Genomic DNA, 57671 nt, shown 5'->3' on the forward strand with positions numbered 1-57671 from the left:
ACACCGTTTGGTGGCGATGGCGGAGGGGAACCACGCGTTCCCATACCGAACACGACCGTTAAGCCCTCCAGCGCCGATGGTACTTGGACCGCAGGGTCCTGGGAGAGTAGGACGTCGCCAAGCACAGATGACCTACCGTAGATGATACGGTAGGTTTTTTGTTGTGCGTGGGATCGTCCCTCTCACTGCTGGGAGTGTGTCTGGACCCTTTTGATCCGGAGTAGTTCGGTGAGGTGAGTCCGGCTCTAGAGGTGGGGTCAGACGCCGACCGTGATGTAAGCTCGAAGAAGTGAATCATCCGGTGCGGAATGGGCGTCATCAAGCAACTATCATCTCACAGAACATTGTAGAATGCTGCGTTTTTTTAATAAAATAATACCAGATATTGTGGTTGGTATAGCTGCCATTCCTTTAAATATAACCCTTATAAAGAAAACATAAAGCCAAACAATAAGAGCCTAAAGATCACAACAGTTTGCGCCAGAGGCAGTTTTGGTTGTGGGATGATGTCTGTCATGTTAAGGTACAACTATAAGTTAGATAAACAAATGGAATTTTTCATGGATATAAAGAAGAGCATGAAGAAGGAGTAGGATGGATATGGAGAAAATCAGCATTGTCGCTTTGAAAGAAGAGCAGTATGATTCCAGTATCGATTTGTTCCAGTTTGCTTTTCAACGAGTGAAGTCTCCTGAAGAAATTGAAAAAATAAAAGATAGCTTCCGACAAGTTTCAGCTGATCGCTGGGCTGCTATGGTTGACGATAAAATGGCTGCTCAAGCTTGTGTTTTTGACTTGCAAACTTATGTTGGCGGAAAACTGTTTGAGATGGGCGGAGTAGCAGGGGTGTCAACATGGCCCGAGTACAGAAGGCAAGGACTGGTGGAAAAACTTCTCGTTCACTCTTTAATTGAAATGAAGAAAAAAGGGCAAACGTTATCGTTTCTTGCCCCTTTCTCCTTTAGTTTTTATCGTAAATATGGCTGGAGCACTTTTGTAGAAGAGAAATCTTATACTTTGGATGTGAAGCAACTCCCTCCGAGAATGCCGATGCCAGGTAAAGTGGAGAGATTGGACGGGCCAGAACGGTTGTATCCGATTTACGAGCAATTTGCCAGCCGGTATAACGGTTCTTTGAAACGTCTCCCTTTGTGGTGGGAGCAAAGAATCAGCACGAAGGCGCCGAAGCGAATCAACGTATATTCCGATCAAAATGGGACGGATCAAGGTTATTTCATTTACGAAGTGTCAAACCGTGAATTGATAGTGGAGGATTGGGCATTCTTGAACGAAGAGGCTCGCGCCGCTATTTGGACCTTTATTGCCCAACATGATTCCATGATTGAGCGAGTGAAGCTGTCTGTGCCCGTTGATGATATTTTGCCGGACTTATTGCCTGACCCTAGAATTAAGCAGGAAATTGTTCCTTACTTTATGGCTCGGATTGTGGATCTGGAAATGTTTTTGTCCCAATATCCATTCCAGCCGGGGAAAGCTGAACGGTTTAAACTGAACGTAAGCGATGAACATGCCGTTTGGAATTCGGGGCAATGGGAATTGATCATCAACGAACAGGGCGAGGCTAAATTGCACAAACAAACAAGCAATTTTGCAACTGAAGAAAAAGAGGAAAGTTTAAAAGCGGATATCGGCGATTGGACTTCGCTGCTGATGAGCTACCGAACGGGTGAACAATTATCGTCTTTGAACCGTATTCACGGTCCGCTTGAGACGATAAATCGCTTACAATCGCGCATACCCGAACGAACGACTTACCTTCCGGATTTTTTCTGAAGATTGGCAATTTTCAGGCTTGTTTAGAGTAGGAAAACGCGGTATTTAAAGGCATTGGACGAGCCTTGACAGCCCCTACCCCCTCTGCTAATATTGCAATAATATACGCCAGAGGGCATTGAAAATAAGGGAGGAACAAACTCGTGTGGGAAACGAAATTCGCTAAAGAAGGACTAACGTTCGACGACGTTCTGCTAGTTCCGCGCAAATCAGAAGTGCTGCCAAGAGAGGTCAATATCTCCACTAGGTTGAGCAACAACATCAAGCTGAACATCCCGCTTATTAGCGCAGGCATGGACACTGTCACGGAATCTGCTTTGGCGATCGCGATTGCTCGAGAGGGCGGTATCGGTATTATCCATAAGAACATGACTATTGCGCAACAAGCGGAAGAGGTCGATCGCGTAAAGCGTTCGGAGAGCGGAGTTATTACAAACCCATTCTCGCTGATGCCGAACCATCATGTTTACGACGCGGAAGAGCTTATGGGCAAATATCGGATTTCCGGTGTGCCTATCGTCGACGACGAGAAAAAGCTGGTCGGCATTTTGACCAATCGGGATCTTCGTTTCGTTCACGACTACTCCATTAAAATTAGCGAAGTCATGACTCGCGAGAGTCTGGTAACAGCTCCAGTCGGCACGACGCTACAAGAGGCGGAAGTGATTCTTCAACAACATAAGATCGAGAAGCTTCCACTTGTTGATGAAGAAAATACGCTGAAAGGCCTTATTACGATTAAAGATATCGAGAAGGCGATTCAATTCCCTAACGCAGCTAAAGATTCCCAAGGAAGATTGCTTTGCGGTGCTGCTATAGGCATTTCCAAAGATACGCATGACCGCGCGGAAGCGCTCGTGAACGCAGGGATTGACGTGCTTGTCGTTGACTCGGCGCACGGACATCACATCAACATTCTTGATGCGGTTCGCAAGCTTCGTGAAGCTTACCCGGATCTTACAATTATCGCGGGCAATGTAGCGACAGGCGATGCGACAAGAGACTTGATCGAAGCAGGGGCATCGGTAATCAAAGTAGGTATTGGACCGGGCTCGATCTGTACGACTCGCGTTATCGCGGGTATCGGCGTTCCGCAAATTACAGCCATTTACGATTGCGCTTCTGTCGCAAGAGAATATAACGTTCCGGTTATTGCGGACGGTGGGATTAAATATTCCGGTGATATTACAAAAGCGATTGCCGCTGGCGCCAGCGCCATTATGATCGGCAGCTTGTTCGCAGGCACATCGGAAAGCCCGGGCGAGACGGAAATTTTCCAAGGCCGTAGCTTTAAAGTATACCGCGGCATGGGCTCGCTAGGCGCTATGAAAGAAGGCAGTAAAGACCGTTACTTCCAAGAGAACGAGAACAAGCTTGTTCCGGAAGGAATCGAAGGCCGCGTTCCTTACAAAGGGCCTCTTGCAGATACGGTTCATCAATTGCTTGGCGGCTTGCGTTCCGGCATGGGCTATTGCGGCACTTCATCCCTTGATGAACTGAAGAACGATACTTCTTTCGTACGGATCACAGGTTCCGGTCTGCGCGAAAGCCATCCGCATGATGTTCAAATTACGAAAGAAGCGCCAAACTACTCTCTATAATAAGCCCGGAAGCGGGATATCGGCCAGACAGCCAAAAGCCTTTGAGGCCAATGCTGTCTGGTTTTTTGCATAGAAAAAGGGTCTAGGCTGGATGAGGGAACTCTCATTCTCTGGGAGAAGGGGAGAGGTTTAATTGTAGTGTTCTCCTATGTTACAATTAAGTTCGGATAATTCAATGGAAAAGGGGAAAAGGACAGTGAAAGTAATGGGAAGGCCGGTTCGATTGTTGTCGGTCATAGCTGCCAGTTTGGCGTTGTGGGTGGCTGTGTTGTCGCTGAGCGCAACAAGCGCTTTGGCAGTGGGGTTTGACAATAGGCCCAGTACGGTAAATGATCTGGGTTTGCAAGTGAAATCAGCCGTTCTTATGGAAGCGGAATCGGGACAAGTGGTGTATGAAGTCAATCCGGACGAGCCGTTGCCGATTGCGAGCATGACGAAGCTAATGACAGAGTATATCGTTTTAAGAGAAATCAAAAATGAACGAATGAAATGGGAAGATGTCGTAACCGTACATCCGGTAGCTGCAGATACCGATCGGTCGGAATCGCAAATTTATTTGGCGGCTGGGGATCAGCACACGGTTAAAGATTTATATATAGCAATGGCGGTTGGATCGGCCAACGATGCGACCAAAGCGCTTGCCATTCAAGTGGCGGGCAGCATTGAAGCATTTGTCGAGAAGATGAATGCAACGGCCGATGAATTGGGACTGAAAACGGCTGTATTTACAAGCGTTACAGGGTTTGAGAATACGACGGTGATGTCGGCGGGAGATATGGCGAGGCTTGCTCGTCACATTTTGGTGGAGCATCCCGAGTTTCTGGAGTATTCGAGCATTCAGGACTATAAGTTCCGCGAGCGCGATACGGCGCCTATGATCAACTTTAACTACATGCTAGGATCGAACGTAAACAAGATTTCCCTTAAGCATTTGGCTTATGAAGGCGTAGACGGCATGAAGACAGGTTTCATCAACGCAGCGGGATACAATTTCACGGGCACCGTGAAAAAAGGCGATATGCGCTATATCAGCGTTGTTATGGATACAAGCACGAAAGATGCCCGTTTTTACGAAACGGCCAAGCTTTACAATTATGCATACGCCACTTTTGAGAAAAAGACCGTTCTTCCGCCTAAATCGGTTGTCGACACGGTGAAAACAGTCAAAATTAAAAAAGGCGTCAAAAAGTCGGTTCCAGTCGTGACTGATAAAGATATCACTTTTATGGTGAAAAAAGGCGTGGAGCCGAAAATTTCCATGAAAGGGATGGAGCTGCTGACGGAAAAAGAGCTTGTAGCTCCTATTGCCGCAGGAACGAAGGTTGGTACGGTCACTTATACGTATGCCGATGAGTCGACAGGCAAAAATTTAGATTACACAGTAAATCTGGTGACGACGGTAGAGGCGGAAAAAGCGGGCTGGTTTAAGCTGTTTTTCCGAGGAATCGGCGATTTCTTCTCCAACTTGTTTAACAGCATACTTGATTTGTTCTAAATCCGAGCAATCCGCATGGAATCAAGGGTTGTCGATTACCCGCAGTTCCTGTAAAATCTATGGTTAGAACAACTGCGGTATAATCATCATTCCAATGGATGAATAATAGGAGGAAATGACAGATGGAAACAGGTACTTCGCGTGTAAAACGCGGCATGGCAGAAATGCAAAAAGGCGGCGTCATCATGGACGTTATGAACGCCGAGCAAGCGAAAGTGGCGGAAGCGGCAGGCGCTACTGCAGTTATGGCTCTTGAGCGCGTTCCTTCCGATATCCGCGCGGCAGGCGGCGTAGCCCGCATGGCCGATCCGACAATCGTTGAAGAAGTAATGAAAGTCGTTTCCATTCCAGTAATGGCCAAAGCTCGTATCGGCCACTACGTTGAAGCTAAAGTGCTGGAATCGATGGGCGTAGATTACATCGACGAAAGCGAAGTACTGACTCCAGCTGACGAAGTTTTCCACATCAGTAAACACGAATTTACGATTCCGTTTGTTTGCGGAGCCAAAGACCTTGGCGAAGCGCTTCGCCGTATTCAAGAAGGCGCGGCAATGCTGCGTACAAAAGGCGAGCCAGGAACGGGCAATATCGTAGAAGCTGTTCGTCACCTTCGTTTGATCAACGGTCAAATCCGTAAAATCCAAGGTTTGTCGAAAGATGAGCTTTATCACGAAGCGAAGCTTCTGGGCGTACCATACGACCTTCTTCTCGGCGTTCACGAGAGCGGCAAGCTGCCAGTCGTTAACTTCGCAGCAGGCGGCGTAGCGACTCCTTCCGATGCGGCACTTATGATGCACCTAGGTGCTGACGGCGTATTCGTAGGCTCCGGCATTTTCAAATCGGACAGCCCTGAGAAGTTCGCGCGTGCAATCGTAGAAGCGACAACTCACTACCAAGATTACAAGCTGATCGCGGAAGTATCGAAAAACTTGGGTACGCCAATGAAAGGCATTGAAATTTCCAAGCTGAACGCTTCTGAGCGTATGCAAGACCGCGGTATCTAATATAAGCACTCATGCTGAGCCGGTCATGCCTTCGGGCTGGCCGGCCTTTTAAAGGATGGCGAGCATAACGATGAAGATTGGTGTACTCGCGCTTCAAGGCGCTGTAGCGGAACATATTCGAAGCTTGGAAGCGGCGGGCGCGGAAGCGGTCGCCGTTAAACGAATCGAGCAGCTCGATGAACTGAACGGGCTTGTCATCCCGGGCGGCGAAAGCACAACGATTGGCAAACTCATGCGCAAATATGGTTTTATGGAAGCTATTCGCGATTTCTCAGCGAAAGGCAAACCTCTATTTGGCACATGCGCCGGCTTGATCGTGCTGGCTGATCGTATCGAGGGGCAAGAAGACGCCCATTTAAAGCTGATGGACATGACGGTAGCGCGCAATGCTTTCGGACGCCAGAGAGAAAGCTTTGAAACGGATTTACCCGTAAAAGGGATAAATGAAACAGTGCGGGCCGTTTTTATACGTGCGCCTCTTATCAAGTCGGTCGGAGCGGGCGTTGAAGTGTTGTCCACTTATAACGATGAGATTGTAACGGCCAGACAAGGCACGCTGCTAGCGGCTTCTTATCACCCGGAACTTACGGATGACTACCGTCTTCACTCCTATTTCCTGGAGATGGTGAAGGAATCGGCGGCCGCAAAAGCGTAACGGATTAGAGAGGAGCATAAAGATCGTGTTAGATGTTAAAATTTTACGGACGGAATTTGAAAGAGTAGAGCAAGCGCTCCGCAACCGCGGCGCTTCGCTTGATTTGATTGCCGGCTTCCCGGAGCTTGACCATAAGCGCCGCGAAGTGATCCAAGAGACGGAGGCGCTTAAAAACCGCCGCAATACCGTTTCGCAGGAAGTGGCCAAGCTGAAAAAGTCAGGCGGCGACGCGGAAGCTCTCATTTTGGAAATGCGCGAAGTTGGAGACCGCATTAAAGTGCTGGATGACGAATTGCGCGAGCTGGATGTACAGGCTGAGCAGCTGTCGCTATGTATTCCAAACATTCCGAACGAAAGCGTGCCTGTTGGCGCTTCGGAAGAAGAAAATGTGGAGCTTCGTCGTGTAGGCGAAGTGCCTCAGTTTGGCTATGAGCCAAAGGCGCATTACGATATTGCGCATGAGCTGGGCATTTTGGACTTTGAGCGCGCGGGCAAAGTAACGGGCTCCCGCTTTACGTTCTATCGCGGACTGGGCGCAAGGCTTGAACGCGCTCTGATCAGCTTCATGATGGATCTGCATAGCGATAAGCACGGGTATGAGGAGATTTTGCCTCCGTACATCGTTAACCGCGACAGCTTGATTGGCACTGGGCAATTGCCTAAGTTCGAAGAGGATCTGTTCAAGCTGGTGGATACCGACTACTACTTGATTCCAACCGCGGAAGTGCCAGTAACAAATATTCATCGCGACGAAATTTTGGATGCGGAGCAGCTTCCGAAAAACTTCGTTGCGTACAGCGCATGTTTCCGCTCTGAGGCGGGCGCTGCGGGCCGCGACACACGCGGGCTCATTCGCCAGCATCAATTCAACAAAGTGGAGCTGGTCAAGCTTGTAAAGCCTGAGGAGTCCTATGCGGAGCTGGAGAAGCTGACAAACGATGCGGAGAAGGTACTTGCGCTGCTTGGCTTGCCTTACCGCGTATTAGCGCTTTGTACGGGAGATATGGGCTTCACCTCGGCGAAGACGTATGATCTTGAAGTGTGGATTCCAAGCGCCAATACGTATCGCGAAATTTCGTCTTGCTCCAACTTCGAGGATTTCCAAGCCCGTCGTGCAGGTATCCGTTTCCGTCGCGAGCCGAAGAGCAAGCCTGAATTCGTTCATACGCTGAACGGCTCGGGACTGGCTGTAGGCCGTACGGTAGCGGCTATTTTGGAAAACTTCCAGCAGGAGGACGGCTCGGTCGTCATTCCGGAAGTGCTGCGTCCATACATGGGCGGCGTCAGCGTCATTCCCGTCGGCTAAATGTCTGTAGACCTTTTCTAGCGAGATTGAGTTACAGGCGTTGCAGCAACAGTATGAAACCATGCCTTCTATTGAATTGTCTGCCACAGGTCGAAAAAACTTGATTATCATTTTTGACCTGTGGTAGAATATACTTTGTTACACCTTTTATGTGGAGAGGTACCGAAGCGGTCATAACGGGGCGGTCTTGAAAACCGTTAGGGTGCAAGCCCACGTGGGTTCGAGTCCCACCCTCTCCGCCAGTTCAATTAAACATGATGAATCCCGAACGATTGCCGTTCGGGATTTTTTGCGTTGTCGTCTTACAATAATGTAAGCGGCCTGTCATGAAGATAAATGGTTCGTAAGGCGCCACTGTACTAAACTGTTGTTAGTTGCAACAGCAGCCATTATATAGAGAACAGGGGAGAACATAATGATGAAGAAAAAGAAGAACAGTGCGGCCAGACTAGCGGGGCTTATTGCGGCGACGTTGCTTGCCGGTTCATTGATAGCCGGATGCGGCATGTTTTCGAAAGCGAACGGAATTATTTTGTACGGAGAGAAACAGCAGGTGGAGGATATGCTCATTCGGGAAAAAAACCTTCTGAAAGACAATGATATTTATACAGTTAAGCTTGTTGAGGAGAAGGATGAAAAAAGAACGCTTGTTTTGGATGACAAGACAGCTAAATTGTTGATGGATAAAAAATTGATTCGGCAAGTGATCAAGGGGGACAAAACGGAGGCCATATCCAAGCTGCCTGAATTAACGGATGAAAAAGGGGTTCTTTTTGCAAAGGAAAAGAAGGAAGGGGTAGAGACGGGAGAGAAAGTGCTTCCAGCGACGTATGGGGGCAATGTTGTGATTGGCGACGGGCGCTCCTATGCGGATCAGTTTTTAGTCGTAACAGAAGCGGCTTGGGATGAAGCGGCCGGCACTGAAAAAACGATGGGCGTTCTGCATTACGAAAAAGACCCAAGCAAAAAAATGGGCACGTACAATGTGGAGAAAAATCAGCTTATCCAAATCCGGTAATAGCGTGGGCAGCAGGCAGGGCTATGCATAAAAGGGAAGTCGCCTCCGCATCTTAAACGGTGTGGAGGTGCTATACTTATGGCTAAATCAGACGAGCTTAGAGTAGATCCGGAGCAGCTTGCCGAAGCTTGGCAAAGGACGCTTTCGGAGACGCTAAATAGCTCCGACCGATGCGAGGTGCAGCGTGACGAAGCGGACGACAAGGCGCTGCGCGTAACGATCCGCTCGGCGGGACATCAAATGTATGAGATTGATTTTAAAGTGGCTTATGTAGACAGCCGCGAAGTCAGGGTAGAACTGGTCGATGTCGAAAAAGACGGCGTCGCAGTGGACGAAAGAACGGATATTTTGCAGCAGCTCATACATGACTACCAAAGACATCTGCATGAATGCGCCCAGGCGCTCCAGCAGTTGACTCATGCTTAAGGAGCGAGGAAGATGACGAAAGCAAAGGGCACAGCGGACAAAAACTTGAGCAACGTAGTAGAAGCGCTGGAGACGGAGCCGGTGAACAGTCATCAAGCTCAACAGCTTCAGCAGGACAAGAACGACCGGAGGCATCAAGATTCCATTAACTTTGATCAGCCTTCCGATCTGAAAAATCAGCACAGCTGAGGAGGATATGGCGATGAGCAAACCAAAAAGCGTACCGGTTCCAGAGAGTGTGCCTCATAATGAGAAAAAGAGGCAGGATGATGGCGGCGGCTTGCAGGAGCCGTTATCCGGTTCGAAAAAAACGAAAAACCAGAATCATGTGGATCATCACAATCCGCAAGGCTAACCGATTGCGACGCGTGAGCGGGGCTGCTCCTGGAAGTCTGAATGGACCTTCGGGGCAGCCCCGCTTTTGCGCCGCCTTCTAAACAGCCTTCAATTATTATAAAATAGAGTTGCGAGCAAAAATGATAGTGGAGGTATCCAGTTCATGAAACAAGCGCAACGATTCGTACTCATCACATCTATTATGCTTCTTCTTGTTATGATCATCGGCTGCAGCTTTCAGTCCGAGCCGAAAAAAGCGCTGCTAGCAGCCACTTTAAAGACGATGGATGCTAAATCCTATAAAATGTTGATGACGATAGGGTTGGATAAATGGGATCTTCCGCCGAACACCGAAGTAAAATCGCAAGGCTTATCAACTGCGCTGATAGCGGGCATTTTGAAAGACGCTACTATTAAGGCGGATGTTCTCTATTCGAAGGAGCCTTCGCTGCGGACCGACATAAAAATGGATGTCACTTTGCCTAGCCTGCTTGATACAAAGTTGTCTGTGCCTATGATTATGACGGACAAAAAGCTGTATATTCAGCTCCCGTCCATTCCGCTTGTAGGCTTGCCGGAATCGGCGGTTGGAAAATATATTGTGGTGGATTTGGAGGAGCAGGCGAAACAAGAAGGCCGGGAGGCGGCAAGCTTTAATGCAGCGGAGCAGTTGAAGCTTGTTCAAGAGCTGTCGGGTGCGGCCTTAAAGCATTTTGACGAAAAGACTTATTTCAAAGAAGTGAAAGCTGCGGATGCGAGCTTGCCAGAAGGTCTTAAAACGGATCAAATCGTGCATTTCTCTATAAATGAAGGCAATTATTCGGGAACCGTCGAAACGGTGGTCAACAAAGTGCTGCCGGAAATGCTGGAGCTTGTCCTTTCCAATGACGCCTATCTAACGGCACTGCAAATTAAAAAAGCCGATGCGGAAAAGTGGAAAAGCGAGCTGGAGACGGATAAAACGGGAGTACTGAACATTTTGCAAAACGATGTAAAAGTACATGCGTTTGACCTGACTGGAGCGATCAAAGGAGGCTATCTTGTTTATCAGGCCGGCAAGTTTGATGTCGATGTGAACGATAAGCAAAGCGGCCTCACTACAGGCATGGGCTTTACCTTTGCCAGCGAATATGTTGATTTCGGCAAAGAAATCAAGTTTGAACAGGACATTCCCGCAGATGCGCTGACACCGGAGCAGTTCAAGGAACTAATTGGTGCCGCGACAAAGCTGTAAAATCAAAAAACCCGCTTTCTTCAGCGAGCTCTGCCGGGACTAGCCGGGGTAAGCTTGATGGAAGGAAGCGGGTTTTCGTTTAACGACGCTGTCTCTTATTTGAAAAAGCGGATAGTCAGCGGGTAACGGTACAGGACGCCTTGGTTGGCTTTAACAGAAGCCAAAATGACGAAGATAATCCACAGAATGCCGATAATAGCGAGCAATACAAAGCCAATGACAATGAGGCAAAGGATGCCGGCAACGATCGAATAGATCAAAAAGCTGATTTGGAAATTGAGCGATTCCTTGCCATGTGCATCCACGTATGGGGAGCGGTCTTTTTTGATAAGCCAAATGACAAGTGGTCCGAGAACCCAGCCAAAAGGTACGATGAAGCCGCTCAGCGAAATCAGGTGGCAAAGCATGCCGAAAGTCAGGTCTTCTTTTGAAGCGGGATAAGGTTGGTTCATAGGTAAAGTCCTCCTCAGTGTAATGTGAAAAACGACGCCATTATCGGTTTAGTATATGCAGTCGGCTATTCCGTTTATGGCGATAAAAATTTGTGACGCTTAGCGCTTACCAACCAATGCTCTCGAACCACATGGATTGGTGGTTGTGCTGAACTGCGGTTTTGATATAAGGGATCACGTTATCCGGCAGCTCGTCCAGAGGAAACCATTCCAGCTGCTCGCATTTGTGAGGCTCTTTATTGACCAGCTCACCGCTCCACGCATGGACCAGCAGGTGGAAATCGATCCATTCCGACTCCTTGTTTTTGCGATGAATGACTCCTACTATTTCAAGGTCGTCGGGCGAAATATCGACTCCGGCTTCCTCGTTAGCTTCCCTAATGGCCGCGGCTTTCACTTCCTCTCCGCCATCTATTCTCCCGGCTACAACGCTCCAGCTGCCATCCTCAAACCCGGTGTTTTTCCTTTTTAGCAGCAGAACTTGATTTTCCCGATAGAACAAAAGGTGAACGGCTCCGTAAAATAAAGGTTTCTTCATTGGGTGTTCTCCTGACTGACAATAGAAGCATTCTGCACGATGAGGTTCAGCTCTTGTCAAAATAATGGTCTAATCTGCACTCTTAGACAATCTGCGTATCTATTATAACAAAAATTTGTCGGTTTGCGGATTGAGAAAGCCAGAAAAAGAAAAAATTGACACTGTTTTATTTATCGTTTATGCTCCTTAGGAATCAAAAGCGAATCGGCTTTCATATAGGGAGACATGCAAGCGGGAATGAGACGTAAAGGACAGAGACAACTCTCTCTGAATATCGGAGATAGTTTTTTTGGCATGTCTACTTGCGCAGCTGGAAATACGGGCGGTCCCGAGGAGGAACGGTCGTCATGCCTGAGCCATATACTACCTGTACATTGCCCGAGCCGCTCGAAAAAAGCAGGCTTAGGCAGCAGCGTGCTGTAGGACGAAATCTTATTTTATAAGGGAGGTGGCATGTTTTCAAGAGCGAACCGGATAGGCCCCAGAAAACTTTGAATTGGATATTTAGACATGGATGGCTAGGCGACGCTTGCGCGGCATGCCGCCTATGCGTTGTCGTGGGCCCGTGAAAGGGTGAAAGACAATGCTGACAATTTTAAAAACGGACGCTTCCGGCAAAACCAATGCCATCACTAACCTGGAGAAGGGCAGCTGGATTCATTTGACCAACCCTTCCGAGGGGGAGAAGCTGCGGCTGGTGACGGAGCTGGATATTGATTTAGACTTTTTGCAGGATGCTTTGGATGAGGAAGAAACGGCGCGGATCGATAGGGACGGCAATCGGGTTATGCTGTTTGTCGATGTGCCTTTTGTGGCGAGGGAAGGGGAGAAAACCGTTTATACGACGGTGCCGCTTGGCATTTTGGTAATGGAGGACTTTATCGTTACGGTTTGCCTGGAGGATACGCCAGTCATTAACGAGTTTTTGCAGGGCAAGGTTAAAACCTTTCATACGTTTATGAGAACGAGGCTTGTTTTGCAAATTTTGTCTTACACCTCTATTTTCTATTTGCAGTATTTGAAAAAAATTAATAAACAAATGGACGCGCTGGAGATGCATTTGCGCAAAGCAATGAAAAATAAAGAGTTGATTACGTTGCTGCAACTGCAAAAAAGTCTTGTTTATTTCTCTACGTCGTTGGAGACGAACAACTTATTGATCGAGCGGCTGTTCAGCGGCCATTTTTTGAAAATGTACGAGGCGGATAAGGAGCTTTTGGAGGAAGTGACGGTCGAAATTCGCCAAGCGATCAAAATGGCTGAAATTTATACCGCTATTTTGGGAAATATAATGAGCTGCTTTGGCTCCGTCATCTCCAACAATGTCAATCATGTCGTGAAGCTGCTGACGGCCATTACTATCGTAATTACGCTGCCTATGGTGATCGGGACGTTTTATGGCATGAACGTGGAGCTTCCGATGCAGCATAATCCTCATATGTTTACGATTATCATGATTATGTCCGTTGCTATTACGATTATAACGGCGCTGCTTTTTTGGCGAAAAAAGTATTTCTAAACGTTTCTCGCCCCTCATATCATCTGATGTGATAGTCAGGATGAGGGGGATGATGAATGAATACAGCTATTATCCGTTATTTGAAAAGTGCTTTTGTTTTGTTTTTCGCTGTTTATGTTTCGTTGGTCGTGCTCGGCAATGTGACGGATTACAACACCAACTTTCAATTCGTAAAACATGTGCTCAGCATGGATACGACGTTTGAAGGAAACAACATTATATACAGGGCGGTTAAGGGCACGGCTCTGCATCATACAGCTTATATTTTGATTATCGTTACGGAATTTATCGTCGCTCTGCTGCTTATCATCGGCGGGGTGAAGCTGCTGGTTAACTCGAGGGCGGGAGGAGAGGGCTTCCAGCGTGCCAAAAATTCGGCTGTCATCGGCCTCGGTCTCGCATTAGCTATTTGGTTTTTTGGCTTTATGGCCGTAGGCGGGGAATGGTTTGGCATGTGGATGTCTTCAAAATGGAACGGTCTGGCTTCTGCGGATCGGATCGTGAGCTATATTTTCGGAGCGCTCATCTTTTTGTCATTAAAAAATGATGAGTAGCGGAACAAGGACAGTTGCTCCATGGGCAAACTTTTGCATACGGAATCATAAACAACAAGCCGACTTCGGTATTTTACCGAAATCGGCTTGTATTATTTTCAGCTGAATTTTAACAAATTAATAACCGACGACATGACCTTGCCAATTTTGCAAGTAAACATCTGTTGGGGCTACAATAACGAGCTTATAATTGCCCGGAGGCAACGATTGCTGAGAGCTGTGTTCATTGATATTGGCGTAATAACTGGTTCCGGTATTGGGCGCATAGTGGTTTTGCAGTCCGAACGTTTTGCCCCGTACGGCTTGCCATGTGTTATTCGGCTGAAGCTGGTACAAGACCGCATGTACGTAATCATAATTAGTCGTGCTGGACATTTTAAAATGTGCAAAACCGCTCACATAAAAATAGAACTTGCCATCCGCTCTGTTGCTGGATAGATAACCGAGATTGATTTCTTCCTGAGGTACGGAAGGGGCGGCTGTAGCGCTGCCTGCCAAAGCACAAATCAAAATCAGGGCAGCCATTAGAGCAATAGAAATACGTTTGGACATCTGTTTCATAAATAGTCACCTTCTCTTTCGAAAATGGTATCTTCCATATGAGCATAGCGCAAATAATGGCATGTGATAAGTACCATAAAACATAGTACCTGCTAGGGATAAATATATCTTATGCGCCTTTTTGTGTTGATCTATGATTATGGAAATTGTACATTTATAGTAAGTTGGAAAACGATGGTTAAATTTGTCGATAGAAGGCAAGACACCTCAGATAAACCTCTTTGATTTACCTCATATTACAGAGATGCTAATCCACCCGCATGACCAATCTACCTTAGATGCTGCTCTCACAAACAGATATTAAAGATTAAGTTTTTTCACCCATATTTTTTAAAATAGGGTTTCTTTAAGGTTGCATCTAAACAGGGGGGCAAATGATGAATAGAACAAACGAACTAACGGAGAGCTATTGGCTCAAGGAGCTTGCGGGGCCGTTGCCAAGACTGGAGCTGCCTAGCGACAAGGTGCCCGAAACTAATGGTTCTTACAAAGAGGGCGTCGTCACAACAAATGCAGGAAACGAACGAATGAAACGTTTAGAAGCGTATGTGAAGCAGCAGCATACGACCGAGCAAACGTTTCTTATGTCATGTCAGTTTGTGTTATTGCATAAGCTAACCGGCGATCGCGACTTGATTATCGGCAACTCGCTTGCGCTTGGCGATTCGGAGGACATGACGGATTCGAGCGGAACGGTGCCGAATGGGCTCGTATTGCCTATAAGAGTCGGCTTAGACAACGAGGGAATGACTTTCTACGAGTTGCTGCGGCAAACGGAAGAAAAGGATTTGCAGGGCCTATTTAACATCCCATTTCTGAATGAAGAGCCTGATTCCCGATTTGGGGCAGGACAGGATGGCGGCCCCGAAGACGTACTGTATTCGTCTCTGTTCCGGTATACGGATTCGAGCCCTCCCCAGCATGTAAGTTACGGCTCACCCTTGCCGCTAGGTTTGAACTTTGTTAAGGATGATAGCGATATTAAGCTGCGGGCAGTTTACAATGCATCATTATTTCTAGAGGAGACGATCCAGTCCTACTTGCGCTATTACTTCCATATCGTTGATCAGGTGCTGGACAACCCTGCAATCGATCTGGCTTCTATTGGATTGCTTGCAGAGCGAGACGTTGAAGAGGGGCTCTTGGCTAGCTTCGGCTCGCAAACGGAAGATGAAGCGGTAGGGCTGACGGCGCATGAGCAGTTCGAACGGCAAGTCCGCCTCGCTCCAGACGCCCCGGCATTAGTGTTTAACGGGCAAACGATGACTTACCTAGAACTAAATGCCCGAGCGAACAAGCTTGCGCGTACTTTGCGGCTGGGCGGAGTCGCTCCCGATCAAATGGTGGTGCTTATCGCGGATCGTTCGCCCGATCTGCTGGTTGGCATATTAGCCGTTTTAAAGGCGGGAGGCGCTTATTTAGCCATTGACCCCGAGTTTCCCGAGGAAAGAAAACAATACATGCTGGAAGATTGCGGCTGCCGTCTTTTGCTTACGCAGAGGGAACTCAAAGGGAATATTGAAGCAGAGCGCGTCTGGTATTTGGATGAGGAATCGACCTACCATGAGGATGACAGCGATCTTGATCCTGTAGTCGGGGCGGACAACTTGGCGTACGTGATTTATACGTCCGGCTCTACGGGACGACCGAAAGGCATTATGATCGAGCATCGCGGACTCACTCATTTTTTTGCCGGTTTTGCGGCGCAACTGCCTCTGGAGCGCGGGCAGCGCATTTTGGGACTGGCGACAGTATCCTTCGACATTTTTATAGTGGAAACGCTGCTGCCGCTGTCGCTTGGCATGACGATTGTGCTAGCGAGCGAAGAGGAGAAAAATGATCCTTCCCGCTTATCTGGACTGCTTGCAGATGAACAAGTAGACGTATTGCAGCTAACTCCGTCTCGCTTCAAGTGGTGGTCGGCACAAACGGGCGCCGCCAAAGCGTTCGAACGGTTAAGCCTGCTCATGATTGGCGCGGAGCCGCTCGCTCCTTCTCTATGGCGGATGCTTAAGGCTTGTCTGAGTCCGTCCGCCCGCATATTTAACTTGTACGGCCCGACAGAAACGACGGTATGGGCTTCGGTGCAAGAGGTGACGGAGGAGAAGCATCCCATTACGATTGGTAAAGGCATAGCGGGTGCGGCGTTTTTGGCTATGAATTCCGATGGTCAGCTTCAGCCTGACGGAGTGCCGGGCGAGCTTTATATTGGCGGAGTCGGACTCGGCCGTGGTTATATGAATCGCCCCGATCTGACGGAGGCGGCGTTTGTTGAACATCGCTTTGCCAGAGGCGGTAAGCTTTATCGTACCGGGGATATCGTCAAAAAGCTCCCGAGCGGCGAATTTTTGTATATGGGGCGAAAAGATTTTCAGGTGAAAATACGCGGTTTCCGAATTGAGCTTGGCGAAATCGAACAGGTGCTGCTTGGTTTCCCCGGCATTCGCGAAGCAGTGGTGCATACCATTCCTGTGACGGGGCAGGATGAGCTGGCGTTATGCGGCTATCTCGTCGGAGAGCAGCCCGATGCTGGCAAGCTGCGTCACTATTTGGCGGACCGTCTGCCCGCTTATATGATTCCTTCTTATTTGATGAGTTTAGACGCTATTCCTCTTACTCCTACCGGCAAGGTGGACCGTAAGTCGCTGCCTGATCCGACCAAACAATCGGCAGCCATGCTGCAGGATTCCTCGTTCGAAGGAGAGCAGGAGGGCGGGCCGCAAAATGAGCGGGAAAGCGTCCTATTTGACGCATGGGAAAAGTTTTTGGGTCATCGCTCTTTCCATCGAAACCAGTCTCTGTTTGACGCAGGCGGCAATTCCATTATGATTATCCGGGTATGCAGCGAATTGGAGCAAGAGGGATGGCAGCTTGAGGTAGCGGATATGTTCCGCGCCTTGACGATCGCTGGAGCAGCGCCGCTTATGAAGCGGATGGTATCGGAGTTTAAGGAGTTGAGACTGCTTTCGGGGACGGTTGAAGGAAAGGTTGAGCTGGTGAGCCAGCAGCAAGCTTTTGTAGAGAAGGCATGGGCGTGCACGGGCGGCAGAGAGTACGATACCAAAATTATTTACCGTCCAGGCGGATTCGACTACTTCAAGCTTCGGCTTGTTTTAGGGCGTTTAATGGAGCGGCATGACGCCCTTCGGATCATTTATTATTCAAATGAGAAAGAAGTTATTCAGTTTAATCGAGGGATGTTTTCTCCGCTATTCAAGCTTGACGTAAGTTCGCTGTTGCATGCTGAGCGGTCTATCAATGTTCCGTATATGGTTCAATTGTTGGAGGAAGCGAAGCGGCGGAGAGGCAGATTTTCTGAATTGCGGCTTGAGGCTTATCTCTTTAAAGGGGAGGCAGGAGATTATTTGGCTCTGATGGCCGATCCGCTTGTAATGGACGGAACGTCGTGGACCATTTTTATAGACGATTTGTTGTCTGCATGCAAGCAGGCGGAAGATTCTACAGATATCCATTTGCCTGCCAAAGCGAATTCGTTCCAGCTGTATGCCAAAATCATAGAAGCACAGGGCAGCGGTATGAAGCGGCAACGTGACGGCATGCCTCAGCATACAGAGTCATATCGACATACGGTTCATTTAGGAGAGGAATTGTCCGAACTGTTATTCTCGTCCTTTGACGGGGACAAAGTGGAGGGGCTATTAACGCATTCGCTGCTTCAGGCTTCTGCTGAGGAGTGGAGTAATGAGCAGGCGCATTTAAGGCTGGATGGCAGAGGGGTTATCGATTCGCCGGGCCTGGATTTCAACTGGACGATCGGCAGAATGGATCAAGTATTGACGGTTGATCTGAGCCACTATCAGTTTGAGCCCGATCGTCTCTTGTCCGACATCGGACTTAACGTCGAGCAGGAAACTCAGTATAGCGAAGAAGCGGCAGCGCCTCGTATTCTGGTCCGGATGGATAGGCTCGTTGCTATGCTGCCGGATATGGAAATGCTTCACGATTACCGCCAGCCTACTGGTTATTATCCAATCGAGGCTTCCTTCGGCAGGTCCGGGGCACAGCTATATGTAGCTTTCGATTATGCCGTTGGCGAGGATTTGATTCAAATCAAACGGCTGGCCGATATCGCGCTTAATCGGGTGCGGGAAGTTGTTGGCTGGTTGGAGAAGGCTACTATATAAAAAATAAAGCCGCCTGACGCTTTGAACGGCAGCCCCAATGTTAGAGAATGTCTAACATTGGGGGGCTCGTTCAAATCAGGCGGCTTTATAATTAGCGGAAGACTAGCTGTCGCAGCTCCTCATTATACTCCTCTAGCTGATCCATCATTTTAGGGAGCAATGTGAGTTCCATCTCGCGCATCTTTTCCAAGTTTTGAATGATGCGATCATGAACGTTAGGGATTTCTTTCATAACATGTTCAGCAAACAAATCGCGCGAATGGTGGGCGAGCTCTTCTAGTTCAATGAAATCAAACAGCATGCTTCCGTCCTGCGGAAGTTTGTTTTCTTGTTGCAGGTAAGCGATCCGGCCTCTTAACATTTTTTTGTGCTCCCATAGTAAATGAAGCTGCCGTGGAGGATTGGCTCTTACAAGCCTTTCGGGTTCGTTTTTTAGGATGATGAAATGTTCGATCAGAACATCATAGCAGGAAATTCCAAAGGCCATATACTCCATATCGGGCGTGTATGAGCGGTTTTGCTCATTGTTACTGCTTTCAGAGCGCAAATATTCGCCAAATTGCTTATAGATGTGCTTTAGGTTCAACTGGTAGTCATATCCGTGCAAAATCATAAAGAAGTAATTATATTGATCGTAAATGGCATTGTTTTTTAAGTAGTTGTCGATGGAGTGAAAGGCTTGCTCTAATTCGGCGAAGGTGGTTTCGTGACAGCCCAAAACTAAATCCTTGCCGAAACCGTAAGTATAATAAACTTGGCGATCCTCGTCATAACCGTAAATCATCACATGGTGAGGGAAAGGGTGGGCCTGATATGCGGTCGAATAGGAGATGTAGTATTCATCCAGAAACAAAACGGGGTATTGACCGTCTCTGAGCTTTTTGGTCAAGAAAGGGTGAAGATTGTCTTTGAAGATTTCATAAAGCATTGGCGTATCAAGCGTACTTGTAAGCATGTAAGGATTGGTGTTAAGGTCGTTTCTTCCTCCGCGGTAAAAGTCGAAAAACAACTCTTGTTTGTCCCTCAAATAGTGTCTGTTGCAGGCAACCTGAATGAAATTGCTGTAAAACCAATCATTGAAAAAAGGCATTGTACCTGTAACGCTTAGAGTGTACGCCCAACTCAGCAGCCCGTAAAGCGGCGGATGGACAATGGGATTCACATGCTTGGACAACGTAAATAGACCCCCTGTTCGGTATGGATAGGATGGACTTGCGAGGTTTGTGAGGCAGGTATGTTTTTCTGAGGTGGGTTTTTTATTTGTTTCTGTTATTATAGCAATTTTTTGGTCGTTTTGTCATATGTTAATAAGTGTTGGGGAGGGATAAATTACTACAATACGGAAGATCAGCTAGGTGTTTGAAATCATTTTTACATAATGAGATATGATGAAAAAAGCCTCTAAACCACGTGGATGTGGAGTGAGAGGCTTTTTTGCGTAGATTAAAAGCTTATTTCTTCTCGTCTATTTTCATTTGGACAACGATTAGATTTTTCTTTGCCCCTTCTTTTAACTTGTCCGGTGCATATTGGGCATTGGCTAGTGCGGTATAAAGCTTAAGTGAAGTTTCGTAATCTCCTTTTGTAAAAGCACTATATGCCTGCTGCGACAATTTTAAAGCGGCATTATTCATAAATTGAACGGCATGCGTATTTTTCGATAATCCGTCCTTCATGGCCTTATCTGCTAGAAGCACGGAGTTCACATAGTTTTTCTGATTGTAATACCATTGTGCTGTTCCGAAAGCATTCAGAAAGGCTTGCCGTTCTGTGATCAATTTTAAATTCCCAGACACATCGTATAGGGAACTGTAGTTACTATTTTGACCGAGTAAATCGTAGAATTGTTTGGCTTTTACTAATTGATCGGTTTGATAATATGTTTTGGCCTGGTCGGCCACTTTTTTAGCTGCTTTGGATTCCTGGCCAGAATTAACCTTCCAACCGTAACCCTCTTCAGATGCTTTAAAGTAATAATATAATGCGTTATAGTAGTTGCCCGCTTTCAAATAGCTGTCGGCTTGTTTAATATAACCGTCTGCCTTCTTTTCTTCAGGGCTTCTAGTATCAACAGGTTTGGAAGATGAACTCGAGGATGAACTGCTTGTACTTCCGCCATTATGAGTATGATACTCGCCATCTGCCAGACCCCATTTTGCACAGTTGGTTCTGCAATAATGCCCGCCAGAGGAGTCTGTCCGGCCTGGATGTGCGGACGCCAACCCGCTAAATAATAAGAACAACATGGAAAAGATGAGGGTTGTTTTTTTAGTCATGGTGATCTCCTTTGAGTATTATATTTCGTTCTCATGTTGGACCTATACTATAAATCCTTGTTAACTTAATACCAATATCTTCAAATCGACTATAGCATGTCCTTAAATCTATGTATAGATAAATAGTAGTACCTATTAATTATTGTCCAATAAAGTCGGGTAACTATTATCCCTTGGGGATTTGGGGATATTTGAACAGAAATAAGACAGATGTCATTAAATAATTCTGAGGGAAGAGTTACGAGAAGGCACTGAATTTATTTGTATAATGGAACATCAAAACCAAAATGAAGGTCATTTCCCTCAACTTAATTTTGTGGATAATATGACCATATTCCTATAAAATATATAATAATGGGTGCTCTAATAAATTGTTAAGGAGAATTGTATGCTGTATAAGGTTATAACTAAATTACACTTCTTAAAAATTTCAGAAAAATTAAATAAAGGAAAAAGTTTGCATCGTGCTGTACGCCTCTCTAATTCAAACCAATTATTAAGACGGGAATTTGATATTCCATTCTTTTTGGTTATGATTGGACAACTGGAACGCTTAGAGTTAGATGATTCTTCATACCTATATGCGATAGGGGAAATTCAGGATAAGCTTGATGATCAAAGAATACGTATCGATTTTTTAACACCATTTATTAATGTTGCATTGGTATTTTCAACTGCACTTTGGCTGGTCAAAGATAATAGTGTGTCGTCTGAGTACTCATTTCTCTATGTTGAACATGAAAACGGCCCCTCAACTACTTCCAACGGTCGTTACGGTTCTTATTTCTGTAATGCAAAGGCTGAAAGCGAGACCGTTGAATTCAACCAGCTAGAACTTGAACAAGCTATGGAATTTTTTAAGTGTTTAGTAGTAGATGATTCATTAAGTAGAGATACTCAAGAAGCGTATGCAAGGTTAAATGGCGGTGCTCCACGCTTAGAACGTAGCTTATATTTTTTGCAAGCAGCGAGAGCACAGAACCATTTGCCGACTCGTATCACATTATATTGTACAGTGCTCGAGTCGCTGCTTTCTACAGACACTACGGAAATAACACATAAAATCGCTGAGAGAGCTGCTTGGTTGTTAGAATCAGAAGTAGATAAGCGAATACTGATATATAAAAAAATTAAAACGGCATATTCTATTCGATCAGCGACAATACATGGAAGTGCTCTTAGAAAAGCGTTTAAAACAAATGAAGTTCTCCAAAAAATATCTATTGAGACGGATAATTTATTACGAAGACTGCTTGTAGAAATCATTACGGACGATTCTCTTAAACATACTTTTCAGGAAATGAACCAAGAAGAACTTAATGATTGGTTTATAAGGTTGTCATTTCAAAATTGAAATTTATTATTAGAGTCTTTTTGGCTTTCTTCTTGATGACCGGTGCCATACCTCACCCAAAAAGCTTTCTAGATAAATGCCGTAACGATAACATCTTCATTTTTTCAGATATGAAGAAATCGCAGTATTTCCTCTTCAATAGGGTTAAAGGACAACCACGCCTACGTCCAAAAATGCAAAAGAACCGCACAACAGTACGGTTCGAAATCTCATCAATATGGCGCGCCACGGCCGGATTCGAACCGGCGACGCATGGTTTAGGAAACCATCGCTCTATCCTGCTGAGCTACGGGCGCGCAACAAACAACATTTTAACATGGGACGAATTGGGATATCAATACCGTCACGCCTATCACTCGCTTTATCTGCCCTCCATCACTTCCGCTGCCAATCCCCCGTCCCACCCGCCGACAATTTTCACCGCCATCCCACCCCATACCCCCTCAGTCGACAAGCCCCACGCGAAAAAGGTATCATATAGAGGAAACAACAATCATTTTTATGGTAAAACGAACCATAATTGTGCCCGCGAGTAGGGTATTCATGCGACCTATGTTAAAATAGTAGGGATAAGAACTTTGAGGTGAACATACATGTGCGGTTTTGTCGGTTATATAAAAGGAAAGCAGGCCATCGATCATCCGGCGGCCATTGAAAATATGCTTGAAACGATCATTCATCGCGGCCCGGACAGCGGCGGCGTGCATGAGGACGAGGATGTGGTGCTTGGCTTTCGCAGGCTGAGCATTATCGATTTGTCGACGGCGGCGAACCAGCCGCTTTACAGCGAGGACGGCAAAATTGTACTTGTCTTCAACGGCGAAATTTACAATTTCCAAGAACTGCGCGAGGAGTTGCAGCAGCAGGGTTACACGTTCCGCACGTCCTCCGACAGCGAAGTGCTTATTTACGGCTACTTAGCCTACGGTACTGAATTGCTGCAAAAGCTGCGCGGCATGTTTGCGTTTTGCATTTGGGACAAGCGCACGGATACCGCGTTTATTGCCCGCGACGGCTTCGGCATCAAGCCGCTTTACTACACTAGCCACACGGTGGACAACACGTTTATTTTCGGATCGGAAATCAAGTCGTTCCTGCCGCATCCTTCCTTCGTGAAGGAGCTGAACAAGGACGCGCTTAGACCGTATCTAACGTTCCAATATTCGGCGATGGACGAGACGTTTTTCAAGGGCGTCTACAAGCTTCCGCCGGCTCATTATATGATCGTGAAGAACGGCAACATCGAGATTCAAAAGTATTGGGACAAAGCGTTCCGCGAAGAGGAAAACACGCTTGACCATTACGTTGAGGAAATTCAAGAGACGATTAAAGAATCGGTAGCCGCGCACAAAATTAGCGATGTGAAGGTTGGCTCCTTCCTGTCGGGCGGTATCGACTCCAGCTATATCACTTCCTTGCTCCGTCCGAACAAATCGTTTTCCGTTGGTTTTGCCGACTACGAGGCGATGTTCAACGAAACGAATTTGGCAAAAGAATTGTCCGATCAGCTAAACGTTCAGAACGAGCGTAAAATGGTGACGGCGGAAGAATGTTTCAACGCTCTGCCGACGATTCAGTACCATATGGACGAGCCGCATTCCAATCTGTCTTCGCTTCCGCTTTATTTCCTTGCCGAGCTGGCTCGCAAGGACGTGACGGTTGTGCTGTCCGGCGAAGGGGCGGACGAAATTTTCGGCGGATACCCTTGGTATCAAAACTCTCCAAAGATGGAGAAGTACGAAAAGCTCCCATACGCCGTACGCCGCGCCGCCCATCTCATTGGCAAAAAGCTGCCGAAAAACCGCATCACAGAGTTCATGGTGAAAGGCGGGCAGAAGGTGGAGGAGCGCTTCATCGGCGAAGCGGTCATCTTCAGCGAAGAGGATGCGCTTGGCGTGCTCACACCGGATTACCGCAAAGGGCCTTCCGTTTATAGCGTCACCGGCAAAGTGTACGACAAAGTCAAAAATGCCGACGATATTACGAAAATGCAATATTTGGACCTGCATCTTTGGCTGCCGGGCGATATTTTGCTAAAGGCGGACAAAATGAGCATGGCTCATTCCATCGAATTGCGCGTTCCGTTTCTGGATAAGCGAGTGATGGAGCTGGGCAAAAAGCTGCCTTCCCGTTACCGCGTCAACTCGATCGATACGAAATACGCGCTTCGTCAAGCGGCGCTTCAAGATTTGCCGGAAGAATGGGCTAACCGGCCTAAACTGGGTTTCCCGGTACCGATTCGCCACTGGCTGCGCGAGGAGCGTTACTACAATCTCGTTAAGCAAACATTCTCTTCCGAGTATGCAAAAGCATTTTTCAACACCGATATATTGATCGGCTATTTGGACGAGCATTACAGCGGCCGCAAAAATCGCGCTCGTTACGTCTGGACGTCATACGTCTTCCTGGTCTGGTACAAACGGTTTTTCATCGATATGTAAAAGGAGTTCGATTTTGTGGCTAAGCTTGATTTTATCCCCGTCATATTAGGAACCGACATCAACGCGTACGGCATGGCCCGTTCCTTCCATATGGAATACGGCGTAATAAGCCGCTGCATCGGCAAGGGCAAGCTGTTTATGACCAACTACTCCGATATTACAACGATCAAAGTCGTGGAAAACCTCGACGATCCCGCCGTATTTGCGGACGCGATGATCGAGTTTGCGGAGGAGTTGAAGCTGGAGGCCGACAAGCTAGTGCTGATCGCGAGCAGCGACAGCTACGCAGAGCTGGTTATTCGCGATCAAGACAAGCTCTCCGGCCATTACTTGCTGCCGTTTGTAGCGGAGAAATGGATCGACGAGCTGCTGTACAAGGATCGTTTCTATGCTCTATGCGAGCAATACGGCTTGGACTATCCGGCTACTTTTATTGTTACAAAAGAAAACGCCGCTTCCGTTCAATTGCCGTTCGGCTACCCTGTAGCTCTTAAGCCCGCCGACAGCATCGCTTATTTGGAGGCTTCTTTTGAAGGCAAAAAGAAAGCTTACATTATTAAAGAGCAGTCGGAGCTGGAGGGGACGCTGCAAGCAATTTACGGCTCTTCCTACACGGGCAAAATGATCGTGCAAGACTTTATTCCCGGCGACGATTCCAATATGCGAGTGCTTAATGCATACTCCGATCAGAACGGAAAAGTCCGGCTGATGTGCCTTGGACGTCCGCTGCTAGAGGATTGCACACCTTCGCTCGTCGGCAATTATGTAGCGATCGTCAACGAATACAATGAGGATATTTACAGCAAATATCAGCAATTCCTTGAAGCTTTGGGCTATACGGGGCTTGCCAATTTCGATATGAAGTACGATGTCCGCGACGGGAAATATAAAATTTTTGAAATCAATCTGCGCCAAGGACGGAGCAGCTTCTTTACGACGGGCAGCGGCTACAATTTGGCCAAGTTTATTGTGGAGAGCCTCGTGTACGGCAAGCAGGAGCCGGTCGTTTACGCAAATACTGAGCATCTGTGGCTCGGTGTTCCGAAGGAAGTGGCTTTGGCTTATACGGAAGACAAAGCTGCCGTCACCTATATGAAAAAACTGATTAAAGAAAAGAAATACTGCATGACTCTGCAATATGAGGCGGACAAGGCGATCAAACGCTGGTGGCATGTCCGGAAATATTATAAGAGCTACGAGGATCGTTACAAGCAATTTTACGAGCAGAAAGGAAGTTTGTAATGCCAATCGTAGACTTATCGAACGCAGCTGAATTGGCTCGTTATGAGCGGTTCATCCGTACTTCACCTTTCGCTACAGCAACTCAAGATTTGGGATGGTCCGAAGTGAAGAACAATTGGGTTCCGCTTTACGTATATATTGAGGAGAGCGGCGAAATCGCGGCGGCGATGTCTGTTCTGATGGTAAATGCGGTCGAAGGCAAAAAGCTGGCGTATGGCTGCAAAGGGCCGGTTTGCGATCCGCGCAACGCAGCGCTTGTCCATCGTTTGATGACGGAAGCGGAAGAGGCTGTGCGCGAGCACAGAGCTTTTTTGCTGCGTATCGACCCGGAGACGTTCTATGACGAGTCTTTGCATAAGCAATATGAAGAGCTAGGTTACGTCCTGCGGAATCGCAACGTCGGTTCCAAAGATACGACACAGCCGCGCTTTAACATGGTGCTCGATTTGAAAGGAAAGTCGGAGCAGGAATTAATAGAAGGCTTCCATTCCAAAACGAGGTACAATATCAGACTTGCGGAGCGCAAAGGCGTTCAAACGAGATATAGCGCGGAGCCCTCCGATTTGGAGCTGTTCCACCAGTTGTATGTCGTCATGAGCAATCGTCATGGCATTTCTTATCGTCCATACAACTATTTTGCTAGAATGCTGGAAGCCTATCGGGACTATACGAGAGTTTACCTTGCCGAATATGAAGGAGAGACCATTGCCGCTGCCGTTGCGATCAGCTACGGGGACAAGACATGGTACATCTACGGTGCGAGCGCTAACGAGCATCGCAATGTGATGGCTCCGCATCTTCTGCAATGGGAAATGATCAAGTGGGCGGTAGAGCAAGGCAAAGACAGATATGACTTCGGCGGCGTATTTAAGCTGGATTGTTCCGACGGCCTGTACAAGTTTAAAGAAGGCTTTTGCCATCCGGACCGTTATTCGGAATATATCGGTGAAATCGATAGAGTGCTGGATGAAGAAGCATACGGCAAATTTATTAGCCAGTAGGACTTAATAGGAAATGCTGCTTATCTTGCCGCATAGATTATAGGAAAACAGCCTGTCTGGAACCGTACAGCCCAATTGGGAGCAAGGTTCGGCCATTCAGCAACAGCATCAGAAACATAGCTTGTTCTAAAAGCGTGTTCAGAAATAAGGACTTACAATGGAGGTACAAAAGGTTGAAAAGGTTTTTGATGATTGCCGTGTCAGCGGCTTTAATCGTGCTTGTGTTTGTCATCGCAAGAGGCGCGTTTAATACGAATGACGGCGGCACGAGCGGGAACGGAGGAAATTCGAGCAATCCGGCAAGCACGAGTACACCGGAAGCAAAGCCAAAGGTTAAGCAAGGCATTATTACTATTGTTCATAAAGACAGTACGACGGGCAAGCCTATCCGCGATACGCAGTTCGAAATTGTGGACGGCGCTTCCGACCGTGTCCTTGAGACGCTGACAACGGATGCCACGGGAACGGCGAAGTCGTCCAAGCTGGACTACGGAGCCAATTATTTAGTGAAGCAGATCAAAATCATGGAGCCTTTCGAGCTGGATGACAAGGTTGCGGGCGTTGATCTAAACGCGAGCAGCCGCGAGCTTTCTTTTACGAGTACGATTCCCGAATATGTAAAAGGTTATGAGTGGACGGCGGACGGAACCATTGATGTTTCCGAAGTGTACGTCGACGTTCCGCTTATTATGCAAAAGCCGGAGCTGCCTAACGGCTGTGAAATTACGTCGCTTACGAGCGTGCTGAACGGACTTGGCTATGATCTGACCAAAGAAGTGATGGCCGATGAATATTTGCCGAAGGAGCCGTTTTTCCGGAAGGACGGCAAGCTGTACGGGGCAGACCCCTACAAGGCTTACGCAGGCAACCCAAGGGACAAAATCGCATGGTTTGTATATGCGCCCCCGATTGCCGAAGCGGCCAACAAAGTGTTTGACGAGTTTGGCGGCGATTATGAGCCGGTCGATATAAGCGGAAGCACAAGAGAAGAGATTTACGCGGAGCTAGATGCCGGCAATCCCGTCGTCATTTGGGTGACGCTCGATCTGTCGCCTCCGAAGATCACCTCTCAATGGTACTTTAGAGATACGGGCGAGCTGTTCAAAGCTCCGGTCAATCTGCATTGCGTAGTATTGAATGGCTATAACAAAGCCAATAATACCGTTCATGTCATGAACCCGCTCAAAGGGCAAGTCACTTACGACGCCGATCAGTTTTTTAAATCTTACGATGAACTTGGCACTCATTCACTTGTTATTCATAATTCTTAAGCGGTAAAACAAAAACCTCCGATGTACGCTTCATAGCGTATGCCGGAGGTTTTTTTCATAGAAAATCATAAAGGTCGTCGGACGCTTCTAAATTAAGCTTATAAAAAAGCCGACCCAAGCAGCTCACCGCTGCAATGGAGACGGCCTATATCGCTTTGATGCTTTCTAGCAAAGCCTAGCTTACTGTTCCCGCTTAACAGCCCGTCCGGACAGAGTAATCGACTTCTCCACCAGCACTTGCATGGCATCCACTACGTTGTCCTTATATTCCGGGCCTAGCTTAATGCAGGACAGCTCGGTGCAGGCCAAGATGACGTATTGGCAACCATGCGAGTCCCGCAGCTCCCGAATAAGAGCTTCCAGCTCATCCGGCGAAAAGTCCAAATCCCGTTTCACGTTGGAATAAATGATTTTCATCACTTGTTCCTGTATCGCCTCATCCGGGGCGTAATGCTCCAGTCCGTACCTCTCGCAGGCTTTGGCGTAGACGCCGCTTTTTATGGTGCCGGATGTCGCCAGTACGCCGACTTTCGCCCCGGAACCGAATGTGTCCCGAATCTGCCCGACCGTTTCATCCACCATATGAATAATAGGAACGGACGTCATGGCCTGCATCGCTTCAAAAAAGTAATGCGAGGTGTTGCAAGGGATCGCAATATGGGCTACCCCAGCCGATTCCAGCAGCCGCAGATCCTTGGCCACCGCTTCCAGAAACCGCTCCTCCGTCCCTTCCAAAATGACGGTCGTTCGATCCGGAATAGTGGCATGATTCAAAATGATCATATCCACATGCTCTTGATCGCGCTGGGCGACAGTATGCTCAATGATTTTATCGAAAAAGACGGCGGTCGCTTTAGGACCCATGCCGCCGATGACGCCTAAGCTTTTATAATCCATGTTCAAACCTTCTTTGAGTAGTTGAGTGAGTGCGCTCGGACATAAATTCGCGGACGATCTCGGCTTCGTTAAACGGAATTTCCGTTTTCCCGATGACCTGCGTCGTCTCGTGACCTTTGCCAGCGATCAGAATGACGTCATCCTTTTTGCTGAGTTCGATTGCCTGCTGAATGGCTTCTCTTCGGTCCACAATGCCCTTGTAGCGGCCTCCCGCCGCTTCAACGGCAGCCGATACCTCCGCAATGATTGCGTCGGGGTCCTGATTTTTCGGATTGTCGGAGGTGACGATGCAGAAGTCGGCATGTTCGGCCGCGATTTTGCCCATCGCTTCCCGCTTTCCGCTGCCATCCTTGCCCGGTGCCGCATAGACGCCAAACACAAGGATTAGCTTTCCTTTAGTAAACGGACGCAATGTCGCGAGCGCCTTCTCCAGACTGTCCTCCGTGTGGGCGAAATCGACAATCACTTTGAGATCGTCATCCTGATAGACGACTTCAAGTCGGCCCTTAATGCTTTCAACCGCACGGATGCCGATCGCCGCTTGCTCTAAGCTAATTCCGCTGCAATAGGCGCATGCGATGGCGGCCAAGCTGTTGTACACGTAGATAAGGCCGGGCAAGTTGACTTGGATCTCTATGCTTCCGGTTGGCGTATGAACGGCATAGGTGGTGCTGTTCGCCTCGTACCGAATGTCGGAGGCCCGAATATCGGCATAATCCGACAATCCGTATGTGATCAGCTTTGCCGAATAAGATCGGACTTTGTCTGCAAGCTGCCTGCCGTACACATCGTCGGAATTAATGATATTGTAGTCGGTCGTCAAATCGAACAGCATCGACTTGGCCTCAAAATATTCTTCCATCGTCCGGTGCAGCTCCAAATGGTCGGGCGTCAAATTGGTGAAAACGCCGATTTTGAAGCTGGAAGCCGCCGCGCGGTGCAGGCTGAGCGCATGGGAGGAAACCTCCATCACGCAGTCCTGCGCTCCCGAATCGACCATGGCCTTAAACATGCCCTGGAGATGGAGCGATTCCGGAGTGGTAGGCGTCGTCGACTTTGTTTTTAAAGGCTCATTGCCAACCATAGCGCCAATCGTGCCGATGACGCCGATTTTCCGGTCCGCCTTCTCCAAAATCGACTTTATAAAATAAGACGTCGACGTTTTGCCGTTCGTGCCGGTGATGCCGATCAAGTTCAGCCCCTCCGACGGATGACCGTAGAAAGCGGCCGAAACTAGCGCAAGCGCGCTCCGTGTATCCCCGGTTTTCAGCACGGTAACAGGGCCGGGCACGGCAATATCCTTCTCCACAAGGACAGCGGCTGCGCCGAGTTCGATCGCCTTTTCTATGTATTGATGTCCGTCCATGGTGAAGCCGGCAATGGCTACGAACAAAGCGCCGGGTACGACCTCCCTGGAATCAAACGTTATGGATGTGATTTCGATCTCCCGATGGCCCTGCAGGACAACGCAATCCAGATTATTCGTTAAGGAAGCCAGCTGCATGCGATCAGCTCCATTCTTGTAGACTATCTTCTTATCAGTTTGCTACACACTTTTCCAAGCATGAGGGAGGCCCCTGTATTGTGACGGGTGATCCAAAAAGCCACCTCTAAATTCTGGTTCAAATAAGCGTCGTAAGTGTACATATAATCATCAAACTTCGGCGTGTTTATAGTGGCATTAATTAATGATCTCGCTGTTTCAAAGAGTATGAAGTCATTTTACTTTATCGCTTCCTATATTACAATTGCGCCGCATAATGGCATGCTAAAATATATATTTGCTTTTTGGGCCAAAAGTACTATAAAATGGAACTTATATCCTTAATTTGTCGAATGATGCCTAAAAATTGTAGTCAATCGTCGACATGTTTTTACAAACACTTCGTTTTTGACGGAGTATAATGGAACTAATACGACATGATGACTAGATAAGGAGCGTGCCTCGAAGCAACCATGGATAAAAAACACTTGCTTAGACAGTTGCAGTCGCTTCGGCAAAAGCTTCATGAAATCGCCGATGCGCGGGGCAGTCTGACGGATCCGGCCGTTCTGGCCATCAGCGAAGAAGCGGATCAGCTCATCGTAGCGCTTCAGTACATTCAGCGGAATGAATTCGAACTTTCCTCCAATCAGCGCGATAAAACATAGATAGTATTACCGTCCACGCAGCCGCCTGAAAAACTGAGTAAGCAGCAATGCGCATTCATCTTGCAGGACGCCGCTAGTCAGCTCCGTTTCGTGATTGAAACGGGGCTCTTGCAGTAGGTTCATGAGTGTGCCTGCGCATCCCGCTTTAGGGTCTGTCGTGCCGTATACGACCCGTTTGACACGGGACTGAACGAGGGCGCCTGCGCACATGGGACAAGGCTCCAGCGTTACATATAAGGTGCAGTCCAGCAGCCGCCATGCCCCGATGTTTTCACAGGCATCGCGAATCGCGACGAGTTCGGCATGCGCCGTAGGGTCGTGCTTTGTTTCGCGCAGATTATGGCCCCGTCCAATGATTTCTTGGTTTCGGACGATGACAGCGCCGATGGGAACTTCGCCTATCTGCTCGGCCTTTTTCGCTTCCGCGATAGCCTCCATCATCCAGCTGCGATCTTCTTCTTCTCTCTTCATGTATGGTCAGACTCCTTGCCCGATATGGGAATAAATTATGCAACGAACAAATATTCCGATGTTAACAGACTGTTGATAAAATTGTGTATAACTTTTCTGATATACACAGACTTACCCACAATTCATCCACGCTTGTGCATAAGTTCTGTTGACAGTGTGTACGAGTTGTGAATAGTCATTAAGTTCTACGCCTAACCGCTCATCTTATTAAAGGGTGTGTCGTTCATTGTCGATAAAGATGAAATTATCGGTGGTCATTTCCGTCATGCTGTTCGCGGTAGTCATTTTATATCATTTGCTCAGCGAATATACGATGGTCCGCGAAATGAAATATATGATGAAGGAATCAATGAAGCATACATCCGAGCAAACGATTGAACATATTGCGGAATACAACGTTTTGCCGACGGACGGCTCCGGATTCAAGTTTCACGCCAAAGAAGATTTATTTGATGTGCTGCATGGGGTAAACCCCCATATTAAAGAGGTCACTTTATTTCAAAAAGCCGACTCCTCCATCATTCTTGGCACCTATACGTACCTAGATGCTATCAACGATTCCGCCTTTGTGCAAGCGTCGAAGCCCGGCGAATTTGTGTTGCGCGATATCGAGGTAGACGGCAGCCGGTTTTTAAGAAGCTACTATTCCAGCACGATGCTGTCTGATTATGTCGTCAGCATCGTGTACGACCGGGCGAGCATCACGACTCTTGTCGATTTAAAGCGGGACTACACGATCGTGTATACCGGTCTTTTTTTGCTTATTATGATAGTGGTCATTTATTGGATGGTCGGCATTATGATTCGGCCGCTGAAAGATATTTTGTGGAAGGTCAACGAGGTTTCTTCCGTTCGCTTTCATAAGCCTATCCAAATTAGGCGGAAGGACGAGTTTGGGCTGCTGGCGCTCAAAATTAACGCAATGTCGCAAAATCTAAGCATTTATATGAACAAGCTGAGAAAAGCATTTGAGGAAAACAGAAGGATGAAGGAGCATCTGGAATCCTTTATCAACCATTCCAACGACGCCATTCACTTGATGGATTTGGAAGGAAAAGTGATCCAGGTTAACCGCGCCTTCGAACAGCTTTTTGGCTACGAGGAAGCGGATGTGCTGGGCATGAGGTTTCCCACGATTCCAGATACGCATAGAATGGAAAAGAGGCAAATGATCGGCCTTTTGCTTGCAGGAAAGCAGCTTCCGGCGCAGGAGACGGTGCGAGTGACCCGATTAGGGGAGATCATACCGGTTAGCGTGACTGTATCTCCGATCCGGGATTCGGACGGTACGATCCGCGCCTTCGCCAGCATTTGCAGAGATATGCGAAGCCGCAACCGGATGGAGGAGCTGCTGCGGCGCTCCGAAAAGCTGACGACGGTCGGCCAGTTGGCAGCGGGAGTGGCTCATGAAATTCGCAACCCGCTAACGACGCTTAGAGGGTTTCTGCAGCTTCAAATGCAAAGCAAGTCGCTTAACTTGTCTCATGTCGGCCTTATGTTGTCGGAGCTGGATCGGATTAACCTGATCGTAGGCGAGTTTTTAATATTGGCCAAGCCGCAGGCCACCAAGTTTGTGACCAAGGATGTCCGGGACGTATTGCATGATGTGCTGCGTTTTTTGGACAGCGAGGCACATTTGCACAATATCGTGTTTCATACCGTTATAACGGAAGAGGAATGCCTCATTTCCTGTGAGGAAAACCAGTTGAAGCAGGTGTTCATCAATCTGCTGAAAAATGCGATCGAAGCGATGCCCTCAGGCGGGCCGATCCATATCTCTATCCACAGAAAAAAAACGGGCATCGCCATTTCCATTACGGACGAAGGAGTCGGCATTCCGGAAAATATGATTTCGAAAATCGGCGACCCTTTTTTCACGGGGAAAGAAACGGGCACAGGGCTCGGCATTATGGTCAGCCAGCGGATTATTAATACCCATCAAGGAACGCTAGACATTCAAAGCCAAGAAAACGTAGGCACCTCCGTCAAGCTGACGCTTCCTGCTTTGAAAGAGACCGAGGGGCAGGATATACTGGAATCATCTTAGCTGTTGCGGCAAGGAGATGGGGAAGCGCCATGGAGAAGAGGGCATTGATCGTTGGGGCGACAGGACTGGTAGGCGGGGAACTTGTGAAGTTGCTGCTTGAACGCCGGGATTATTCCAAAGTGACGGTTGTGGCAAGGCGCAAACTTGAGATCAAGCATTCTCGTCTGGATCAGCTCGTTGTCGATTTTGAAAAGCTTGATGAGCTGCCCGGAGAGCTGCTAAGGGACGCCGATGTGTATTGTGCGCTTGGCACAACACGGAAGAAAGCGGGCTCAAAGGAAAAGTTCCGCCGGGTTGACTATCATTATCCGCTGGAGCTCGGACGGCTTGCGGTGCGCTATGGCGCCAACCGGCTGCTGGTCGTGTCGGCGCTTGGAGCGGACGAAGGTTCTGTGTTCTTTTACAGTAAGGTAAAAGGAGAACTGGAGCGTGACTTGCAGCAACTGCCGCTTAAGGCGCTGCATATTTTTCAGCCCTCGCTCATTGTGGGCGACCGGCAGGAGTATCGATTTGTCGAAGTGGCTGCGTATAAAATAACGGGGTTGCTGGCGTTTTTATTCCGAGGCAAGCTGAAGAAATATGGACCGATTTCAGCCAAAGAAATCGCGGAGTCGATGTTAGCAGCGGCTATTTTGGAAGGGGCGGCTCCAAAAATCGTTTCGTCGGGAGAGATGCCTTCCTTGGCGGCTTTGTTGCGAAACGGCCAATCATAGTGTAGGATACGCTACAACGAGGTGAGTCAGCAGTGAGAATCAATAAATTTATTAGCGAGACGGGTTTCTGCTCCAGACGGGAAGCGGACAAGCTTGTGGAAAGCGGACGGGTGACGATCAATGGCCTCGTCGCGGAGCTTGGCAGCCAGGCGGAGCATGGGGACGATGTGCGCGTCAACGGCAAAAGGATAGGCGCGCAAAAAAAGCATGTTTATATCGCGCTCAATAAGCCGGTGGGCATTACGAGCACGACTGAGGGACACATTAAAGGCAATATTGTCGACTTTGTAGGACATGCCGAGCGAATTTTTCCGATAGGGCGGCTGGACAAAGATTCGGAGGGCCTTATTCTTTTGACGAACGACGGGGATGTGGTCAACCCGATTTTGCGTTCGGAAGGAAAACACGAAAAAGAATATATTGTAACGGTAGACAGGCCCGTTAACGATGCGTTTGTTAGAGGGATGTCACAAGGCGTTAAAGTGTTAGGAAGTCTCACGCTGCCGTGCAAAGTAACGCGCGTGGCGGAGCGGACTTTCCGCATCGTGCTGACAGAGGGGAGAAATCGCCAAATTCGCAGAATGTGCGAGGCTTTTGGCTTTCATGTCAGGAAGCTGAAGCGGGTCCGAATCATGAACATTCATTTGGGCGAGCTGGCCACAGGCAAATGGCGCAATCTCTCAGAAGACGAGCGCCGCGAGTTGTTCGGCTTGCTGGACTATTCTCCTAAGTGACTAAAAGGATTAAAGGATTAACTCTGTTCTCCAATGTCTCTCAGATGTTTTTTTCCACACTAGGAGCCGGCAGATGGGGATACAGTTGTGCCCGTACAATCGATTGGTGCTCCGTATGAAAGACAGCGGTTGAGATGCATAACGCGGAATGAGTTATTTAAATCTAGTATATAAAAAAGAAGCCCTCCTTTGAAATGGTTGCTTTTAGCTCCCACTACAAAGGAAGGCTTCTTTCATTTAAAACTACTCCCATGGCGGAATCGAAAACGCAGCAAGACCTATCCCGTAGAAGCGCAGCGTTCGCCTTTGCATCCGGACTCCACCATTTGGAAATTGTTCAAGGAATCTGGATACAACAGCGATCGTAGGGATAGGTCTTGTGCAGTTTCGGTGCTATCCCATGCCAGCGGTTTAATTTAATTAGCCTTCAGCTTCTCCGGATTGGCAGAATTGATGTACGTATGAAGAATAGACACTTCTACGCGCCGGTTTTTCGCTTTTCCTTCGGCCGTTTTGTTGTCTGCCACGGGGTGGTATTCGCCATAACCGATGGCGCTGAACCGTTTTGGATTCAAATCTTTGTTTTCTAACATAATGTCCATAAACCGGACCGCTCTAATGGAGCTTAGATCCCAGTTAGAGTTGAACTCATGCCGATTAACGGGCGTGTTGTCCGTATGGCCCGCCACGATGATGTCGTAGTTCGGATATTGATGAAGCATTTTGCCAATGGCCGTTGCAAGCTGCTTCGCTTCCGGCTTGACGGTAGCTTGTCCCGGTGAAAACAAGGCGTTGTCGCTGATCGTAATCAGAAGCTGGGACATATTTAGCTTGGTTTCCAGATCGGAGGTGAGGCCGTTCTTATCGATATAGGCGTCGATTTTTTTCTTCAAATCTTCAAGCTCCGCCTGCTCCCGCTTGATCAGCTCCTGAAGCTCGGCATCCTTCGGATCTTGAGCTACATTCTCGTTTTTATTTTGGCTGTCTTTTTCACCGTCGGTATTTTTCTTATCGTCCGCATCCTGATCGTTTTTCTTTGGATCCTCTCCGTTTGTATTAATGGCTGGAGAATCGAGCACGCCTGCGCCGCTGTTGAATGCTACGCTGAACGCTTGGGACATTTGCTCGAATTTTTTCACGTCAACGGAGTTCATGGCGTACAGCACGATAAAAAGCGCGAGCAGCAGAGTGAGCAAATCGGCGTAAGGGATAAGCCAAGATTCGTCTACATGCTCTTCGTGCTCTTCGTGCCTATGCTTTTTGCTCATCGGCCCCTCCCTCCTTTTCACTCATCCGTTTCCGCTCGGTAGGCGTCAGAAAGACGGAAAGCTTCTGATTGATGGCAATGGTGGATACGCCCGACTGGATCGACAGCAAACCTTCCAGCATCATTAGTCGAATTTGAATTTCCTGTTTGGAAATACGTTTCAGCCTATTGGCAATCGGATGCCAAAGAACATAACCTGTGAATATGCCAAGCAGCGTTGCGATAAAAGCGCCCGCGATTGCATGGGCAAGCTTCTCCATTTCGCTCATATCGGCCAAAGCGGCAACAAGGCCGACAACGGCGCCGAGTACCCCGAGAGTAGGGGCGTAGGTTCCAGCTTGGGTGAAAATAAGAGCTCCGGCTTTATGGCGATCTTCTGTGGCGGCAATATCCTCTAGCAGAACGTCGCGCACGAGATCCTGATCGTTGCCGTCAATAATCATGCGCATTCCGTTGCGCAGGAAAGTGTCTTCGATTTCGTCGACGCGAGCCTCAAGGGCGAGCAGGCCTTCGCGGCGAGTAATCGAAGCCCATTCCATAAAGCGGCTGATAAGCTCCTCGCGAGAAGTCATTTTTTGATCGGTGAATGCAATTTTAAACAGCTTGCCGACTTTGCTGAGCTCGGACATTGGAAAAGCAATCATGACGGAAGCAACCGTACCAACCAAAATGATCATATAAGCAGCGGGATTTAATAATGAAGACAAATGGGCGCCTTTCAGCACCATCCCGCCGAGTACGGCGACTAAACCTAGCACAAGTCCAATAATTGTAGAGTTTTTCATCATACACCCCGTCCAGTATGTTATCGTTATATGATTTAACTTCTATTTATATCGACAAAAGGGTATTCTGAAATTATAGTAATCCACTTGCGATCTATAAAATTTGAGTTCTATAAAATAAGGAGTTGTGTCTATCCATGGGAGTGCGTCACGCGCGTGAATACAGCGATATTTTGAAGGAATTGACGGAAGCGGTCGGTCAAATCGAGGAAAGCTATACGTTTTTTGAGATGGAACCGGAGGAATGGGAGGCGCTGCCCGCCGAAGATCGTCACGAGGTGATGGAGGCGCTGGCGGACGACGTCTTTTTTGGACTTGGCGAAGATCCGGAAATTGAGGTTGGCAAAGGGGTTATTTCGTATAACAGCAAACATCATATTATTGAAGTTTCCCAAGGGGATAATGTGATTCAAATCATTAGATTGATTTAAGCAAACTCCTCCATTACAATAAAAGAAAAAATATGGCAGAATATCTAACATATATCTGACGTAGAGGAGAGAGCTATGGCCGTCTTCCCATCAGCGCATTTGTTGCCCGCGACAGCCGGTTTAAAAGAAGAAACGATAGCCGCCTATTTTCAGCCTATCATCGCGCTGGATACGAGGAGAATTGCAGGATATGAAGTGCTTGGACGGGCGGTCGGCAAAGAGACGGTTCGAAGTCTTGGCCCGTTTTTCGAAAATGCGTCGGTGCCGATGGAGGATCATTTGGCAGTGGATCGGCTGATTCGGGAGCAAGCCATAGAACGGCAGGGAGGCGAGGCAAGTCCGCCTTTGCTGTTTCTGAATTTGAAGCCGGATTGGATTTACCGGTTCGGGCAGAAGGGCGATCTTCACACACTCGTTTTGTTGCAGAAATACGGGGTGGACCCCGGCAGAGTCGTGATTGAAATTACGGAGGAGAGTTTTAGCGGTTCTATGGATATATTGCTGCCTATCGTGGACCGCTATCGTTCCCTAGGGTGCCTGATTGCCATTGACGATGTGGGCAGCGGATTCAGCAGCGCCGACCGGATCGCGCAAATTCAGCCCCATCTGCTGAAAATCGATATGCATATGGTCAAAAAGAGCGCCACCCACAATGGCTATTACGGCGTGCTTCGTTCGTTTTCGGAGCTGGCTGAGCAAATCGGGGCTTCTTTGCTGTTTGAAGGAGTGGAGACGAGAGAGGATTTGGAGCGGGCCATTCAATCGGGCGCTCGTTATGTTCAAGGCTTCTTGTTTTCTCCGGCGGAGAAGGATTTTCAGGAATCGTCCAAGTATGCTTCTATTATTGAGAGAGAGCTGGAGCGGAACGTCAAGGAACTGGCTGCGGCGGAGAGGAGCTGGCATCGGCATGCGGAACGGCTTGCCGGACAGCTTCAAGCAAAGGCGAAGGATGCGGTTAGCGGGGATGCCGATGATTGGCTGGAGCAGCTGCTGCCGGAACTGGGCGATACATGCATGAGAGTCTATTTGTGCAACGAAGAAGGCATTCAGCTCTCGGCGAACTTTAGACGGGGGCATGAGGGGAACTGGCTGCGAGAGGCGCAGTACCGCCATGCCAATTGGAGCTGGCGTCCGTATTTTATTCCTAATCTGGTGCAGCTTAACGAGCAGCGGAGGTCCATCGTTTCGAGGGCCTATGCCGATTTGGAAACGAGAGAGTGGATCCGCACCGTTTCGGTACTCGTGCGCGAAGGGCTTATATTGTTCGCGGATATGCGGGATGCCCACTGTTGTACCGGCAACGGTTAAAAGGCATGGTGAGCCATTAGAGCTGCCGCTCCCGGTAAACCATGCAGTGGCATTCCTTAAGGCCCGTAGGCGTAGGCTTCATATAGGTGTCTTCGATTTGGAACCCGGCTCGATCGTAGGTTCGAATAGCGCGATCGTTCCAGGTCAGCACTTCCAAGTCGATTTCGTTATCCGGCGTTCTGCCAATCGCTTCGCTAACGATCGTCATGACGAATGTGACCCCGAGCCCAAGTCCGCAAAGATCGGGACGCAGGCCGAAACCAAGTCTGGTTACCGATTGCAAAGGGAAAAACTGAACAAAGCCGATGAGTTCATCGGCATGATCGGTTATAGACGCATATTGCTGCTCGCGCAGGGCGGGATCGCCGAATTCATACCCGTCCCTTACCATGTCCGTCCAATCGGGCCAATTGTAGACGTCGTAAGGAGGATCGTACCTCCAGCCGCTGATGGACTCGGCATCATTTAGGGACATGGGTCGAATGGTCATCCCGTCCTCGTATCGTTTATAATATGGAAAGTGATTGAATGTAGTAGTCATGCCTCATTATAGCATAGATAAAATGAGCTTCGACCGGGCGTGCGGGATAGGGGATTAAACGGAATGAAGAAGTTGCTGTGGATTGGCTGCCTTTCTTATTTGGTTATCGGTCTTGCGCATGTTGTAGGCGGGGCGATATTGGAACAGATGATTAGCTATTACGGCATTACATATAAAGACGGCGGGCAGTGGATCATGAATCAATTTCTCGGGTTTTTGGTCGGCGTGCTGTTCGCCCCGTCGCTTACGGCGAGAATAGGCAAAAGAGGGGCCGTGCTTGTGGCGATGGGCCTGCTAGCTGTCAGTGAAGCCGCCTATAGTCTGCTCCTGCCATGGGGATGGATGCTCGCGATTGCTCCTATAGCAGGCATTGGCTTTGGCATGACGGAAGCGATCGTCGGTGCGATGATTATCGATTTGATGAAAGGCAAAGCTTCGGCGATGAGCCGGCTGGAAACCTTTTTCGGCATCGGCGCGCTGCTGATCCCGCTTACAGCGGCTTATTTGATCCAGCAGCATATATGGCAGCTATCGTTCCCTATATTGGCCGCTATGGCAGGCATCACCTTTGTCCTTTGGCTGACGATGTCGTTTGGCAGCTTGGATTCGCAGCTTGGCATGACGAGGAAACCCACCGGGGCCAGCGCCGCGGTCCATGAGTCAGAAGAAGGGAGCCAATCGGCTGCCCATTTAAACAAGAGGCGTCTTGGCTACTCCGCGTCAGCCATTCCCTTTTTGGCGCTGAGCGCAGCTTTCTTCATGGTTTATGTCGGGGTGGAAATGAGTTTCTCCAATTATTTGCCCTCCATCTTGATTGAGCGGACGGATATGTCCGAGTCTTCAGCGACGGCGGCGCTTAGCTTGTTTTGGGGAATGATGGTCATCGGGCGGCTCTTCGCCGGTGTCATTGCGGATCGAATGGGCTATGCGATGTATTTGCTCATTGCGGTGTTAAGCGCTGCTGCCGCATTTGGCATGATGACCGTCACGGATCACGCTTTCTGGTCGCTGCTGTTTATTGCGGTTAGCGGACTATGTTTCTCCGGTGTTTTCGGCATTGCTCTCGTTTATGCAAATGGATTATTGCCGGGCATGACGGAGAGGACGACCAGTCTGTTGGTCGCTTTAGGAGGAGTGGGAGGCGCGGTTTTCCCGCGAATTACCGGATGGCTGATGGACCGGTTTTCCGTACAATGGACGGTTGTTTTGTTGGCGGCTATGACGGCAGGGATGCTGGTGATTTTAATAGTAATGCTGCTGCTCGGACGCAATCAGTCCCGTACAATAAAAGAAGAAGAGGCTGCTCCAGCGTAGTGCGTTACGCGGGAACAGCCTCTTCTCTTTTGTTGCTATTCGGATGCTTGTGTATAAGTGTTAAATTGCTTCTCGTCCATTACGCGGCGTGCCGTTACGAAACGCGATTTGTAATAGGAGGAGTCCACTTTGTCGATCGTTACGCCTTTGCTAGTGGAAGAGTGAGCGAAGCTCCCGTTTCCAACGTAAATGCCGACATGAGAGATGCCGCCGTCGTTCTTGCCGCTTGTGTCAAAAAACACAAGGTCGCCTGGCTGCATTTCGGCCTTTGCTACTTTGTTGCCGACACCCGCTTGGTCTACCGATCTGCGCGGAAGGTCGATGTTCATTTTGTTGAACACATAACCCGTAAATCCGGAGCAGTCAAAACCTTTTGTTGTCGTTCCGCCGTAGTTGTAATCGATTCCGATCAGGCCATCGATAATTCCGTCCATTTTGGAGGCGCTTGCGAACACGCTTCCAACCTGAAACGCCAGCAGAAGTGCGAGTCCTGCCAGAATTGCGCTGACTTTCTTCTTCACTTGATGGAGCTCCTTCCGGTGCCGACGAGGTTAGCTGTGGGGTTCGGTTGAAGGTTCCCTATGATTTCTCAGGCGTCCTATGCAGAACGTCGAAATCAATTCACCCAGAGTGGTTCCCCCGTTTCCCGATAGGGAATTAGGCATTATGTAGTCTGTCATCACTAAGGAACATATTAACTGGAAAATGTAGCTACGTGTTGAATGTGAGAAGATTTTAATAAAACTTAAGAATAACTTAAGAACAACCTTTTTTGCTTTTTGCTGCTTTTCATGAAAATGTGCGTTAACGCTTATTTCTATCGCTTTCTAGCGGCTTATTCGAGTGTATTTTGAATGAATTTTGTGTATTATAAAAGGATAACTATTTACCGTGGGAAAGGTTGGTCGCGATGGAGAATACAGTGGATAACAAGACATCATCCTCAAATTTTATTAAAAATATTGTCGTGGAAGATTTGAAGAGCGGCCGCGTGCAGGAAGTGATTACAAGATTTCCGCCAGAGCCGAACGGATATTTGCATATTGGCCATGCCAAATCGATTTGCCTCAATTTTGAGCTCGCCGATGAGTTCAAGGGCAAGACGAATCTCCGATTTGATGATACGAATCCGGTCAAAGAAGATACGGAATATGTAAATGCGATTAAAGAAGATGTAAAGTGGCTCGGCTTCCAGTGGGATGAGCTTCGGTTCGCTTCCGATTATTTCGAAGAGTTGTATTCCAGAGCCGTTCTGTTGATCAAAAAGGGGAAAGCCTACGTTTGCGATCTGACGCCTGACCAAATGAGAGAGTCTCGCGGAACGCTTACAGAGCCGGGCCAAAACAGCCCTTACCGCGACCGCAGCGTAGAAGAGAATCTCGATTTGTTCGCGCGGATGCGCGGGGGCGAATTCAAGGACGGAGAGCGGGTGCTGCGCGCCAAGATCGATATGGCCTCGCCGAACATTTCGCTTCGCGATCCCGTCATTTACCGGATTTCCCATTCCCATCACCACCGTACGGGAGACGCTTGGTGCATCTATCCGATGTACGATTACGCTCATCCGCTCAGCGATGCGATCGAAGGAATCTCGCATTCGATTTGTACGCTGGAATTTGAGGATCATCGTCCGCTGTACGATTGGGTAGTTGCCGAATGCGAGATGGAATCGGTTCCTCGCCAATATGAATTCGCACGGCTTAATGTAACGAACACCGTCATGAGCAAAAGGTACTTGAAGCAGCTTGTCGACGAAGGAGCGGTCGACGGCTGGGACGATCCCCGCATGCCGACGATCAGCGGGCTGCGCCGCAAGGGCTATACGCCGGAATCGCTTCGCACGTTCTGCCGCGAAATCGGGGTAGCGAGAAGCAACAGCGTTGTCGACGAGCGCAACCTGGAGCATTTTATCCGCGAGGATTTGAAGCTGAAGGCACTTCGTACGATGGCGGTTCTTCGTCCGTTGAAAGTCGTTATTACGAATTATCCAGAAGGGCAAACGGAGCTGCTGGAGGCGGAGAACAATTCGGAGAACGAGGAAATGGGTACGCGTCAAATCCCGTTTTCCCGCGAAATTTATATCGAGCAAGACGACTTTATGGAAAACCCGCCGAGCAAATATTTCCGTTTGTTCCCCGGCAATGAAGTGCGGCTGAAGCATGCGTATTTTATTACCTGCCAAGAAGTGATCAAGGATGAGAACGGAGAGGTAGTGGAGCTTCGCTGCACCTACGATCCAAAAACGAAAAGCGGCAGCGGATTCAACGAGCGTAAAGTAAAAGGAACGATCCACTGGGTGGAGGCGTCTAAGGCGGTTCCTGCCGACTTCCGTTTGTACGAACCGCTCATTACAGACGAGAACAAAGAGGAAGGCGCTTCTTTCCTGGAGCGTATCAATCCGCGTTCGCTGCAGCTGGAGCAAGGTTTTGTAGAGCCGAACATGAAGGATGCCGCGGGCGGAGACAAGTTCCAATTTTTCCGTCACGGATACTTTAATGTTGATCCAAAAGAATCTGCGCCGGAGAAGCTGGTGTTCAACCGTATCGTATCGCTCAAAAGTTCGTTCGACCCTGCCAAAGCTTAAGCGGAGCATCGGCGCCGGAATGCTTGGAGGATGGCCAGCCTAAGTTTGCCGGGCATCGCCTAGTCTTACATCGCAAAACATGCAGCCGGACGTTCTTTCTCATTCGGCGCCGTTTGCGCTGGGGCAGCAGCCTGTCAAGCATCCCGCTTGGCAGGCTGCTTTTTTTAGCGGAGGAGGTGCGGCGTATGTCCGCAACAAAGGTTTGGCCGTTTCATGGATTGATTTTGGCTGGCGGAAGAAGCAGTCGGATGGGGACGGACAAGGCGCGGCTAATCGTCGACGGACAACCCTTGCTGTTGCGGTTGGTTAGGACCATGCAGCAGCTTATGCTGGATGTTACGATCGCTGCGGGAACAGAGGAGCGCGCGGAGTTTTACAGGGACATGTTAGGCAAAGCGTCGCACTCCATCCGGTTTGTAAGCGATCATTATCCCGGCGGAGGCCCGCTTGCGGGGCTGCATGCGGGATTAGCCTCCATGCCGTGCGGTTATGCCTTTGTGATGGCTTGCGATATGCCTTCTCTATCGGTTCAACTATTGGAGAAGCTAACGGCTAAGCTGCGGGAAGAGGCTCATGCCCTTGTTGTTCATCCGGATGGACAGCCGTTTCATGCTCTCTATCATACCGATATGGCGGAGCGGGTTCGCGATGCGTTGGAAGAGCGCCAGCTTCGGGTCATGTCTCTCCTGCAAGGCGAACACGCATATGCTGTTTCTATCGATGATGCGGTTCCGCAAGAGGATGGTCTTGTTAATTTAAATACGCCGGAAGACTACCAGAACTATTTGGCGAAAAGAGAAAGTGTAAGAGGTGCAGAGATGAAGGGTCTAGCCTATCAAATAGAAGATGCAGAACTGTCCGATTTGGAGTCAATCGTGGCGATTTATAACTCAACGATCGCAAGCCGCATGGTGACGGCCGATTTGGAGCCGGCTACGGCAGCGAGCAGGAAAGCGTGGTTTGACGCCCATTCCCCGGACAAACGGCCGATTTGGGTCGTGCGTATGGAAAATGGGGAAATCGGAGCTTGGTTCAGCTTTCAATCCTTTTATGGTCGGCCGGCCTATCAAGCGACGGCCGAAATCAGTATTTATATAGCGGAAGCTTATAGAGGACAAGGACTGGGCTCCGTCCTGATCGAAAAGGCGGTAGCAGAAGGTTCTAAGTTCGGAATTACGACGCTGCTCGGCTTTGTATTTGGACATAACGAGCCTAGTCTAGCGCTGTTGCGCAAACATGGGTTTCAGCAATGGGGACTTCTTCCCCGCGTTGCCATTCTGGATGGGATGGAACGGGATCTGGTCATTGCGGGCAAGCGGATAGACGAGGGGAAATCGGAATAAGGGGAGAGAGAGGTGGTACCCGTCTTTCGGAAGGCTTATAGCAAAAGCGTCGTTTTTAATTTGGCGGTTTCCGTCATAGCCGCCCTTTACGCCATTATTATGCTTTATCTTTTATTTTTGCGAGGACGATATTTACTGGATGGCTACGCGTACAATCTGGTTCCGTTCGACACTATTCAAAGATATATCGTACACCGCGACCATTTCAACTTTGATATTTGGTTCAAAAATTTGTTCGGCAATCTCGTCTTGTTTATTCCGATCGGCATCTTTATGCCGCTGCTTCATACACGATATAGCAACGGGTTTTGGCTTATTATCGCCTGCGTATGTCTAATAGGGATCGTAGAATTGATGCAAATGCTGCTTAAGGTCGGCAGCTTTGATATCGACGATATTATTTTAAACACGGCTGGGGCATGGATTGGCTTGCTGCTGATCAGACCCTACATGAAGAGAGGAAGATAACACAATGAGCAAGTTTTGGAGTCCGCTTGCGAGAACGCTTGAGCCTTATGTTCCAGGAGAGCAGCCAAAGGACAAATCGTACATTAAGCTGAATACGAACGAAAACCCGTACCCTCCATCCCCAAAGGTGCTTCAGGCGATTGCCGCTGCGGCTAGCGACGATCTGCGGCTTTACCCTGATCCGACCTCCGATGCTTTGGTGCAGGAAGCGGCGCGTTATTACGGCTTGTCCCCGAAGCAGGTTTTTGTCGGCAACGGTTCGGATGAAGTGCTCGCTTTTACGTTTGCAGCGTTTTTTGACCCGGCAAAGCCGCTTCTATTCCCTGATATTACTTATAGTTTTTATAAAGTATATGCGAAGCTGTACGATCTTCAGCCGAAACTTATTCCGCTGGATGATGATTTCAACATTCCGCTGGACGAGTTTGCGGGCGAGCATGGGGGCATTATTTTGCCCAATCCAAACGCCCCGACAGCCAAGCTGCTTCCTCTAGCGGATATCGTCACTTTGCTCCAGCGCAATCCCGACCAGGTGGTCGTTGTCGACGAAGCCTACATTGACTTTGGCGGAGAGTCGGCGGTTTCCCTTGTGAATACTTATCCCAATCTGCTGGTCATCCAAACCTTATCCAAATCGCGTTCGCTTGCGGGCCTTCGCGTCGGCTTGGCGTTTGGGTCTGAGGAATTGATCGACGGGCTCGACCGTATTAAAAATTCATTCAACTCGTATACGCTGGACAGGCTGGCTATTTATGGGGCGGTCGCTGCGCTTCAGGATGAGGCGCATTTCCGCGAAACAACGGAAAAGGTCATTCGGACTCGCGATCGGGTTATGCAGGCGGTGGAGGATTTAGGTTTCCGCGTAACGGAGTCGAAAGCCAACTTCCTGTTCATTTCGCATCCCGTTGCCTCGGCGAAGGACATTTTTCAAAAGCTTCGTGACAAAGGCGTGCTCGTCCGCTACTTTGCTTCCGCTCGCATCGACCAATACTTGCGCGTAAGCGTCGGGACGGACGAGGAGATGGAAGCATTCCTATCGGCGCTGGAAGAGACGTTGAAGGAGCTTTTGCAAGAGGCTTTATAGGGTGCAAGAAATCAATAAAACAAAAAGCGCAGCGTCCAAGGCATTTTAGGCCTAAGGAGCTGCGCTTTTTTCATCCTCAATCTTATTTGTAAACGACGCCTGCGTAATATTCGATGACATCCCGCAGCAGGAGGAAAAACTCTCCGTTGGTCATCGCCGCTTGATCCGTGATGGAGGAAAGCGTCTCTTCTTTGATCCAGCCGCGTTTTTTCATTTCGGCTAGATCCAGAGAGGAGGCTTGTTCGCCGCCGATGGCGCTGGCAATCGTTTTGACGGCTTGCTCCAAGGAAAGCGGCTGCTGTTTTTTCTCCGAATCGGTCATGCCGTCAACGGCAATGGCCGGATCTCCTTTGAAAAAGTCGGGATGCTGCTTTTTGACCCGGTACATGCTGTTTACGATACGTTCTGCGTTCGACATTCCGTCTAGCTCAAACGCCTTATTGTTGTGGTCGCCGCTTGTCATGAGCATGCTGACTGCCGCTACCAGACCGTTGTACGCCTTATGCGATTTGTAATAGGGCTCTTCAAATGAGTTCATGGCAAGGTCCATTCCTTGCTCCGTCAATCTGGACCGAAGTTCCCTAACTAGCTCCTCCGAATGAGACAGCTCCCGGAAGGTGACGCCTTTTTCCGAAATCAGCTTCGCCGCTGCTCCAGCCGCCTCCGCCGCAGCCATGCCGAGCGGAATCACCCGCGCGCTGCCGTGAGGCAGCGAGTCGAAGCTGGCGGCTCGCCCGACTACGAGCAGGCCGTCAACCTCCAGCGGCACAAGCGAGCGGAAAGGCACGCCGTATTGTTTTGGCGAATAGAGCACGAACCCGCCGTCCGTGTTGCTGGATGCTTGAATATCGACATCATATGAGCCGTAAGCGACGGCATCGGGATGGTCGCGGTTGTCCAGCAAGTCCGCTATCGTCAGCCGGTATTCGCCTTGAATATGCCGCGATTCTCTAACATAAAGCTCATCGAATGTGTAGGCAAACTCCAGTGTCTTAAATTCTGGAATAGCTGTTTTTAAATAATCGACAATACGCGGCGCCTCCGCCCTGCCGATTTCGAGCGCTTCCTCCAAACTTGCCGGATCAAGCGGATCGATTCCAAATATATGCATGGCGTTGATTAAAATCGTATCGTCATTTTGTCTGCCAATGTTGAGTCCGCGCATTTTGACCCGTTCGGGATTGGAGGATACATATTTACCCGCTTCGGAAAATCCCCAGCCGCTCATACTGTCGATGCCAGCCGCCCCACGATCGTCGAAAGAATCCCAAATTTTCTGGGTTACGCCTTTTAAAGCAAAGACGAGAGTGACGGCCATTTGCGCTTCCGGATCGCCGATGTCGGCTCGTCCGAGCGTAAACGGAGCTCCCGCAGCTGCGGCGATGTCGCCGTCTTGCGTTGCGTCGATGACGGAAGAAGCAGCTACGCTGAGCTCTGTTCCATCTTCCTGAACGATATGTAATCCCTTGACGAGCGTTGTCTCGCTGCTAACGGTTTCTGTAATAGGCTCCATCGACTGCACTTTCATTAGAAGGTCGATGTTCGACTCCGCTTTCACCATGCTGTAGAAGACGTTGGCCGCCGTATGGACGTCGAAGGAAGTGCCTTCTACTTGATCGTACCATTCCTGAAAAATGCCCTTGTTCAAAAAGATATGTTTGCCCGGAACGGCAGACTTTTTCGGCGAATAGTTGAGATCAAGCGTATTGAGCCCGGCCACGGTCATCAGACCGCCCAATAGCTCGCGATTTTTCCCGTCGACGAGAAGGACGCTCAGTCCGTTTCGGGAGGCGGAGATCGCAGCGGCGATGCCTTCGGGATCGGTACCGGCAACAATGACATCGTAGTTGCTTTTAATCTCCGGGGCCGAAGCAACAGTGAGCAATTGCTGCCGCTCATGGTTGTTTGCCGTTTCATTAGAACGAATATAGGAATAGCCGGCCGCAGCCGTCGCAATAACAATTAGCAGGACGGAAGCGGAAATGACAGCCGCTTTGTTGCTTCTGCTTTTGCCGGAATGAGGCGCTAAATCTGTTTTTGCAGGAAGCAGCCCCTCCGGTTTAGGCACATTGCCGAACAACACCCAGGAGAACGGCAGAAAACGCGCCGCAAGTGCCACCGTTAGCGAGGAAGCAACGAGCATCACGGCCCATCTGCCGAAATAACTCAAATGCCCGATCCAGGCGGTGCCGGATATCGGCACATATTTTTCGTAAAGCATCAAAAATAGAATATGAATCAAATAAACGCCGAACGAAAGCTGGCCGAGACGATATAACGGCTTATTGATCCAGTTCGGCATGCTGCGGTAAAGCCAGAAGGAAAGAAGAATGACCGTAAGGGCCGAAAAGAGAGCGTGTGCATTCCAAAGTAACTCATATAGAAGGCCGTGATAAATTTTTCCGTATAATCTAGCGTCGAAATAAATTTTAACATGGGCAAGCGCGGCGATCAGCCATGCTCCGATTAGAAAAATCCAGGCCGTCACTCGTGCGGCGGACAAATTTCCTTTGGCGATGATGAACCAGCCCTTTAGTTTTGGGAAAAAGATGCCGAGAAACGCGCCTGCAAAAAAGAAGGAGAAATAAGAAAGCGACCAGCTGCCCTTGTTTAGGATTTCAATCTTTTTATAGTAAACGAGCAGCACAAAAGCCCACTGAATGATGAATCCAAATGGAATAAAGCCGTAGACGATGCGGGGCCAGCGCTTGGCCGCCCAGAGGAGCAAAGGAAAAAGCAAGTAGAACTGAATGCTGATGAATACGAAATAAAGGTGGGAGTACACTTCTCCCTTCCATAGCTTGTCCAGAAACTCTTCAAGAGCTTTCGCAGTAAAGAGAGGAAGCTGGTTGGAAAGCTTAATATAAATAAAATAAATAGCGGAGAACACGATATAAGGAATTACGATGTACAGCAGTCTTTTTTTATAAAACCCGGCGAGCAGTTTTCCATCCAAAGGCCTGTTGTAATAGCTGTAAAATAAAACGAAGCTGCTTAGAAGAATAAAAGTAGGCGTGCCGAAACGCATAAAAATGTTTGCGAAATTGTAGAAGAAAAAATAGGCGGAATCTTTCATGGTTATGGTGGCCGCAGCGCTGGCATGCACCGTTAGGACGCCGAGAATCGCAATTGCGCGGACAAGCTGTAGCTCTGGAATATGATCTTTCTTGAGCTGCTGTGAGGGATGCGTCATCATCCTGTTTAGTCCTGCCTTTCCTCGTTATGGAAGTGAAGTCACAATTGTTAGAACGCAAGAAGGCTATTAATAGTTGCGCATTAACAGAAACAACAAAAACGGCAACGCTCCCTAAGCGCCGCCGCCATGCCATCTATTTTGCTAACGCTCCTGATCGAAGACGTCGATCAGCTCCTTTGCTCTCACAATATCTTTTTTAAGAACATGGATTCTTTTCAGCGTCTCGCCTTCATCCGTCACTTTGGATTTAATGCCGTTGTTCAGAAATATAGCGTGCAGGCGATCGATATCGTCGGCTTTCAAGCCGCCCTCAGTTCTTACCGCCACCCATGGGTCCCAAAACCAAGCCACTCCGTTCACCTCCTTGATGTCATTGAAAAATTCGGCTTGGAGAATCATTTCATATATATTCGAGGGACAGGTTCATTCATGACAAAGAGGGGTAAAATAATTGCAACGGCCCGTCCCGGAATAAGCGGAGCAGCCGTTTCGCAATCTAATCGTGAACCGGGCTTCCTGCGCTTGACAATTCCAACTGTAACGGATATTATTACAGTATAAAGCAGGGAGGCTTGCATACCGTGAATAGCGAATTTACGATTGCCGTACACAGTCTCGTCTATTTGGCTTACTTGCCGGAGAAGATGGCAAGCAGCGACATGATTGCCGACAATGTAGGCACTCATTCTGCCCGTGTCAGAAAAGTCATGAGCGGCTTGCGCCGCGGCGGCTACGTTGAAACCAGGGAAGGTTCCGGCGGCGGCTACCGGCTTACTCTTGAGCCCGAAGCAGTAACGCTGGCCGATATTTACCGCGTAATGGCTCAAGGCTCTCTTATTCCGAGCTGGTGTTCGGGAGACCCGGGTATGGATTGCGTAGTTGGGTCGAACATGAACCAAGTGATGTTCGGCATTTTTTGCTCGGCGGAGAAGCAGCTTGAGACACATTTCAGCGGAATTACAATCGGCGATGTGCTTAAGCAAATTCACGCTTGCGATTGTTAAGCATTGATGAGTCGGGGTATCCCTTCATCATATATATGAAGATTAGAGAGGATGATTGAAATGGCAGTAGCATTGACTAAAGAAACTTTCACGCAAAGCGTGGAAAGCGGCGTATCCCTGGTTGATTTCTGGGCGCCATGGTGCGGACCTTGCAAAATGCAGCTTCCAATCGTAGAGGAGCTTTCCACTGAGCTCGAAGGCCAAGCGACTATCGCGAAAATCAACGTGGACGAAGAGCCTGAGCTTGCATCCCAATTCGGCGTAATGAGCATTCCTACGCTGATCCTGTTCAAAGACGGACAGCCGGTTGACAAAATGGTCGGTTTGCAAAGCAAAGATGCTTTGAAAGCTAAAATTTCCAACCAACTGTAAGAGCAACCCTTTATCCCATCAAATGTAGCAATACCGCCAATCCCCCGGCCAAGGCCGAAGGATTGGCGGTATTTTTTTATGTGAAACGTCTGTCCTATGCAACAAATAAAAGAAAGTCACGTCTATATTAGGTAGAAATTTACATATTTTTGAGGGGGTAGCGAAGTGAAAGGGAATGCGAAAAGAAGATTGGTTTCATTGCTAGCGGTCACCATGTTGGCAGGGGCTTGGACGGTTCCGGCCGGGGCGGCATCAGGATCGGGTCAGACGACGTTTGCGCAAGCGACGGACGGCGCGGGTCAAGCGGCTGCGGCTTCGCAAGCACAAGGCAAAGAAGAAACGGGGAAAATGGAAAGCAAGCCGGTCGACGCTGCTTTTTCATCGGAACAAGCAGAGAAACTGGCCAGACAATATGTCCGTATTCCCGATGACTACAAGCTGGAGTATTCCAGTTATTCGACGCGCAAGCTTCATGCCGGCAAACAAGGCGTATGGGAATTTCAATTCGTCAAGAAAGCAAACGGGAAAAACAAAGGCTCGATTCATGCTGCTATTGATGCCGAAAAGGGTCAATTGATCGGTTTTTCCGCGAATGGCGGAGAGGAGAACCAGAAACCGTCTTATCCATTGAAGGTGGATAGGAAAGGGGCCGAGGCGATTGCGCTTGGCTTTATTAAAGAGATTGCGAAGGATTACGTTCCTCAAATCGTGTTGAATAACCGTTTTGGGGTGAGCGCTTTGCCCCCTCTGACGGGAGAGGTTAGGCATGAGCTAAAATTTGACCGGGCTGTGAGCGGCTTATTATTCGTTGAAAATTACATAAACGTTGCTGTGAATAGCGAAGGACATGTAGTTGGATTCTCGTTAAACTGGGATCATACGATTCCATTCCCTAAAACGGCAAATCCGAGGTCGACCAAACAAGCGTTGGAGGACATTCGGAAACAGGCCGATCCGGAGCTGCTGTATATTAGACCGCTGGACAATGAGGGGCAAAAGAAGCCGAGGCTGACTTATTATTTGCCTGCCATTACGATCGATGCCGTATCGGGAAAGCCGCTTCAGTCTGATCCTTACAACTTCTATACGGGCACAGTTTCAAAAACTCCGCTAACGGAGAAGCCGTTGTCTGCCCCGCCGAAAAGAGGAACGGTGCAGGAGAACGATGCGGTTGCCGCCGTTGAAAAAGCGTTCGATATCCCGTCCGGAATGAAATTGAACGAGGCAAGCTTTAGTGAAAGTACAGATGAGGCAGGGAACAAGAAGACGACTTGGCAGCTGTCCTGGATTTTAGAAAAGAACGGCATGGAACTTGGGGGCATATATGCGATTGTGGACGGGAATACAGGCGCTGTGACCGTATACAGCAGCTATGCTTATAGACAAGAGCAAAGCTCAGGCGGCGCGGGCATCACGCTGGATCAGGCCGTTAAGACGGCGGAAGAGACGGTGAAGAAGCAGCTTCCTTGGCTAAGTGACGAATTATATGCGGAGACGCCGAATGCTGAGCTATATGCCGGAAGAAAGCCAGAGCAAATCGGGCAATACAGCGTGTCATTCCTCCATAAGATAAATGGGGCAACCGTGCAATACGACTATATTCGCGTTTCTGTTGATGCTCTAACCGGTAAAGTAAGCAACTTCGAGTCCCGTATTTCAGAATATGTGTATGAGGAGAAGCTTCCTGCGGTTGTTGGAGAAGCGCAAGCGGTGGAGTCCTTTTTGAATTATTACGACCTACAGTTAACGTATCGTTTGCTGCGGCAATATTCGGTAGGCGGAAAAAATATTTCTCGTCAAATGTACGAAGACTTGCTTATTTCAGGTCAGATAAAAGAAACAGATGCCGTCGACAGCTCCAAAGTGGAGCTGGTGTATCAGCTTGTGCCGAAAACTTTGCATGAAGAGGTCGTTTTGGATGCGGCAAGCGGGAAATGGCATAGCGCGAGCACAGGCGGGGAAACAAGCCTCGATCTTCCAAAGGCGGTAGATGCTAAAGGCCATTGGGCGGAGGAGCCTTTAAACTTAATGGTCGCTTATAAGGCTTTGGACCTAGAGGATGGAAAGGTCCGTCCGAACCAGTTCATTACGCGGGGCGAGCTGATCAAAATGCTGGTGCTGGCTCGCGGAGGAGGCTATTTTACGACCTTGACAAGCGGCGGCCTCTATAATGGAAAAGCTGAATCCTTTAAGGACGTAGCCGCTGACTCCGATTATTTCGCCTATATTGAAAGTGCGCTGGAGCAAAACTTGATTGATATCGGCGACGGCTCCTTTGAGCCGAACGAAAGCGTAACTCGCGACGAACTTGCGGAGCTTGTAGTCAGAGCTCTGGGATACAATTCTCTTGCCAATTACGACCACTTGTTCAGGGTACAATTCAAGGATTCCGCGGATATTCAGAACAAAGGCCAGGCGGCGATCGCGGTCGGTCTGAAGATCATGAGTTTATCGGAAGGCAAGTTTTTGCCCAACAAAAAAGTGACGAGAGCCGAGGCCTCCATTGCGTTTTTCAGGTATTTGCAGAAGCGGGCGGAGCTGTCGGAAACGCCTTTGCGCATTTAATTGGATATATTAGAATAGAGTGAATAAGGAGCGGGCGGTTCCAGCCGGGGGATCGCTCCTTTTGTTATGCTATAAATTTCCCCCTTTTTTCAGAGAAACGTCCCCCTCATTTTCACATGAATGTCCCCCACTGAATTAGAGGAATGTCCCCCCGAAAACGCCCCTTAAGCCGTTGACCAACCAGTCTATTTGTCCTAACATTTTGAGTGTAGGGCAATTGGACTGTGGGCATACTACCCGAATATTGGTCCTAATAACACTAAGGGGGATTTACAAAGTGAAGAAATCAGCATTGACGCTACTTAGCTTGGTTCTCATGATGACGATGTTCCTGGCAGCTTGCGGCGGCGGCAACAAAAACAGCGGCACTACGCCATCCGCATCGCCATCCGAGTCGTCTGAGCCATCCAAAGCTCCAGAAAACGTAAACCTGCGCGTATTCTCCACATTCGGAGGAACTGACGCGGCTCGTGAAGCTTTCCAAAACGCTCTTACAGAGTTCGAGAAAGCTAACCCGCATGTAAAAATCAACAACGACGTAATGTCTGCAAACGACGACGGCTTCAGAACAAAAGTAAACACAGATATGACAAGCGGCAACGAGCCTGACTTGCTGTTCTACTTCGTCGGCGCTGACGCTAACGAAATCATCAACTCCGGTAAAGTTGCAGCTCTTGACGAAGTTCTTGACGCTGACAAAGCATGGAAAGACGGTTTCGCTCCAGCAGCTCTTGAGTTCACTAAGAAAGCATCGCCAGACGGCAAAACATATGCTATTCCTTTGACAGGTTTCTTCGAAGGTCTTCTTGTTAACAAAAAGCTTTTCGCTGACAACAACGTTGAGCTTCCAACTGACTGGGAGAAATTGAAAGCAGCTGTAACTGCATTCAAAGCAAAAGGAATCATTCCTTTGTCCGGTCCATTTGACCAATCCCACTACCTGATCGAGCACTTCGTGCTTGCAGCAGCTGGTGCAGAAGGTCAAGCAAAAGGTCTGAAAGACGGCATCGATCCAAACTGGGAGAAAGGTCTTGCAGCTATGAAAGAACTGTATGATCTTGGCGCATTCCCAGAAGACGCTGCAACAATCGACCTTGGCATGGCAGCTAACTACTACTCCGAAGGTCTTGCAGCAATGGTTCTTGAAGGATCGTGGGCTATCGGCGGTCTGAAAGACGACACTAAAGCTAACACAACTGTTCTTCCTTTCCCTGCTATCCCAGGCGGCGCAGGCACAGGCAAAGAAGTTGTAGGCGGATTTGGTACTGGTTTCTACGTATCCAAAGCAGCTTTCGACGATGCAGCTAAAAAAGAAGCTACAATCGCTTTGTTGAAACACCTGACTTCCCCTGCAACAATCAAGAACATCTCTCAAGCTAACGGCGGTACTCCTGCAGCAGCTGGCGTACAACCTGAAGGTTTGACACAAGCGGTTCTTGACGGTTTCAAAATGGTATCCGAAGCAACTGCAGTTGTAGCTCCAGTTGACTCCAAATTGACTCCTGAGACGTTCTCCACAATCCGTGCGAACATCCAGCCAGTTGTTACAGGCAAGAAAACTCCTAAAGAAGCGCTTGAAGCGGCTCGCGAAATCGAGCTTGCAAACAGCAAGTAATAAGCAACAAATCGATTCAACTAGGTAACGCAACCGTATGATAGTCGCCGCCCCTCTGATTCAAGGGCGGCGTCATCATTTCCAAACCTTGCGTTGAAAAATAAACATCAAAGGTGATAAATGATGAAGGGCGATCGCAAGTATATCTTGATGTTTCTGCTGCCTGCGGCGGCGTTTATGTCGGTTTTCCTGTATTACCCGTTTTTCAAAAGTATTTACTTGAGCTTTTTCAGAACTAAAGGATTTACGAGCAAAACATTTGTAGGCTTTGACAATTACGCGCGAATGTTCTCAGACGAACTGCTCGGCGCTGCTACGCTTCATACATTGGAATTGATGCTGTATGTTATCGTATTCCAGGTTGGCATTGCGTTGTTGCTTGCTGTGCTTGTAGACAATATTACTTGGGGCAAGGGCTTTTTCCGGACTGTATTTTTCTTCCCGGTAGTCATCTCCGGTACGGCGATCGCATTGCTGTTCGTGCTGTTCTATAATTTTCAATTCGGCTTGCTCAATACGCTTTTGCAAAACCTTGGTTTAGACAAAATAAACTGGCTCAATGAAAGCATGGCGCTGAAAGCTGTAGCCATTCCGACTGTTTGGCATTATGTAGGCTTCTACTTCGTACTGTTCCTGACCGCAATGTCCAAGATTCCATCCGACTTTTACGAAGCGGCTAAGCTGGAAGGCATCACAGGCGTTAAGAAAACATTCCTGCTGACGATTCCGCTTATTATGAGCGATATCAAAGTTGTTATTACACTGGCAATTACAGGTACGCTCAAAGTGTTCGAATTTATTTTCGTCCTGACACGCGGACAAAACGGTACGGAAGTACTCGGTACTTACATGTACAAAAAAGCTTTGGTCGACCAAAACTTCGGTTACGGCTCGACGATTGCCATCTACATCGTAGTATTCGGCGTACTGCTGTCTCTGCTCGCGAACCGTCTTCTTAAAAGAGATGAAATCACATACTAAGCTGGTATTAGGGGTGTACGTTTATGCAATCAGTTAAAGGAGCGCAACAAGTCTATAAAGTGAAGAGAAGAAGCAAATTCAGCTTAGGCATGACTGCCGTTTATGCTGTATTGTTTGCTTGGGCTCTAACGACGATTTACTCCATGTTCTGGATTGTGAATAACTCGTTTAAAGTTTCCCGCGACGTTATGAACAGTTCGTTTAAAATTGCCTTTAATCCGACTTTGATCAACTATGAAACTGCATTTGACCGGATTAACGTTGGAAAAAGCTATTTGAACAGCTTGATCATGTCCGGTGGCAGCGTGTTGCTTGTGTTGCTGTTCGGCGGTCTTGCCGCTTACGTTCTTTCCCGCTTCCAGTTCCGCGGTAGAAAAGTGCTGTTTTCCATTCTATACGCTAGCTTGCTGATTCCAGCTTTTGCTACGGTTGTTCCGATTTATGAGCTTCTGATCCAATGGAAAATTGTTAATACTTATGTCGGCTTTATTTTCCCGCAGACGGCAGGCAATCTGACATTTGCGATTTTGGTATTGGCGGGCTACATGGCCACTATTCCGAAAGAGTTGGAAGAAGCAGCCTTCATCGACGGCTGTAACCGCTGGACGATGTTTGTTAAAATTCTGTTTCCGATTGCAAGACCGGCTTTCGCTTCGGCGTCGATTTTCGTGTTCTTGTGGTCGTATAACGATTTGTTCTCGTCCCTGATCTTCGTTAACAAAGAATCGGTTCGTCCGATCGTAGCTTTGCTGGCTGAGATCAGCTCCCAATACGGTACAGACTTCGGTTTGATGGCTACAGCGGTCGCGCTGACAGTCGTTCCGGTACTGATCGTCTACCTTTTCGTTTCCAAGTATATCGAGCAAGGTTTGACAGAGGGCGCTGTAAAGGGCTAATCGTCTAGCCATTAGTTTCAACAAATGCACTTCTATGATGAATAGTAGAAGCGGTCTAATGACCTCTTTTACATTCATTGCAGAGGTGCATTTTTTTGTTCAGGAGTTTTGTTTAAGAGGAACCTCTCACTCTACTACATAAATTTGTTTCCAAATAATAGGATATATGATAACATATGGGTGTAGTGAAATTCGGAATTTTTGGAGGTGAATGTTCGAATCACAAGCATTTTATAAAAATCATCCTAGAAAATGGAGGTACTATTCATGATTAATCGTTCTATTATTTCTCTTTTGATGCTTGCAATTATCTTATTACCCGTTCATTCCGTATCAGCCTCTCCGTTAAAGGGCAAGTCTTTGTCTGGCGTTATTTATGATGGAAAGATAAGAACCGTATCTGAGAGTGATCGAGTAAAGGATCTCGTTAGCATTACTAGTTTTAAGAGTGACAACGCAGCTGCTTCTATAAACTTGAACGTAAAGCTGGATGGACAGACATTTAATCTTTCTGCAAAAGGAACGGTCTATTCCTCTCACAGCGAATTGCTTAAAGGAGCCAATTCCATCACTATAGATTTTGAAGCACTCTCTGAACTTCAGTTTTTAAGTTTTGTAATCGAAGAGAGAGCCATTTACGACTTGCTGCTTCCGATGAATCAACATTTGAGCAATCAACCG

The 57671-nt window shown here is 48.4% G+C and carries 51 protein-coding genes, 2 tRNA genes, 1 rRNA gene, 1 pseudogene and 1 riboswitch (1 of these 56 running past the window's edge); of the genes and pseudogenes, 40 read left to right on the plus strand and 15 right to left on the minus strand.

Features of this window, described 5'->3' with window-relative positions; genetic code table 11:
- Positions 1-6 precede the first annotated feature (6 nt).
- The 13 genes from rrf (at position 7) to ACFQZE_RS21175 (ending at position 10869) form a co-directional block, all read left to right on the plus strand.
- Positions 7-123, plus strand: a 5S ribosomal RNA gene (rrf, locus tag ACFQZE_RS21115).
- A gap of 477 nt (positions 124-600) precedes the next feature.
- A complete protein-coding gene (locus tag ACFQZE_RS21120) occupies positions 601-1794 on the plus strand; it encodes a GNAT family N-acetyltransferase (protein ID WP_379360787.1) in 1194 nt (397 codons plus the stop codon).
- A gap of 143 nt (positions 1795-1937) precedes the next feature.
- Positions 1938-3395: an IMP dehydrogenase gene (gene guaB, locus ACFQZE_RS21125; RefSeq protein ID WP_379360789.1), complete on the plus strand. Its 1458-nt coding sequence runs from the start codon at positions 1938-1940 to the stop codon at positions 3393-3395.
- 205 nt (positions 3396-3600) lie between these two features.
- Entirely contained in the window at positions 3601-4890 is a 1290-nt protein-coding gene (locus tag ACFQZE_RS21130; RefSeq protein ID WP_379361142.1) for a serine hydrolase, read from the plus strand.
- Positions 4891-5012: 122 nt separating this feature from the next.
- Positions 5013-5894 (plus strand): pyridoxal 5'-phosphate synthase lyase subunit PdxS, encoded by an 882-nt coding sequence (gene pdxS, locus ACFQZE_RS21135; RefSeq protein WP_379360791.1) that lies wholly within the window; start codon positions 5013-5015, stop codon positions 5892-5894.
- Positions 5895-5964: 70 nt separating this feature from the next.
- Positions 5965-6549, plus strand: coding sequence for a pyridoxal 5'-phosphate synthase glutaminase subunit PdxT (gene pdxT / locus ACFQZE_RS21140; RefSeq protein ID WP_379360793.1), 585 nt, complete (start codon positions 5965-5967; stop codon positions 6547-6549).
- Positions 6550-6574: 25 nt separating this feature from the next.
- Positions 6575-7855 carry a serine--tRNA ligase gene (gene serS / locus ACFQZE_RS21145; protein WP_379360795.1) on the plus strand — a complete coding sequence of 427 codons (1281 nt, stop codon included), beginning with the start codon at positions 6575-6577 and terminating at the stop codon, positions 7853-7855.
- Between the two features lie 153 nt (positions 7856-8008).
- Positions 8009-8097, plus strand: a tRNA-Ser gene (locus ACFQZE_RS21150).
- A gap of 173 nt (positions 8098-8270) precedes the next feature.
- The gene (locus tag ACFQZE_RS21155; RefSeq protein ID WP_379360797.1) at positions 8271-8873 is read left to right on the plus strand and encodes a lipoprotein BA_5634 family protein; all 603 of its coding nucleotides are present in this window, start codon (positions 8271-8273) and stop codon (positions 8871-8873) included.
- Between the two features lie 78 nt (positions 8874-8951).
- Positions 8952-9299, plus strand: a complete 348-nt coding sequence (locus ACFQZE_RS21160; RefSeq protein ID WP_379360799.1) for a hypothetical protein — start codon at positions 8952-8954, stop codon at positions 9297-9299.
- A gap of 12 nt (positions 9300-9311) precedes the next feature.
- On the plus strand, positions 9312-9488 hold the full coding sequence (locus tag ACFQZE_RS21165) for a hypothetical protein (RefSeq protein WP_379360801.1): 177 nt from the start codon (positions 9312-9314) through the stop codon (positions 9486-9488).
- A gap of 13 nt (positions 9489-9501) precedes the next feature.
- On the plus strand, positions 9502-9654 hold the full coding sequence (locus ACFQZE_RS21170) for a small acid-soluble spore protein P (protein WP_379360803.1): 153 nt from the start codon (positions 9502-9504) through the stop codon (positions 9652-9654).
- A 144-nt stretch (positions 9655-9798) separates the two neighbouring features.
- On the plus strand, positions 9799-10869 hold the full coding sequence (locus ACFQZE_RS21175; protein ID WP_379360805.1) for a hypothetical protein: 1071 nt from the start codon (positions 9799-9801) through the stop codon (positions 10867-10869).
- A gap of 95 nt (positions 10870-10964) precedes the next feature.
- Here ACFQZE_RS21175 and ACFQZE_RS21180 read toward each other — a convergent pair whose 3' ends face one another.
- A complete protein-coding gene (locus tag ACFQZE_RS21180; protein WP_379360806.1) occupies positions 10965-11321 on the minus strand; it encodes a DUF4870 domain-containing protein in 357 nt (118 codons plus the stop codon).
- Positions 11322-11427: 106 nt separating this feature from the next.
- Positions 11428-11859 carry an NUDIX hydrolase gene (locus tag ACFQZE_RS21185; RefSeq protein WP_379360808.1) on the minus strand — a complete coding sequence of 144 codons (432 nt, stop codon included), beginning with the start codon at positions 11857-11859 and terminating at the stop codon, positions 11428-11430.
- Between the two features lie 583 nt (positions 11860-12442).
- On the opposite strand from ACFQZE_RS21185, the gene ACFQZE_RS21190 reads away from it, so the two are divergent.
- Positions 12443-13378, plus strand: coding sequence for a magnesium transporter CorA family protein (locus ACFQZE_RS21190; RefSeq protein WP_379360810.1), 936 nt, complete (start codon positions 12443-12445; stop codon positions 13376-13378).
- Between the two features lie 56 nt (positions 13379-13434).
- Entirely contained in the window at positions 13435-13932 is a 498-nt protein-coding gene (locus tag ACFQZE_RS21195) for a DUF2165 family protein (RefSeq protein WP_379360812.1), read from the plus strand.
- A gap of 117 nt (positions 13933-14049) precedes the next feature.
- Here ACFQZE_RS21195 and ACFQZE_RS21200 read toward each other — a convergent pair whose 3' ends face one another.
- The gene (locus ACFQZE_RS21200; protein ID WP_379360814.1) at positions 14050-14493 is read right to left on the minus strand and encodes a hypothetical protein; all 444 of its coding nucleotides are present in this window, start codon (positions 14491-14493) and stop codon (positions 14050-14052) included.
- 374 nt (positions 14494-14867) lie between these two features.
- Here ACFQZE_RS21200 and ACFQZE_RS21205 point away from each other — a divergent pair, with 374 nt between their 5' ends.
- Entirely contained in the window at positions 14868-18638 is a 3771-nt protein-coding gene (locus ACFQZE_RS21205; protein WP_379360816.1) for a non-ribosomal peptide synthetase, read from the plus strand.
- Positions 18639-18729: 91 nt separating this feature from the next.
- Here ACFQZE_RS21205 and ACFQZE_RS21210 read toward each other — a convergent pair whose 3' ends face one another.
- Both ACFQZE_RS21210 and ACFQZE_RS21215 read right to left on the minus strand, forming a co-directional pair.
- A complete protein-coding gene (locus ACFQZE_RS21210; protein ID WP_379360818.1) occupies positions 18730-19812 on the minus strand; it encodes a cysteine peptidase family C39 domain-containing protein in 1083 nt (360 codons plus the stop codon).
- Between the two features lie 277 nt (positions 19813-20089).
- Positions 20090-20914: a YHYH domain-containing protein gene (locus tag ACFQZE_RS21215; RefSeq protein WP_379360820.1), complete on the minus strand. Its 825-nt coding sequence runs from the start codon at positions 20912-20914 to the stop codon at positions 20090-20092.
- Between the two features lie 388 nt (positions 20915-21302).
- Here ACFQZE_RS21215 and ACFQZE_RS21220 point away from each other — a divergent pair, with 388 nt between their 5' ends.
- Positions 21303-22268: a hypothetical protein gene (locus ACFQZE_RS21220; protein ID WP_379360822.1), complete on the plus strand. Its 966-nt coding sequence runs from the start codon at positions 21303-21305 to the stop codon at positions 22266-22268.
- A 218-nt stretch (positions 22269-22486) separates the two neighbouring features.
- On the opposite strand, the gene ACFQZE_RS21225 is transcribed toward ACFQZE_RS21220, so the two are convergent.
- A tRNA-Arg gene (locus ACFQZE_RS21225) sits at positions 22487-22564 on the minus strand.
- Between the two features lie 297 nt (positions 22565-22861).
- Between ACFQZE_RS21225 and asnB the strand changes: the two genes are divergently transcribed.
- The 4 genes from asnB to ACFQZE_RS21245 all read left to right on the plus strand — a co-directional run bounded on the left by asnB (position 22862) and on the right by ACFQZE_RS21245 (position 28223).
- Positions 22862-24709 (plus strand): asparagine synthase (glutamine-hydrolyzing), encoded by a 1848-nt coding sequence (asnB, locus tag ACFQZE_RS21230; protein ID WP_379360824.1) that lies wholly within the window; start codon positions 22862-22864, stop codon positions 24707-24709.
- A 15-nt stretch (positions 24710-24724) separates the two neighbouring features.
- The gene (locus ACFQZE_RS21235; protein WP_379360826.1) at positions 24725-25951 is read left to right on the plus strand and encodes a carboxylate--amine ligase; all 1227 of its coding nucleotides are present in this window, start codon (positions 24725-24727) and stop codon (positions 25949-25951) included.
- Entirely contained in the window at positions 25951-26952 is a 1002-nt protein-coding gene (locus tag ACFQZE_RS21240; RefSeq protein ID WP_379360828.1) for a lipid II:glycine glycyltransferase FemX, read from the plus strand. The genes ACFQZE_RS21235 and ACFQZE_RS21240 overlap by 1 nt, the downstream gene beginning before the upstream one ends.
- Positions 26953-27125: 173 nt before the next feature.
- On the plus strand, positions 27126-28223 hold the full coding sequence (locus tag ACFQZE_RS21245) for a C39 family peptidase (protein ID WP_379360830.1): 1098 nt from the start codon (positions 27126-27128) through the stop codon (positions 28221-28223).
- A gap of 180 nt (positions 28224-28403) precedes the next feature.
- On the opposite strand, the gene cuyB is transcribed toward ACFQZE_RS21245, so the two are convergent.
- Positions 28404-29120, minus strand: coding sequence for a cysteate racemase (gene cuyB, locus ACFQZE_RS21250; RefSeq protein ID WP_379360832.1), 717 nt, complete (start codon positions 29118-29120; stop codon positions 28404-28406).
- Positions 29110-30624: a UDP-N-acetylmuramoyl-L-alanyl-D-glutamate--2,6-diaminopimelate ligase gene (locus ACFQZE_RS21255; protein ID WP_379360834.1), complete on the minus strand. Its 1515-nt coding sequence runs from the start codon at positions 30622-30624 to the stop codon at positions 29110-29112. Before ACFQZE_RS21255 ends, cuyB begins: the two co-directional genes overlap by 11 nt.
- 452 nt (positions 30625-31076) lie before the next feature.
- Between ACFQZE_RS21255 and ACFQZE_RS21260 the strand changes: the two genes are divergently transcribed.
- A complete protein-coding gene (locus ACFQZE_RS21260; RefSeq protein ID WP_379360836.1) occupies positions 31077-31271 on the plus strand; it encodes a Spo0E family sporulation regulatory protein-aspartic acid phosphatase in 195 nt (64 codons plus the stop codon).
- 6 nt (positions 31272-31277) lie between these two features.
- Here the strand turns inward: ACFQZE_RS21260 and tadA are convergent, their stop codons facing one another.
- Positions 31278-31742, minus strand: coding sequence for a tRNA adenosine(34) deaminase TadA (tadA, locus tag ACFQZE_RS21265; protein ID WP_379360838.1), 465 nt, complete (start codon positions 31740-31742; stop codon positions 31278-31280).
- A 226-nt stretch (positions 31743-31968) separates the two neighbouring features.
- Between tadA and ACFQZE_RS21270 the strand changes: the two genes are divergently transcribed.
- From ACFQZE_RS21270 to rluF, 3 genes are read left to right on the plus strand one after another with little or no spacing between them, the layout of a single operon-like run.
- Entirely contained in the window at positions 31969-33789 is a 1821-nt protein-coding gene (locus ACFQZE_RS21270) for a PAS domain S-box protein (RefSeq protein WP_379360840.1), read from the plus strand.
- A 29-nt stretch (positions 33790-33818) separates the two neighbouring features.
- The gene (locus ACFQZE_RS21275) at positions 33819-34502 is read left to right on the plus strand and encodes an NAD(P)H-binding protein (protein ID WP_379360842.1); all 684 of its coding nucleotides are present in this window, start codon (positions 33819-33821) and stop codon (positions 34500-34502) included.
- Between the two features lie 32 nt (positions 34503-34534).
- The gene (gene rluF / locus ACFQZE_RS21280) at positions 34535-35236 is read left to right on the plus strand and encodes a 23S rRNA pseudouridine(2604) synthase RluF (RefSeq protein WP_379360844.1); all 702 of its coding nucleotides are present in this window, start codon (positions 34535-34537) and stop codon (positions 35234-35236) included.
- 416 nt (positions 35237-35652) lie between these two features.
- Here the strand turns inward: rluF and ACFQZE_RS21285 are convergent, their stop codons facing one another.
- A complete protein-coding gene (locus ACFQZE_RS21285) occupies positions 35653-36504 on the minus strand; it encodes a flagellar motor protein MotB (protein ID WP_379360846.1) in 852 nt (283 codons plus the stop codon).
- Positions 36488-37288, minus strand: a complete 801-nt coding sequence (gene motA, locus ACFQZE_RS21290) for a flagellar motor stator protein MotA (protein WP_379361144.1) — start codon at positions 37286-37288, stop codon at positions 36488-36490. Before motA ends, ACFQZE_RS21285 begins: the two co-directional genes overlap by 17 nt.
- Positions 37289-37425: 137 nt before the next feature.
- Here motA and ACFQZE_RS21295 point away from each other — a divergent pair, with 137 nt between their 5' ends.
- Complete coding sequence (locus ACFQZE_RS21295; RefSeq protein WP_379360849.1) at positions 37426-37719, plus strand: hypothetical protein; 294 nt, start codon at positions 37426-37428, stop codon at positions 37717-37719.
- A gap of 75 nt (positions 37720-37794) precedes the next feature.
- Entirely contained in the window at positions 37795-39027 is a 1233-nt protein-coding gene (locus ACFQZE_RS21300; RefSeq protein WP_379360851.1) for an EAL domain-containing protein, read from the plus strand.
- Positions 39028-39043: 16 nt separating this feature from the next.
- On the opposite strand, the gene ACFQZE_RS21305 is transcribed toward ACFQZE_RS21300, so the two are convergent.
- On the minus strand, positions 39044-39517 hold the full coding sequence (locus tag ACFQZE_RS21305) for a GNAT family N-acetyltransferase (RefSeq protein WP_379360853.1): 474 nt from the start codon (positions 39515-39517) through the stop codon (positions 39044-39046).
- A 114-nt stretch (positions 39518-39631) separates the two neighbouring features.
- Between ACFQZE_RS21305 and ACFQZE_RS21310 the strand changes: the two genes are divergently transcribed.
- Positions 39632-40882, plus strand: a complete 1251-nt coding sequence (locus tag ACFQZE_RS21310) for an MFS transporter (protein WP_379360855.1) — start codon at positions 39632-39634, stop codon at positions 40880-40882.
- A gap of 35 nt (positions 40883-40917) precedes the next feature.
- On the opposite strand, the gene ACFQZE_RS21315 is transcribed toward ACFQZE_RS21310, so the two are convergent.
- Entirely contained in the window at positions 40918-41403 is a 486-nt protein-coding gene (locus tag ACFQZE_RS21315; protein ID WP_379360857.1) for a C40 family peptidase, read from the minus strand.
- A gap of 4 nt (positions 41404-41407) precedes the next feature.
- A riboswitch (cyclic di-AMP (ydaO/yuaA leader) is annotated at positions 41408-41556 on the minus strand.
- Positions 41557-41792: 236 nt separating this feature from the next.
- On the opposite strand from ACFQZE_RS21315, the gene ACFQZE_RS21320 reads away from it, so the two are divergent.
- From ACFQZE_RS21320 to hisC, 5 genes and pseudogenes are all read left to right on the plus strand, one after another.
- A complete protein-coding gene (locus ACFQZE_RS21320) occupies positions 41793-43466 on the plus strand; it encodes a glutamine--tRNA ligase/YqeY domain fusion protein (RefSeq protein WP_379360859.1) in 1674 nt (557 codons plus the stop codon).
- Positions 43467-43651: 185 nt separating this feature from the next.
- A pseudogene (gene mobA / locus ACFQZE_RS21325) lies at positions 43652-44131 on the plus strand (molybdenum cofactor guanylyltransferase); the annotation flags it as partial.
- A 153-nt stretch (positions 44132-44284) separates the two neighbouring features.
- Positions 44285-44809: a GNAT family N-acetyltransferase gene (locus tag ACFQZE_RS21330; protein ID WP_379361146.1), complete on the plus strand. Its 525-nt coding sequence runs from the start codon at positions 44285-44287 to the stop codon at positions 44807-44809.
- Between the two features lie 12 nt (positions 44810-44821).
- The gene (locus ACFQZE_RS21335; protein WP_379360861.1) at positions 44822-45277 is read left to right on the plus strand and encodes a VanZ family protein; all 456 of its coding nucleotides are present in this window, start codon (positions 44822-44824) and stop codon (positions 45275-45277) included.
- A 4-nt stretch (positions 45278-45281) separates the two neighbouring features.
- Positions 45282-46361, plus strand: a complete 1080-nt coding sequence (gene hisC / locus ACFQZE_RS21340; protein ID WP_379360863.1) for a histidinol-phosphate transaminase — start codon at positions 45282-45284, stop codon at positions 46359-46361.
- An 82-nt stretch (positions 46362-46443) separates the two neighbouring features.
- Here hisC and ACFQZE_RS21345 read toward each other — a convergent pair whose 3' ends face one another.
- Together ACFQZE_RS21345 and ACFQZE_RS21350 are read right to left on the minus strand one after the other, a co-directional pair.
- The gene (locus ACFQZE_RS21345) at positions 46444-49557 is read right to left on the minus strand and encodes an FAD-dependent oxidoreductase (protein ID WP_379360865.1); all 3114 of its coding nucleotides are present in this window, start codon (positions 49555-49557) and stop codon (positions 46444-46446) included.
- A gap of 141 nt (positions 49558-49698) precedes the next feature.
- Entirely contained in the window at positions 49699-49908 is a 210-nt protein-coding gene (locus ACFQZE_RS21350; RefSeq protein WP_379360867.1) for a hypothetical protein, read from the minus strand.
- A gap of 230 nt (positions 49909-50138) precedes the next feature.
- On the opposite strand from ACFQZE_RS21350, the gene ACFQZE_RS21355 reads away from it, so the two are divergent.
- The 7 genes from ACFQZE_RS21355 to ACFQZE_RS21385 form a co-directional block, all read left to right on the plus strand.
- A complete protein-coding gene (locus ACFQZE_RS21355; protein ID WP_379360869.1) occupies positions 50139-50561 on the plus strand; it encodes an RrF2 family transcriptional regulator in 423 nt (140 codons plus the stop codon).
- A gap of 60 nt (positions 50562-50621) precedes the next feature.
- Positions 50622-50933 (plus strand): thioredoxin, encoded by a 312-nt coding sequence (trxA, locus tag ACFQZE_RS21360; RefSeq protein WP_379360871.1) that lies wholly within the window; start codon positions 50622-50624, stop codon positions 50931-50933.
- A 165-nt stretch (positions 50934-51098) separates the two neighbouring features.
- A complete protein-coding gene (locus ACFQZE_RS21365; RefSeq protein WP_379360873.1) occupies positions 51099-53498 on the plus strand; it encodes an S-layer homology domain-containing protein in 2400 nt (799 codons plus the stop codon).
- Between the two features lie 277 nt (positions 53499-53775).
- Positions 53776-55113 carry an ABC transporter substrate-binding protein gene (locus ACFQZE_RS21370; protein WP_379360875.1) on the plus strand — a complete coding sequence of 446 codons (1338 nt, stop codon included), beginning with the start codon at positions 53776-53778 and terminating at the stop codon, positions 55111-55113.
- 120 nt (positions 55114-55233) lie between these two features.
- Positions 55234-56094: a carbohydrate ABC transporter permease gene (locus ACFQZE_RS21375; RefSeq protein ID WP_379360877.1), complete on the plus strand. Its 861-nt coding sequence runs from the start codon at positions 55234-55236 to the stop codon at positions 56092-56094.
- Positions 56095-56117: 23 nt separating this feature from the next.
- Positions 56118-56990, plus strand: coding sequence for a carbohydrate ABC transporter permease (locus ACFQZE_RS21380; RefSeq protein ID WP_379360879.1), 873 nt, complete (start codon positions 56118-56120; stop codon positions 56988-56990).
- 267 nt (positions 56991-57257) lie between these two features.
- A protein-coding gene (locus tag ACFQZE_RS21385) for a hypothetical protein (RefSeq protein ID WP_379360881.1) crosses the window boundary here: on the plus strand, positions 57258-57671 show its 5' portion. The gene runs 1023 nt beyond the window's last position; 414 of the gene's 1437 nt are visible here — the first part of the coding sequence; it begins with the start codon at positions 57258-57260; its stop codon lies off the right edge, out of view.

The organism is Paenibacillus sp. GCM10027627 (genome assembly GCF_042675505.1).
In the GTDB taxonomy this organism is placed as follows: domain Bacteria; phylum Bacillota; class Bacilli; order Paenibacillales; family Paenibacillaceae; genus Pristimantibacillus.

Coding starts and splice junctions, on each gene's coding strand:
- ACFQZE_RS21120 (WP_379360787.1), top strand. CDS start 601: ATGGAGAAAATCAGCATTGTCGCTTTGAAAGAAGAGCAGTATGATTCC.
- ACFQZE_RS21130 (WP_379361142.1), top strand. CDS start 3,601: ATGGGAAGGCCGGTTCGATTGTTGTCGGTCATAGCTGCCAGTTTGGCG.
- pdxS (WP_379360791.1), top strand. CDS start 5,013: ATGGAAACAGGTACTTCGCGTGTAAAACGCGGCATGGCAGAAATGCAA.
- pdxT (WP_379360793.1), top strand. CDS start 5,965: ATGAAGATTGGTGTACTCGCGCTTCAAGGCGCTGTAGCGGAACATATT.
- ACFQZE_RS21155 (WP_379360797.1), top strand. CDS start 8,271: ATGATGAAGAAAAAGAAGAACAGTGCGGCCAGACTAGCGGGGCTTATT.
- ACFQZE_RS21160 (WP_379360799.1), top strand. CDS start 8,952: ATGGCTAAATCAGACGAGCTTAGAGTAGATCCGGAGCAGCTTGCCGAA.
- ACFQZE_RS21165 (WP_379360801.1), top strand. CDS start 9,312: ATGACGAAAGCAAAGGGCACAGCGGACAAAAACTTGAGCAACGTAGTA.
- ACFQZE_RS21170 (WP_379360803.1), top strand. CDS start 9,502: ATGAGCAAACCAAAAAGCGTACCGGTTCCAGAGAGTGTGCCTCATAAT.
- ACFQZE_RS21175 (WP_379360805.1), top strand. CDS start 9,799: ATGAAACAAGCGCAACGATTCGTACTCATCACATCTATTATGCTTCTT.
- ACFQZE_RS21180 (WP_379360806.1), bottom strand. CDS start 11,321: ATGAACCAACCTTATCCCGCTTCAAAAGAAGACCTGACTTTCGGCATG.
- ACFQZE_RS21185 (WP_379360808.1), bottom strand. CDS start 11,859: ATGAAGAAACCTTTATTTTACGGAGCCGTTCACCTTTTGTTCTATCGG.
- ACFQZE_RS21190 (WP_379360810.1), top strand. CDS start 12,443: ATGCTGACAATTTTAAAAACGGACGCTTCCGGCAAAACCAATGCCATC.
- ACFQZE_RS21195 (WP_379360812.1), top strand. CDS start 13,435: ATGAATACAGCTATTATCCGTTATTTGAAAAGTGCTTTTGTTTTGTTT.
- ACFQZE_RS21200 (WP_379360814.1), bottom strand. CDS start 14,493: ATGAAACAGATGTCCAAACGTATTTCTATTGCTCTAATGGCTGCCCTG.
- ACFQZE_RS21205 (WP_379360816.1), top strand. CDS start 14,868: ATGATGAATAGAACAAACGAACTAACGGAGAGCTATTGGCTCAAGGAG.
- ACFQZE_RS21215 (WP_379360820.1), bottom strand. CDS start 20,914: ATGACTAAAAAAACAACCCTCATCTTTTCCATGTTGTTCTTATTATTT.
- ACFQZE_RS21220 (WP_379360822.1), top strand. CDS start 21,303: ATGCTGTATAAGGTTATAACTAAATTACACTTCTTAAAAATTTCAGAA.
- asnB (WP_379360824.1), top strand. CDS start 22,862: ATGTGCGGTTTTGTCGGTTATATAAAAGGAAAGCAGGCCATCGATCAT.
- ACFQZE_RS21240 (WP_379360828.1), top strand. CDS start 25,951: ATGCCAATCGTAGACTTATCGAACGCAGCTGAATTGGCTCGTTATGAG.
- cuyB (WP_379360832.1), bottom strand. CDS start 29,120: ATGGATTATAAAAGCTTAGGCGTCATCGGCGGCATGGGTCCTAAAGCG.
- ACFQZE_RS21255 (WP_379360834.1), bottom strand. CDS start 30,624: ATGCAGCTGGCTTCCTTAACGAATAATCTGGATTGCGTTGTCCTGCAG.
- ACFQZE_RS21260 (WP_379360836.1), top strand. CDS start 31,077: ATGGATAAAAAACACTTGCTTAGACAGTTGCAGTCGCTTCGGCAAAAG.
- tadA (WP_379360838.1), bottom strand. CDS start 31,742: ATGAAGAGAGAAGAAGAAGATCGCAGCTGGATGATGGAGGCTATCGCG.
- ACFQZE_RS21275 (WP_379360842.1), top strand. CDS start 33,819: ATGGAGAAGAGGGCATTGATCGTTGGGGCGACAGGACTGGTAGGCGGG.
- ACFQZE_RS21285 (WP_379360846.1), bottom strand. CDS start 36,504: ATGAGCAAAAAGCATAGGCACGAAGAGCACGAAGAGCATGTAGACGAA.
- motA (WP_379361144.1), bottom strand. CDS start 37,288: ATGAAAAACTCTACAATTATTGGACTTGTGCTAGGTTTAGTCGCCGTA.
- ACFQZE_RS21295 (WP_379360849.1), top strand. CDS start 37,426: ATGGGAGTGCGTCACGCGCGTGAATACAGCGATATTTTGAAGGAATTG.
- ACFQZE_RS21300 (WP_379360851.1), top strand. CDS start 37,795: ATGGCCGTCTTCCCATCAGCGCATTTGTTGCCCGCGACAGCCGGTTTA.
- ACFQZE_RS21305 (WP_379360853.1), bottom strand. CDS start 39,517: ATGACCATTCGACCCATGTCCCTAAATGATGCCGAGTCCATCAGCGGC.
- ACFQZE_RS21310 (WP_379360855.1), top strand. CDS start 39,632: ATGAAGAAGTTGCTGTGGATTGGCTGCCTTTCTTATTTGGTTATCGGT.
- ACFQZE_RS21320 (WP_379360859.1), top strand. CDS start 41,793: ATGGAGAATACAGTGGATAACAAGACATCATCCTCAAATTTTATTAAA.
- ACFQZE_RS21330 (WP_379361146.1), top strand. CDS start 44,285: ATGAAGGGTCTAGCCTATCAAATAGAAGATGCAGAACTGTCCGATTTG.
- hisC (WP_379360863.1), top strand. CDS start 45,282: ATGAGCAAGTTTTGGAGTCCGCTTGCGAGAACGCTTGAGCCTTATGTT.
- ACFQZE_RS21345 (WP_379360865.1), bottom strand. CDS start 49,557: ATGATGACGCATCCCTCACAGCAGCTCAAGAAAGATCATATTCCAGAG.
- trxA (WP_379360871.1), top strand. CDS start 50,622: ATGGCAGTAGCATTGACTAAAGAAACTTTCACGCAAAGCGTGGAAAGC.
- ACFQZE_RS21375 (WP_379360877.1), top strand. CDS start 55,234: ATGATGAAGGGCGATCGCAAGTATATCTTGATGTTTCTGCTGCCTGCG.
- ACFQZE_RS21380 (WP_379360879.1), top strand. CDS start 56,118: ATGCAATCAGTTAAAGGAGCGCAACAAGTCTATAAAGTGAAGAGAAGA.